Raw genomic sequence first — 55675 nt, 5'->3', positions numbered from 1 at the left:
ACTGAAAATGCTCGGTCTGGAAGAAATAGGAGACATACTTGGGATTGAGCGTATGTCGGAAAATGTAGGCGTCGGTGCTAACCGCCACGTCTTCATCTCCCAACCAGGCAACCGCCTTTGCCACCGCTTCATCGTCTTCGCTGGTTGTGGCGATAACAAGATCGCCCTTGTGCGCCTTGCGCAAGCGAGCGGCGAGTTCCGGCCGGATATACGACTTCGTGGTCTCGGCCGAGGTGCCATAGTGCGTATGGATCTGCCCATAGTGGATGCAGCCAGCACCGACGTCTACAAAGTCGGACTTCTGGATACCAGAGCCTCGAAGGAAATTGCCAACTTCACCCAAGGCCATTATCCTCGTTGCTTGCTTGCTTGCTTGCTTGCTTGCTTGCTTGGCTATCCGTGTGTCCCGGGAAGCTCAGCAGGGCATCGCGATAGTGGCGATATTGCCGACGCCGTGCCTCCAGCTCCGCCTCCAGCTCCGCCTCCAGCTCCGCCTCCAGCTTGGTGAAGCGGTCAAGGATTGCAACGATTTCGTGCTGAATTTCGAGCGGCGGGACGGGGATTTTATATTCACGGACCCGACTATCAGGAATTGACGGATAGTTTCCCGGCACCTGCTTTTCTTCAATGTATTTTCTAAAGGTCTCAGTTCCGAGAAGGTGGGCAAGGAAGTTGGTCAAAACCATTTCCTCAATGGGCCTCAAGACACAGTAGCCCGTGCTTGCAATTTGACCGTCAAATTCAGGTGGAATTACCGCCCAACGCATTTGTGTCGGTCTTGTTGTCGCAAATATCACGTCACCATTTCGCACAATCTGTTGTGCGCGACTTGGCGCATTACTTGAACAAATCGTTGCTGTTTCGCCGATTCTTCCTGTCAGGCGATCTACCGAAGATAGGTCAATATATTGATATTCGGCTCCGCCTACGTTCGCCCAACGAATATTTGAACTGCGGCCGGTAACATCAGCAATATGCTTAAATGCCACCCCATCCCGGCACAGGTCAGCGATGAGATCATCAATCCGACTCATGCCGCTTCCCCTTCAAGTTCGGCTACGATGGCATCGATCTGAGTTCGCAAATCCGACTGACGGGCAACGATCTGCGCAATCTCGGCATTCAGCGCGGTGATATCGACCGCCTGCCGGGTATCTTCCTGCGCGACCCAGGACGACACCGAGATGTTGTAGCCATTCTCGCCAATCGCGCCGTTCTCGACGAGCCTGGCGAAATGGTCGATGTCCTTGCGCGCAACGAATGCATCGAGGATGGTCTTGATGTTGTCGCTGGTCAGCTTGTTCTTGTTGCCGATACGTTTGCATTCCGCGCTGGCATCAATGAACAACGTTGCGTTGTCCGTCTTCGATTTCTTCAGCACGATGATGCAGGTGCCAATGGTCGTGCCGAAAAACAGGTCCGGTGGAAGCTGAATTACGGCATCGACATAGTTGTTGTCGATCAGATACTGCCTGATCTTCTGCTCAGCGCCGCTGCGATAGAGCACGCCCGGGAACTCAACGATGGCAGCGGTCCCATTCACCGCCAGCCAGTGCAAGATGTGCAGGGTGAAGGCGAGATCGGCCTTGCTCTTGGGGGCCAACACGCCGGCCGGCGTGAACCGCGGATCGTTGATGAGGAGCGGGTTGGCATCGCCCTCCCACTTGATCGAGTATGGCGGGTTTGACACGATCGCCTCGAAAGGCTCGTCGTCCCAGTGCGCAGGGTCGGTCAGCGTATCGCCCAGCGCGATGTCGAACTTCTCGTAGTTCACATCGTGCAAGAACATGTTGATCCGGCACAGGTTGTAGGTCGTCAGGTTAATTTCCTGACCGAAGAAACCCTGCCGCACTTTGTCATGGCCCAGCACCTTGCTGAAGCTGAGCAGGAGCGAGCCTGAACCGCAGGCAGGGTCATAGACCTTGTTCACCTCAGTCTTGCCGGCAACGGTGATACGCGCCAGCAGCTCTGACACTTCTTGCGGGGTGTAATACTCGCCGCCGGACTTGCCGGCGCTGGATGCATACATCTGCATCAGGTATTCGTAGGCGTCGCCGAACAGGTCGATGTTGTTGTCCGAAAAGTTGGCGTTGGCCAGAGGAAGATCGCCGATCGCCTCGAGCAGCTTCACCAGCTTTTCGTTTCTCTTGGCGACGCTGGAACCCAGCTTGCTGCTGTTGACGTCAAGATCGTCGAACAGGCCCTTGATATCGTTCTCGCTCTCCGTGCCGTTGGCCGAACCTTCAATGGCGGCAAAGACCTTTGAGAGCGTTTCGTTGAGGTCGGGGTCTTGGCGAGCAGCTTCCATGACGTTACCGAACAGCTGTGAGGGCAGGATGTAGAAGCCCTTTTCCCGGACGGTTTCCTCGCGGCCGAATTCCGCGTTCTCGTCGCTCAGCTTGGCGTAATCGAAATCAGGCGTGCCAGCGAGGCGTTCCTGCTCATTGAGGTAGCGAACAAGATTTTCCGAGATGAAGCGGTAGAACAGCATTCCAAGAACGTAGGTTTTGAAATCCCAACCATCGACGCTGCCGCGAAGATCATTGGCTACCCGCCAAATGGTCCGATGAAGTTCCGCGCGTTCGGTGGCTCCGGTATTGCTCATTGAAATCAATTCCCTGTCAGTCGTTGTTTGGATTGTAGGACGAATTCCGCCCACGGCCAAAGATCTAGTCTGAAGGGGGAATTTTCTTTTTGGCGAGGGTTTGCGCACCACCCTTGGCCGCTCCCTCCTCGATCGATTCGGGGATCTGGATCCAGTCAGCGCCTAGTGCCTTCATGCATTGAAGGAAGAAAACGATGGAAAAGCGGCCGCGCCCGACCTTGTTCCGCAGGTTAGGCTCGTTGTCGAACACGCCCTGCTGTTCGAGCATTTCGGGAAGCTTGGCGAAGGAAACACCCCGCTTCATCATCTCGGCGCGGACAAGGTTCTTGGCCAATTCCTCCCACGATTTCTCGCTCGGGAACTGATCGGGCTGGGTGTCAGGCTCGTTTTCCATGTCAGCCTTATAGGAAGGACCAGTCGGTGGGCAAAATGGAAAATTCATCGCCAACGACGCGCTGCGCATCAAATATGATGCAATTCTCTGGACATAGTGCGCGACACATCATATATGAGGTGTCGGACATCACTCGTGGCGCAACACTTCCTCCTCTCTCTTCCGGCGATCAGCCTAACGATAGGAGAAGTGTGGATGATGACCGAGGATCAAGCCCACGAAAAGCTGAAGGTCCTCAAATGGCCTGACGGCATTCCGACCTGTCCGATCTGCGGATCAAAGCAGTCGTGGCAGGTTGATGCGCGCAAGTGGAAATGCCGCGGCAAGCGCATCGACGCCACGACCGGCAAGGAGCGGTGGTGTTATTACCAATATACCATCACAACACAGACCCACCTTCACAGCAGGAAACGCTCTCTGAAGCATATTCTCGCTGCCTGCCTGAGCTTTGTGAACGGTGTCCTGGGCGCCGCTGCCTTGCGTCAACGCCGGGAGATAAAGAACTCCTACAAGACCCCGTTCGTGTTCCAGCACCGCATCAGGGCCGCCATCGATGCGGCAAACCAGAAGCAGTTGGCGGATGGCCCATTCATGGAAGGGGAGGTCGAGATCGACGGCATGTTCGTGACGGGTCGCAAAGTAAAACTTAAGGCGCCGATCACGGATGAGAAAGAACTAGAAAAGTTCTTTGAAACTTATCGAGAGACACACACGGCATTGGTGGTTGTTCGTGAAAGACGCGCCGGTGGCAGTGATGTTCCTGGAAGGGTCCGGACGATCCATGTAGCCAAAGAGGGGGATTCAATCCCGTTCATCAGGCGCGTGGTCAAAACTGGCACTACGATCCATGCAGATTACAGTTCGCAGTATAACCCGCTGCGCATGTTTTACCCCATGCAACGCGTGAACCACAGCAAGACCTACAAAGAAGGCGATGCCTGCACCAACCAGGCCGAGAGCTTCTTCTCGAGGGTGCGAGCGGCAAAGGAAGGTGTGTATCGATCGTGGCGCAAGAAATACGTCAGCTGGTATGGGGTGGAGATGGCTTGGCGGGAGGAAAACTCCAGAATCCCGAACGGGGACCAAGTCGACCTTGTTCTGAAAGCGCTGCTGCAGCTTGGTAGGTCGCCAATCACCGGCTACTGGCAAGAGCACAAGCGCAAGCCGCTGTTCTGATACTCAGACCGGCGGGCTCGGAATATCCATTTCGTTGTCGGGAATGATCTCCCAGCGTGACGGCCGGCCACCGGTATTTCTGATGAAGGCGCTGGCGTTCCGCAGGCTGTTGTCGAGATTCGATCTGACGCGATCCAGCAAATCAGGATCCTCCGGATCGCTACCGAGCCGAGCTATCGTCAGCCTTGCCAGTTCGAGCGTCGAGATAGGCGCGCTCAGCTCCCGAATGACATCGAAGGCGGTGTTGGTCGTTGCGCCATGTTCCCACGGCAGATGCTGCCGGTTCGTCTTTTGCGGCGCAATCTTCTTGGGATCCCAGCTGGGTTCGAGCTCGGACATCAGTGTTTCGGTGGCATCGGTCAGAACGTCTATGCGTTCGAGGCGCTGCTTCTTTTGCTCGAGAGTCTCGTAAGCCTCCTCGATCTGCTTGATGTCTTTGTCGAGCTGCATCCGCTCACCGAGCCAGCGCGCGTATTGGCGCTTTATGCCGATTCTGTAATTTGAGATCGCCATCCTACAAACGCGGATACAGGCTCATCCGCGATTCTGGAACAGGGAAGGTCTTGGTTTTTTTGCTCCATAAGATTGCAGTCACGGTCCTTCGCGCATTGCCGTTCCCGGGCCTATCGAAGGCTGGAATTTCGGCCGGTAACCACCGAGAATCGATCAAACGAGATAAGCTTGCAGACAACCCAAGGACATGGACCCGGAAAACGGGCGACCAGTGCGATGTTGAGCCTGTTGCTTGCCGGCTGCGTGAACCTGCCCGAGGCAAGGTCTGCCTCTTGCGCCTTGGTGGATGGCCCTCCCATCGCGACTACAAGCGACGGCGATTGGGCCACCACCGAAATCGATGTTCTGACTTACAATATAGAAGGGCTCGGATGGCCTGCGCGAAAGGGTCGCGGACACTATCTTGAGGAGATCGGCAACGAAATGGCGCTGATGCGCATCCGCGGCGATGCGCCTCACATCGTGTTGTTCCAGGAGGTGTTCTCCAATTCTGCGGTGCGAGCTATCGAGGCCGGTCTCTACCCCAGTTCAGTCAACGGACCGCGCCGAACGCAGAGGCGGCCCCAAAACGGTTACGGGAGCCTTGAAGGCAAGAAGCGCCCTGACAGGGGGGAGATCGGACTCCGGATCGTCTCCGGCGGCCTCATGACGGTGTCCGAGTTCCCCATTGTCTCCAGCCACGCGGAACCCTTTCCGCGCGGTAGTTGCGCTGGATTCGATTGCCTAGCGAACAAGGGCATGCTGCTGGCGGAAATCGCCGTCCCCGGCGTGCCTGGTACTGTGCTGGTATTCAACACCCACCTCAACGCCCAGCGCTCGTCCCGCGTCGCCCCGCGCAGGTACCATGCCGCCCATGCGCGGCAGACCGAAGCCCTGGTGCAGTTCATCGAAAAGACGCGCTCGCACCTGCCGGTAATCTTTGGCGGGGACCTGAACATGCGCCATTCGGAGGAGCGGTTCGAGGTGTTTGCCGAGGGGCAGACGCTCGACCTGGTCCATCAGCATTGCATCGACAACGACGACTCGTGCACGGTTGAAATGTCGTGGGATGGTGATGCTCCCTGGATCGATACGCAGGACTTACAACTCTTCGCATCGGGAGCATCCGTCGAGGTCCGCCCTGTTCGGGTTGCAGCGATGTTCGACGGCGCGAAGGAGCCCAAACTTTCGGACCACGACGGTCTGCGGGTCACCTACGAACTGAGGTGGCGCACCGACGGAGTAGGCCCAGAGCCCCACTGTCCGGCCTGACCCAATCTTCAGATCAGCGAAAGGCGCGCTGTCCTAGCCGTCTTCCTGCTCGGGAATGTGCACCGCGTGGTCTGGCCTGGGCTGATCCGGCAGACGGGGTGCCCGATAAGGGACGGCTTGTGGCCAATCGCTTATTTCATATTCCATGGTGGCTCTCCTCGCCCTTTAGAACGAGGAGTTAAGTCTTTGGTTTCCGCCGTTGCCGTCAGATATGCAGTGCCCGCCCGTATGCCGCCAGCACGCTTTCGTGCATCGATTCCGAGATGGTCGGGTGCGGGAATACGGTCTGCATCAGTTCGGCCTCGGTCGTCTCCAGCACCTTGCCGATGGTATAGCCCTGGATCATCTCGGTCACTTCGGCCCCCACCATGTGCGCGCCGAGCAGTTCGCCGGTCTTGGCGTCGAACACAGTCTTGGTGAAGCCTTCGGCCTCGCCCAGCGCGATGGCCTTGCCATTGCCAATGAAGGGGAACGTGCCGACCTTTACTTCGTAACCCGCTTCCTTTGCCTTGGCTTCGGTCAGGCCGACGCTGGCAATCTGCGGGTGGCAATAGGTGCAGCCGGGGATGGCGTTGCGATCAAGCGGGTGAGGATGCACGTCCTTGTTGCCCAGTTCCTGCGCGATCGCCTCGGCGCAGGTAACGCCCTCGTGGCTCGCCTTGTGCGCTAGCCACGGGCCAGGAGTGCAATCGCCGATGGCCCACAGGCCCTTGCTCTTCGTGCGGCCATAGGGATCGATCTGGATGAAGCCGCGGTCCATGTCGGCCAGCTTCTCCACGCCGATGCTCTCGGTATTGGGCACGATGCCGACCGCAACGATGACATGGCTGAACTCGCCGTTTTCGATCTTGCCGTCCTTCAGCTTGATCCTGGCCGATACACCCTTGTCGGAAACCTTCAGTTCCTCGACACCTGCTCCGGTCTTGATTGCAATACCCTGTTTGGTCAGGCTCTTTTCGAGGAAGGCGCTGACGTCCTTGTCCTCGACAGGCACGATACGGTCGAGCATCTCGACCACGGTCACTTCACTGCCCATGTCGTTGTAGAAGCTTGCAAATTCGATGCCGATGGCGCCAGAGCCGATGACCAACAGCTTGTTCGGCATTTCGGCAGGCGTCATCGCGTGGCGATAGGTCCACACGCGCTTGCCATCGGCCGGAGCGAACGGCAGGTCTCGCGCCCGCGCGCCGGTGGCGACGATAATGTGCTTGGCACTGAGCTTTTCATCGCCCTTGTCGCCCTTCACCGTCAGGCTGGTCGGTCCCGTCAAGGTGCCGGTGCCCATGTGAACGGTAATCTTGTTCTTCTTCATCAGGTGCGTGACGCCCTGGTTCAACTGCTTGGCCACACCCCGGCTGCGCTTCACGACAGCCACAAGATCGGCCTCTATCCCCTTGGCAACAAGGCCATAATCCTTGGCGTGCTGCATGTAGTGGAAGATCTCGGCCGAGCGCAGCAGTGCCTTGGTGGGGATGCACCCCCAGTTGAGGCAGATGCCACCGAGCAGCTCGCGCTCGACAATTGCAGTCTTCAATCCCAGCTGCGCACAGCGGATCGCCGCGACATAGCCGCCGGGGCCGGAACCGAGAACGATAACGTCGTAATTTTCAGCCATTTGCTGCTCCATAGGCTTCCCCGACCGCGCGAGGTTTGCCGTGTTCATCAATTGCCACGAAGGTAAACTTCGCTTGCGTGACCTTGCGCGCCACATCCTCGTGCCGGGGCCTGCGCCAGGCCTCGACCGCGATGGTCATCGAAGTGCGCCCCACCCGCTCGATATGGGCATAGACCGAAACCTCGTCCCCCACCTTGACCGGCTCGTGGAACTGCATCCCGTCCATCGCCACGGTAACCGCACGGCCATGCGAAAACCGGGCGGCGGTGAGGCCGGCGGCGCTGTCCATCCAGCTCAGCAACCAGCCGCCGAAGATGTCGCCATAGGCGTTGGTATCGGCCGGCATGGCGGTGACGCGGATGGCGGGATCGCGACCTTCTATGATTTCCGGCATCAGCTCGTCACCAGATGGAGCGAACGCGCCGCAACCCACCCCCATTGGCACGGCCCGGCATAGGCCTGCGGGCTGCTGACTGGCGTGCTCACGCGGCAATCGCCCAGTTCCTGGAACTCACCGCTGGCATAGACGATACCTTGCCACTCGCCCTCCACCTCGCACAGCCACACCAGAGTATCAGACGCCAGGTGGTCCTTCGCCCTCCCCTCGTCGGTCGGCATGGGAAAGACCGGCAGACGCCCGTCGCGCGGCAGGTTCCCCCGCGACACCCGGCCCACGCCAACACAGGCATCGGCTTCGGGGCCTTCCAGCCCGACCTTGGGCACCTGCGGCATCTCGGTCGCCTGAGCAGATATCCCCGCCAGAGCGACCGGCAACAGCAGGATGGCGGCAAGCTTCACCTCAGGCCACCAGCCCCAGCGGTGCCTCGCACAGTTCCTTGAACGCCTTCATCAGTTGCGCCCCGTCTGCCCCATCGATGGCGCGGTGGTCGAAGCTGCCGGTGGCGCTCATCACCGTGGCGACGGCGAGCGCATCGTCCACCACGTAGGGGCGCTTCTCGCCCGAACCGATGGCCATTATCATGGCTTGCGGCGGGTTGATGACCGCATCGAACTGCTTGATGCCGAACATGCCCATGTTGGACAGGCTGGCCGTGCCGCCCTGGTATTCCTCAGGCGCCAACTTGCCTTCGCGGGCGCGGGTGGCGAGGTCGGTCATCTCGGTCGAGATGGCGCTGACGGCCTTGGATCCGGCATCCTTGACGATCGGCGTGATCAGTCCGCCAGGGATCGAGACCGCCACCGAGATATCCGCACGCTTGAACCTGAGCAGCGTATCCCCTGCAAACTGCACGTTGCAGGCAGGCACGGCGACGAGCGACTTGGCCAGCGCCTTGATCAGCAGGTCGTTGACCGACAGCTTCACACCCTGCGGCTCCAGCGCCTTGTTCAATTCGCCGCGCAACTTGAGCAGCGCATCGAGGCGGATATCGACCGTGAGGTAGATGTGCGGGATCTGCTGCTTGGACTCGGTCAGGCGGCGGGCGATTGTCTTGCGCATGCCCGACAGCTTCTCGACCTCGTGCGGGATGCCGACACCCTGCGCGGTGGCGGGGGCGGAAGGTGCGGGAGCCGGAGCTGCTGCTGCTGCCGGAGCACTTGCGGTTGCAGCTGCTCCGGGCTTGGCGCCCTCAACATCGGCCTTCACGATCCGGCCATTGGGTCCGCTGCCCTGCACGGCGGCAAGGTCCACGCCCTTCTGTTCGGCAATCCGCTTGGCCAGCGGCGAGGCAATGATGCGGTCGCCCGTTGCGGCCTTGGCGGCAGCAGGAGCGGGTGCCGGAGCCGGAGTGGGAGCCTTGTCGGCCTTTGGCTCGGATTTCGCCGGTTCCGGAGCCGCTTCGGCTGCCGGCTTGGCTTCAGCCGAAGCCGCAGCATCCACATCCTCGCCCTCTTCGGCCAGCATGGCGATGACCGTGCCGACCTTCACCCCTTCAGTGCCTTCTTCGACCGAAATCGCGGCAATTGTGCCTTCGTCCACGGCTTCGAATTCCATCGTCGCCTTGTCGGTCTCGATCTCGGCCATGATGTCGCCAGCGGCGACCTTGTCGCCCACTTTGACGAGCCATTTGCTCAGCGTGCCTTCCTCCATGGTGGGTGACAGGGCGGGCATCTTGATGGCGATGGGCATGGGTAGGCGCGGTCCCTCGAAAATTGTCTTCGCGGCGCGGGCGGTGAATGCCCGCAATGGCCCCGTGTCCTTGGCCAATTTGGCGCGTGGTAGCAAGGTTCTTGCGCAAGTTCCGCATAACGCAGATAGTCGCTGTCCACGGGGAGAAGAAGCAATGCGGGTCTATCTGGTCATCGTTGACGAGACCGATGAGGCGCATGTCGCCTTGAGATTTGCCGCACGGCGCGCTGCGAAAACAGGCGGAACAGTGCACCTGCTGGCCCTGGTGCCCAAGCAGCAGTTCAGCGCTTTCGGCGCCATCCAGGAAACGATCGAGGAAGAAGCGCGCGACCGGGCGGAGATCCTCGCCAATGGTGCGGCGGGCGAATTGCTGAGCGAAAGCGGCAAGATGCCGCAGATCGCGGTCAAAGTGGGTGACGGCAAAACGGTGATCGCCGAATACTTGGTCGAACACCCCGAAGTGGCCGCACTGGTGCTGGGCGCTGCCCCCGAAGGTGCGCCAGGTCCGCTGGTGGCGCATTTTACTGCCAACGCCGGCAGCCTGCCCTGCCCGCTGTTCATCGTGCCGGGTGGACTGACCGAGGAAGAGATCGGGCGCCTAAGCTGAACTCGCGCTAACGCTTCTTGCCCCGCCCCTGGTGCCTCACATTGCCCGGACGACCGCGCTGGCCGACCTGGTGCTTGCCTGCCGCATCCTTCTGCGGGCCCTTGTTCGGGCTTTTGTTGCCGCTCCGCCGATCGCGTCGTTCAGGCCGCGCGCCGCGCGGTTCGACCGGCTTGCCTTCGCTGTCCACCACTTCGAATTTCAGCGCGCCGGTCAGCGGATTGGCTTCGGCCAGCTTGAGGTCGAGGAAATCGCCGGTGGCATAGCGCTGGCCGCTATCCTCGCCGATCAGGGCCTGGGCTGCCTCGTCATAGCGGAAATATTCGCGGCCCAGTGATGACACCGGCACCAGCCCGTCGCCGCCGAGGCTGACAATCGTGGCGAAAAAGCCGAATTTCTGCACCCCGGTGATGCGTGTGGCGAAGACCTCGCCCACGCGGGCCGAGAGCCAGGCGGCGACGTAGCGGTCGATGGTATCGCGTTCGGCCTCCATCGCGCGTCGTTCGGTCAGGCTGATGGCATCGGTGATGCGGGTCAGGTCCTCGCGATCTTGGTCCGACAGGCCGGTGGCGGGCGGCAGCAGGTCGTACTTCACCTTCCCCTGCTCCAGCCCGAACGAATCGACCAGCGCGCGGTGGACCAGCAGGTCGGCATAACGGCGGATCGGACTGGTGAAGTGGGCGTATGCCCCCAGCGCCAGCCCGAAGTGTCCGGCATTGGCCGGGCCGTAATAGGCCTGGGTCTGGCTGCGCAGGACCGCTTCCATCACCAGAGCCTTTTCGGCCGGTTCCGCGATATCCTTCAGCATCCGGTTGAACAGGCCGGGGGTGATGACCTGGCCCAGCGCCAGCTTCTTGCCCAGCGAATCGAAATATTCGCGCAAGGCCACCAGTTTTTCCCGCGTGGGCGGTTCGTGAATGCGATAGACCACCGGGCTGGCCTTGCTTTCCAGCGCTTTCGCCGCCGCGACATTGGCCGCGATCATGAAATCCTCGACCACGCGGTGGGCATCGAGCCGCTCACGGATCGCGATGCCGGTGATGCGGCCCTGTTCGTCCAGCGTGACGCGCCGTTCGGGGATTTCCAGCTCCAGCGGATCGCGCGCGGCGCGGGCTTCGGCCAGCAGTTTCCATGCCGCCCACAGGTTCTCCAGCGGCTCGCCTGCCGTGCCTTCGTCGATGCGCGCCTGCGCGTCTTCGTAGGCGACGTTCTCGGCAATGCGGACAATGGCGCGGGTGAAGCGCCAGCCTGCCAGTTGTCCCTCTGGCGAGATCGACAGGTGGCACACCATCGCCGCCCGCCCCTCGCCCTGCTTCAGCGAGCAGGCATCGGCGCTCAGCACTTCGGGCAGCATCGGCACCACGCGGTCGGGGAAATAGACCGAATTGCCGCGCTTCCTCGCCTCGCGATCGAGCGCGCCGCCCGGGCGGACGTAATAGGACACATCGGCAATGGCGACGAGCGCGGTGAAGCCGCCCTTGCCGTCAGGCTCGGCCCAGATCGCATCGTCGTGGTCGCGTGCATCCGCAGGGTCGATGGCGACGATGGGCAGGTGGGTCAGGTCTTCGCGCTTCGCCTCGTCCAGAGGCAGGGCGGAAGCGGCTTCGGCTTCGGCCAGCACCTTCTCGCTGAAATGGTGCGGGATGCCGTACTTGTGGATCGCAATGAGCGAATAGCTGCGCGGGGCGAGCGGGTCACCCAGCACCTCGATTACCTTCACGCCCGCGCGCAGGCCGCGCCCCGCAGGCTCTGCCAGCACCAGCTGGCCTTCCTCGGCCTTGCCCAGATCGGCCACCGGCGAGGAATTGCGCACCCGCTTGTCAACCGGCGCCAGCCACGGCTTGCCCGCGCCATCGAACTCGATCACGCCCAGCACCGCGCCTTCGTTGCTAGGCAGCTTTTTCATCGGGTGGGCGATGTAGCCCTTGCCCGCCTCCTCGGTGCGGGCAAGAATCCGGTCGCCCACGCGCAGCGCAGCCTGTTTCTTCTTCTCGATCACCCGCAGGCGCGGCGGCGGCACGGCGTCGTCCGGCTGCCAGGTTTCCGGAATAGCGACAGGCTCGCCCTCGTCGATCTCGACGATGCGCAGGACCGTGACCTTGGGCACCCCGCCCATGCGGTGAAAGGCCGTGCGCTTGCCGTCGATCAGGCCTTCCTCGGCCATGTCTTTCAGCATCGCTTTCAACAGGATCTTGTCCTGCGCGGTCAGCCGGAAATGCTTGGCGATCTCGCGCTTGCCGACCGGATCATCCGATGTGCGGATGAATTCGAGAATCTGCTCGCGCGAAGGCAAGCCGGGATTTGGGCGTTTGGAAGGCGACATGGATCGGACTTGGGCGCACGGCGCCGCAAACACAAGCGTGCAGCATTGCATACTGCCGGTTCTTCCCTATCCAGTTACGTTGAAAACTATCGGAGTCCGATTTGATGCGCGCCTTTGCCTATGCGGCCACCTTCGCTTGCTGCCTGCTGTCCTCCACCTCGCTGGCGCAAACTCTGAGTCCGGCGCAATTTGCGGGCGAGATTCGCGCAGATGCGCCCGATGCTGCAGCGCTCAACGCGCGGTGCGATGAATATGTCAGCGAAGTGGAGGCACGCTTTGCCGCGCTGGAGGCCATGTCTGGCCCCCACCGGGTGGAAACCGCGTTGAAAGCCTATGACGATCTGACTGCGCTGACCTATTACGGCGCGGCTGAATTTTACAGTTTCGGCCAATCGATGGACACGGCTGAAAAGCGCGATGCGGGCCGGGCCTGCTATTCCCGGATTGACGAGATCGAGAGCCGGATTGGCCTTTCCCGCCCGATTTATGAACGGCTGAACGCCATCGATGCATCCGGGGAGGACGAGGTCACGCGCTATTACCTTGGCCAGATACTCGCCGGGTTTGAACGCAGCGGCGTGAATTACGATGATGAACGGCGCGGGCAGATCAAGGCCCTGCAGGATGAAATGACTGCCATCAGCACGAGTTTCAGCACCAATTTCGCCAATGCCCGCAGCGTCATGCGCGTTCTGCCGGCTGCATTGGCCGGAATGCCTGCCGACTGGCTGGCCGCGCGCCCCGCCGGGGTGGATGGGCTGGTGGAAATTTCCACTGACCCCACCGATCTGCAAGCCATTTCTGCCTATGCCGAAGATGACGCTTTGCGCGAAACCCTGCTGCGGTTGGCTTATGCGCGAGCCTATCCTGAAAACAGCGCCTTGCTGGGCGAATTGTTCACCAAGCGCCAGCAACTGGCCGAATTGCTCGACCGGCCCGATTACGCCACGCTGAATTTCGAAAACCGCATGCTGACCACTCCGGCAACGGTGGAGGCGCATATGGCCGAACTGGCCGAGGCATCGGGATCGGCGGCGCAATCCGATTTTGCGATCCTCCAGCAGGCCCTGAATGAAGTTCGTCCCGGCCTCGCTCTCGGCCTGTTCAACCACTCCTTTGCCCGGCAGCGGGCCCTGCAAGGCAATTTTGACCTCGACCCGCAGGAAGTGCGCCAGTATTTCACCTACAACAATGTCCGGCAGGGCATTTTCGACCTGACGCAGGACCTGTTCGCGGTGCAAATCCGCCCATGGGATACGCCTCTCTGGCATCCGGATGTCGAGGCATATGAAATATTGGAAAACGGGCAATCGATTGGCCGTTTCTATCTCGACTCCCACCCGCGCGAAGGCAAGTACCAGCACGCAAACCACATCACCTTGCGCGGCGGGGTGGCGGGCGAATCGCTGCCGGTCTCGGTGCTGACCATGAACTTGCCACGGGGTGATTATGAGACCGGGCTGATGGAGCATCGCCAGGTCGAAACTTTCCTCCACGAGTTCGGACATCTGTTGCACAATATTCTGGGCGGCAACCAGCGCTGGTTCGGGGTGAGTGGCGTATCGACCGAACGCGATTTTGTCGAAGCACCGTCACAGATGCTGGAAGAATGGGTCTATGATTACGATACGTTGGCGCGCTTTGCCCGCAATGCGGCAGGCGAAGTGATCCCGCGTGATCTGGTGGACCGGATGCTGGCTGCGCGCAGGTTCGGCAATGGCATTCACGAGACCACACAGCTTGGCTATTCCAACGCATCGCTGCGCTTTCACCAGGGTGCGCCTGCTGATCCCAGCGCCGAAGGCATCAGCCAGGCCTATCGCGACTATGCCAATGCCTACACCCTGCTCCAGTTTCCTGAAACCACCCATATGGAAGCTACGTTCAGCCATCTGGATGGCTATTCGGCAGGCTATTACACCTATGGCTGGTCGCGCGTGATTGCGGCAGACCTGTTCAGCCGTTTTGAACAGGCCGGGCTGCGCGACCGCGATACCGCAATGGCCTATCGCCATCTGGTGCTGGGGCGCGGCGGGAGCAAGCCCGCTGCCGAACTGGTAGAGGATTTCCTGGGCCGCGCGGTCAACACCGATGCCTTCCGCGCCACGCTGGAACGGTGAGATGACCGATGGCCGGCTGAGGGCGGCGGCGAGTGCCGCTGCCCTCATCAATAGGCACGGGCGACGAGGATCCTCTCGGTCGCGGGAGCTCCGGTGAAGATGCAGGTGCCATCGGCAGGCTCGGCATCGCGCGGCACGTTGCGGATGGTGAGTTTTAGCGCTTTCAGCTGTTCGGTCGCCGCTTCCAGCGCCGCGCTGGTGGGCTTGGACCACTGCACTTCCACCCAGCCCGGACGTGCATGGTTGTCGGCGAAATGGGCGGCGACCTGGTCCATGCTAGTCACGCCGCGGGTGACGTTGGCATCGCGACGCTCGCGCGCCTCGTCGTACAGCGCCTGCTGGATCGCTTCGAGTAGTGCCGGTGCCTGCGCGGAAAAGTCCTCGCGGCTGACGAAGGAGAAGGCGGGCTTGCCGTTGTCCTGGTTCCACAGCCGGTCGCGCCGCAGTACGGCCACGTTGCCTTCGGCCATGTCGCGGGGGCCGACTTCTACGATCAGCGGCGCGCCCTTGCGCACCCAGTCCCACCGTTTCGCTGCCGCCTTGCCCGGCTTCTTGTCGAGCAGCACGCGCACCGGCTCGCCCAGCGCGGCCTGCGCGGCGACAAGCTTGCGCAGGTCCTCGCAATAATCGAGCAGCGCTTCGTCCTCCGGCGTTTCGCGCAGCATGGGGATAATGACGACCTGGTGCGGCGCGATGCGGGGCGGCACGCGCAGGCCATCGTCATCGCCGTGGGTCATGATGACGCCGCCGATCAGCCGGGTGGACACACCCCAACTGGTGGTATGGCAGAACTGCTGGCCGCCTTCCTTGTCCTGGTACTGGATGCCGGCGGCATGGGCGAAATTGGTGCCAAGGTAATGGCTGGTGCCCGCCTGCAGCGCCTTGCCATCCTGCATCATGGCTTCGATCGACCATGTCTCCACCGCGCCGGGGAACCGCTCGTTTTCGGGCTTTTCGCCGGCGATTACCGGCAGGGCGAGGTCATCCTCGGCACAGGCGCGGTACATTTCCAGCGCGCGGTGGGTCTCTTCCAGCGCATCTTCGCGAGTGGCGTGGGCGGTGTGCCCTTCCTGCCAGAGGAATTCGCTGGTGCGCAGGAACATCCGCGTGCGCATTTCCCAGCGCACCACATTGGCCCACTGGTTGGTGAGCAGCGGCAGGTCGCGCCATGACTGGATCCACCGCGCCATGGCATCGCCGATGATCGTTTCCGATGTGGGCCGCACGACCAACGGTTCTTCCAGCTTGGCTTCGGGATCAGGGATCAGACCGCCCTTGCCGTCAGCGATCAGGCGGTGATGGGTGACGACCGCCATTTCCTTGGCGAACCCGTCAACATGGCTCGCCTCGCGCTCGAAGTTCTTCAGCGGGATGAAGATCGGGAAATAGCAGTTCTGCACGCCCGCGGCCTTGATCCGGTCGTCCATCAGGCGCTGGATGCGTTCCCAGATGCCATAGCCCCACGGCTTGATGACCATGCAACCGCGCACGCCCGATTCCTCGGCCATGTCGGCAGCAGAGATCACTTCCTGATACCAGGCGGAAAAGTCGTCGGCGCGCTTGGTGGTCAAGGCGTGGCGGATGGCTGACATGAGTGCGGCAAATCCTGCTGGAGTTATTATGCCGACCCCATGCCGTTGCCACGCGGCCAAGTCGAGGGGCTAATTGTTACGCCTACGGCGGTATCAGCCGCCCATGCGGTCCAGCTTGTCCTGCATCGCCTTCATCTGTGCGCGCAGTTCGGACAGCTCGTCGGACGTATCATTGCCCGCAGCGGGCGTCGCAGGCTTGGCCGTGCTGCCGCCCTTGGGCTTGAGCATGAATGCCTCGGCCGCTGCCTGGAACATCGCCATGTTGGTTTCAGCCAGGCGCGCAAAGCCATCCGGACTCATGCTCGACTTGAACGCTTCCTGCAGCCGGCTCTGGTTGGCGCGGAAATTGTCCATCGTGGCGTCGAGGTAGTGCGGCATCAGTTCCTGCATGGAATTGCCGTACATGCCGATGAGGTTGCGCAGGAAGCTGACCGGCAGCATTTGCTCGCCGTTGGCCTCTTCCTCCATGATGATCTGGGTCAGGATCGCGTGGGTGATATCGCTGCCGGTCTTGGCATCGAGCACCTGGAAATCCACGCCTTCACGCGTCATGCGTGCAAGATCATCCAGCGTTATATAGCTGGATGACTGCGTATTGTAGAGCCGCCTGTTGGCGTACTTCTTGATGATGACTGGTGTGTCACCCGTAGTTTTACTGGAGGCCATTGCCGACGCACTCCTGATATAGCGACGGCAGAGCTTAGCACTTGCAGCATATGCTTGGCAATCTAACCTTCAGGATTGGCGTGAGAAGCGATGGCCGATGGTGGTCAGGAGTTCGTATTGCGAAAGCCCGCTACGCTGCGCTTCTGCGGGCAGGTCGAAGGGAATTTCCACGTAATCCCCAGCACTTAGGCTTGGTATGGCGGAGCAATCCACCACCGTCATATCCATCGAGACCCGCCCCAGCACCGGCAGGTCGATACCTTGATGCTGCATTGCGAAACCCGCACCACGGCATCGCAGGAACCCGTCGGCATATCCGATGGACACGGTGGCGACCTCCATTTCGCGTTTTGCGATGAAAATCGCGTTGTATCCGACGCTCTCGCCCGGTCCGATTCGCCGTCGCTGGAGCACGGTCGCCCGGGGGAACACGACCTGGCCGATCAGCCCTGCAAGCTCCCGCCGGGCAATGCCACCATAGAGCGCCACGCCCGGCCGCGTGAGGTCTGCCGCATAGTCCTGCCCCAAGGCGATTCCCGCGCTGTTGGCGAGGCTGAGGTGGCGGTGCGGGATGGTCGGGGCCAATTGATGCAGGCGGGCAAGCTGCAACCGGTTAAGCTCTGCGTCCTCGTCCGCCGAGGCGAGATGCGACATCAGCACGTGAACATCGAGCGCGGCGAGGCGCGGGTCGCCAGCCTCGTGCGGGGGAATGCCGAGGCGGTTGATGCCGGTATCCAGCATCAGGTCGCACGGGCCCCCGCCGCTCTCCAGCCACAAGGCAGCCTGCCGCAGCGAATTGATCACCGGCCGCGCTCCGGTGGCGCGGGCATAGGCAGTCTCTGCCTCGTTCAGCACACCGTGCAGCACGCTGACCTGTTCGCCCGGCACATGGGCCAGGAGAGGCGCCACCTCGCCCCAGTGCGCCACGAAGAAGTCCCGGGCGCCCGCCGCCAGCAGGGCCGGCACGGCATGGTCAACGCCAACGCCATAGGCATCGGCCTTGACTGCCGCCCCTGCCCGCGCCCCGCCCGACAGCCGGTCCAGCGCGCGCCAGTTGGCGGCCAGCGCGTCGCGGTCTATTCTCAGGCGCAGCGAAGCAGGCGGAGCTTCAGGCAATTTCATCGGCAAAGTCTCGCGGTGGTCCATTCGGCAGGCCCCACCAGGCCACAATAAGTGCCACCACCAGCAGCGCCCAAGTGTACCACAACCCGGCAAAGATATCGCCGGTGCGCGCCACGATATAGCCCGCGATCAGCGGCAGGAAGCCGCCGAAATAGCCGGTGCCGATATGATAGGGGATCGACATCGAGCTGTAACGGATGCGCGGCGGAAACATCTCGGACAGCAGCGCCGCGACCGATCCGAAGGTCGCCCCCGACAAGGCCCCCAGCCCGACAAGGATGACGAATATGCCCGCAAGGTTTATCCTCGGCGGCACCTGCTTTTCGAGGTTGTAGCCATGAGTGGCGAGCCATCCGGTTATCGCGACGCGCCGGTCTGCCCCGGCTTCACCTGCACTGTCGAGATCGAACGCCGAATTCCCAGTAGTCAGCGACAGCGTCGCCCCCGCTTCAACCTGGTAGGGGATGCCGATGGCGGTCATGTCGGCCAGCAACTGCCCGCAGGACGTATCCTGCACCGAGGCGAAGGGATCGTAGTCGCAGGCCGGGCCGGTGATGGTGACAGGCGCAGTGCGCGCGCTGGCGGCAAGGCCGGGATTGGCCAGGGCGGCAATGCCCCAGAATGCCGGGAACAGCACCACCAGGGTCACGGCATAGCCCCAGACGATCGGCTTCTTGCGCCCCACCCGGTCCGACAGCCAGCCGAAATAGACGAAGAACACGCAGGCCGTCAGAGAGGCGAAGCCGACCAGCAGTTCCGCCGTCGTATCGTCCACCCGCATGGGACCTTTCAGGAACGACAGCGAGGAGAACAGCGCGGTGTAGAAGATGATCGTCAAGCCGCAGGCCACGCCGAACATGGCGATGAAGATGCGGCGCTTGTTGCGCGGATAGGTGAAGCTTTCGATGAAGGGATTCTTCGACATCCCCCCTTCTTCCTTCATCGCTAGAAAAACCGGGCTTTCGGACAGCTTCAGCCGCATCCACAGCGATATGCCGAGCAGGGCGATCGACAGCAGGAAGGGCACCCGCCAACCCCATTCGCGGAAGGCTTCTTCCGGGATGATGAAGCGGCAGAACAGCACGACCAGCAGACTCAGCACGAAACCGCCGATGACGCTGGCCTGGATGAAGCTGGTGAAAAAACCGCGGCGATGCGGCGGCGAATGTTCGGCCACATAGATCGCCGCCCCGCCGTATTCACCGCCCAGTGCCAGGCCCTGGGCAATGCGCAGCAACAGCACGATGATGGGGGCGGTGATACCGATGGACTCGGCGCTCGGCACCAAGCCCACACCCGCCGTGGCCACACCCATCAGGGTGACGGTGACGAGGAAGGTGTACTTGCGGCCCAGCCTGTCGCCCAGATAGCCGAACAGGATCGCGCCAAGCGGTCGGAAGCCGAAGCCCACCGCAAAACCAGCCCAAGTGAGCAGTAGGGACAGCGTGGCATTGCCCGAGGGAAAGAACGCCTGGCTGATGAACACCGCCAGCGTGCCGTAGATGAAGAAATCGTACCATTCGAACACGGTGCCGGCCGACGAGGCGGCGATCACCATGCGAATCTCTTTCCTCGTCGGTTCACGCCCGGCCAGTTCGGTCCCGCTTCCCCCGCTGTCGGGCATTCCGCCGCCCGCCACCCCGCTTACAGTCGCCATGCAATCCCCCGCCTTTCAAGCAAGGGTTGGACTAGCTTGGCACAGGGCCGCTGGAAAGAGCCTCTATCGCAGCCTTCCACGGCAGCAGGATCGCACCGTGCCTGCCGGGAAACTCGCGCGCCGGGGCCAGCAGGACCATGTCCGGCCATTCCGCTATCGGCGCCTCGGCGTCGAGCCAGCCTTCGATCCGGTCATGGGCCGAGGTAATCGCCGCAAGATCACGGCCCTTCGCATGGCGGGCGAAGATCGCGGCAGAAGCCTGGCCGACAGCGCAGGCCCGTACGCGCAGGCCAAGGCAATCGATCGCCCCGCCCTCGTCCAGCGCCAGGTCGATGCCCAGGGTGGAGCCGCAGGTGGCCGAACGGGCAGAACCGTGCAGTGGAAGGTTTTCCATCGGCGGCCAGCCCGCCAGTTCCACGGTCAGCCCCAGCAGTTCGGGCGTATAGAGCCTGGCGACGTTCATTCGTCATCACCCGCGCTGCTGCCCAGCAAGGCGGCGCGACGTTCGGCGATCAGTTGCACCATCTCTTCCGAGCTTGCATTGACGAAGGGATAGGTGCGCGCCGTGCTTATCCAGTCGGGCCGTCCGCCCACGCCCCATGTCGAATCGTATCCCAGGGCCACGATGGAGAAGGCGAAGACCACTATGATCGTGCCTTTCACCGCGCCGAAGCCGAAGCCCAGCACCCGGTCAATCGGGCCAAGGGCTGACTTGCGCGCGCTGTTCCCGGCCTTGCGGGCGATCAGCCGCATGGCGGCATAGGGGATCAGCAGCAACAGGGCGAAAGCCAGCAGCGCCGCCCCCGTGGGCGTGCCGATAAAGGCAAAGATGATCTGGGTCAGGTCCGTGTGGAGATAGCGGATGGCGAAGATCGCTAACACCCATGCGGCAAGCGACAGCACCTCGTGCACGAAACCGCGCAGGAAGCCGCCGATGGCAGCGGTACCCACCACCACGAGCACGAAGATATCAAACACTGTCATTGCGCCGCTGAATCTATGCGCTTACCATCACCCGGTCAACGAGGCCCGGCAGTCCGCCGATACCGCCATAGCGCATTTTTCCGGCAGGCGGACTGTCCAGCAGTGGACCGCAGGCCTGGTCGAAGCCCAGCTTGGCGGCTTCCTTCACCCGCAGGTTGGCATGGCTGACCGGTCGGATCTCGCCCGACAGCGACACTTCGCCAAACCAGATAGCGCGCAAGGGCAACGGCTTGTCGGCCAGTGCCGAGACCAGGGCAGCAGCCACGGCAAGGTCTGCCGCAGGGTCCGACAGGCGATATCCGCCTGCCACATTCAAATAAACTTCGGCCGAGGAGAAATTGAGCCCGCAGCGCGATTCCAGCACGGCCAGCAGCATGGCAAGCCGTCCGCTGTCCCATCCCACCACCGCGCGGCGCGGTGTGGCACCCGATTGCAGCCGCACGATCAGCGCCTGGATTTCCACCAGCACCGGGCGCGTGCCTTCCAGCGCGGGGAACACGGCGGAACCGGCCAGCGGCTCTTCCCGTCCGGAAAGGAACAGCATCGAGGGGTTCGATACCTCGGCCAGCCCATGCCCTTCCATGGCAAAGACGCCAATCTCGTCCACCGCCCCGAAGCGGTTTTTCAGCGCGCGCAGGATGCGGTACTGGTGGCTGCGCTCCCCCTCGAAGCTCATCACCACGTCGACCATGTGTTCCAGCACGCGCGGCCCGGCGATCGAGCCATCCTTGGTGACGTGCCCCACCAGCACCAGCGCCACGCCGTTTTCCTTGGCATAGCGGATCAGTTCGAATGCGCTGGCGCGGACCTGGCTGACCGTGCCCGGCGCGCCTTCGATCATGTCGGAATGCATGGTCTGGATCGAATCGACCACCAGCAGCGCGGGCGGCGTGCCGTCGCCCAGCGTGGTCAGGATATCGCGCACCGAAGTGGCAGAGGCGAGCCTGATCGGCGCATCGGCCAGCCCCAGCCTGCTGGCACGCAGCCGTACCTGGCCGGTCGCCTCTTCACCGCTGACATAGACCGCGTCCTTGCCGCTGCGGGCAATGGCGGCGGCGGCCTGGAGCAGCAGGGTCGATTTGCCGATGCCCGGTTCGCCCCCCATAAGGATCGCACTACCCGGCACGATCCCGCCGCCCAGCGCCCGGTCGAACTCCGCAAGCCCCGTGGTGCTGCGCGCCAGCGGCGTAGTTGGCGTGTCGAGCGCTTCGAACTGGATCCGCCGCCCGCCGGTGGCGAGGTGATGCTTGGCCGAAAAGGCGGTCTCGGCCACCTCTTCCTCCAGCGTGTTCCATTCCGAACAATCGGGGCACTGCCCCTGCCAGCGGTGCGAGATGCCGCCACATTCGGTACAGATAAAGCGGCGCTTTGGTTTAGCCATAGGGGCTGCCTAATCGGAACATAGGTGGAACGCAATCGGCTTTGTGGTGATTGCATTCACAGGCGCGCCGCGCCACAAGACGCAGCCATGCGCCAGAAGGAACTCCGCATTGCCCTCATCTGCTACGGCGGGATCAGCCTGGCGGTCTATATGCACGGGGTCACCAAGGAGATCTGGAAGCTCGCCCGCGCCAGCCGCGATTTTCATGGCCTGGCACCGTCAGGGACGGGTTCGGAAGCGATCTACCGCGAGGTGTTCGACACCCTGGCGAGCGAACACGACCTGCGGCTTCGAGTGCTGCCCGATATCCTGACAGGAGCCAGCGCGGGCGGAATCAACGCCGTTTTCCTCGCCCAGGCGATCCATTCGGGCCAGTCATTGGATCCGCTGACGGACCTGTGGCTGGAAACCGCCGATGTCGATCGCCTGCTCGATCCCGAAGCGCAATTGTGGACCCGCGCCGCCAAGTTCTGGGCACCGCCAGTGGTCGAGATGCTGCTCTCACGCCCCGGCAACGTGGTATCCGAAAGTGTCGCCCCGGAAATGCGCGCCGATGTACGCAAGAAGCTCGCCCGCTTCGTGCGCAGTCGCTGGTTCGAACCGCCGTTCTCCGGCATCGGTTTTTCCAACCTGCTCGCCAATGCCCTGCAAGCCATGGCCGATGCGCCATGCGGCACACCGCTGCTGCCAGCCAACCATCCGCTCGACTTGTTCGTGACCGCGACCGATTTCCACGGCCACTTGCAACCGCTCTACCTCAACAGCCCGCCGCTGGTGGACGAGAGCGAGCACCGCCTGCCTATCGGTTTCCGGGCGAAGGTTCCGGCCGAAGCAGGCAAGCCCCTGGCCAACCTGCTCGAACTGACGCTGGCGGCGCGCTCCACCGCCAGCTTTCCTGGGGCCTTCCCGCCCCTCAAGCTGGCCGAGATCGACCGCCTGGCTCGCCAGCGCGGGCTGGAATGGCCCGGCCGAACGCAGTTCGTCGAGCGGGTCATGCCGGTCCACGCGCGCAACGGGGATGTGGACGATGTATCGCTGGTTGATGGCTCGGTGTTGGTCAATGCGCCTTTCTATGAGGCGATGGGGGCGCTGAAGGACCGGCCGGCCCAGCGCGAGGTGGACCGGCGCTTCGTCTATATCGATCCCACGCCCGACCGCCGCCGGGTCATCGGCAACCGGCACGAGGAAGTGGGCTTCTTCCGCGCGATCTTCGGCTCGATCTCAGCCATCCCGCGCGAGCAGCCGATCCGCGACAACCTCGAACAGATCCAGGCCATGTCGCGCGAGGCGATGGACATGGGGCGGATCATCCAGCGCCTGCGCCCCGAAGTGGAACGCGCGGTGGACAGCCTGTTCGGCCGCACCCTGTTCCTCGACAGTCCCACGCCCAAACGCCTCGCCAACTGGCGGGTCAAGGCACAACAGGCCGCCGCCGAGCAGGCCGGGTTCGCCTTCCATTCCTACGCCGAAACCAAGTTTTCCGGCGTCATCGCCCGCTTGGCCAAGCTGGTGGTGGCCCATGCGCCGGGCTTGCAATCGAGCGATGCGCGCAAGGTCGGCCTGCTGCTGCGCGAAAGTTGCGAGGCGTCGGGCATGGTCTCGCTGGCCGAGCCTAAGGGCGGCGCGAACGAACCGGCCATCGAGTTCTTCCGCGCCCACGACATCGGGTTCCGCATCCGCCGCCTGCGCCTGCTCGCCCGCCGTCTGTCGCGCGAGTGGGAGGACGATCCCGAAATCACCGAAGCCGACCGCGATGCCGGGCGCGAAGTCATCTACCGTGCGCTGGCGCTCTACTTCGAGCGTGAAGGAGACCTGGGGCCGGGCGACGAATTTGCCTTGCTGGCCGATGACGTGACCAGCAATGCAGCCGCAGTCCTCGCCGAAATCGCCGCGCGGCGGGACCTACCGGGGCTCGACCGGGAGGTGGAGGTGTTGCTGAGCGCGGGCCTCGAAGTCATGCCCCGGCCGCTTCGACGCCGTATGCTGCTCGCCTATCTCGGGTTCCCGTTCTACGATGTCGCCACCCTGCCCCTGCTGCGCAACGAAGGGCTGACCGAGTTCGATCCTATCAAGGTTGACCGCATCTCGCCCGACGATGCTCCTTCGATCCGCCAGGGCGGCACTGCGGCGACCTTGCGGGGGATCGAGTTCTACAACTTCGGTGCCTTCTTCAGCCGCGCCTACCGCGAGAACGATTACCTGTGGGGGCGATTGCACGGAGCTGAACGAATGATCGACCTGGTCTGCTCAACCGTTCCATCGGCCATTCCGATGGACCAGTGCCATCAGATCAAGCGCCGCCTCTTCCTTGCCATCCTTGACGAGGAAGAGGTGCGTCTGAAGGCCGACCCGGGCCTGATCACCGGTTTGCGTGCCGAGGTGGAGACGATGGGCAGCTAGCCCGAAAACGCATCCTTCAACCGCTCGAAGAAGCCGCGGCTTTCCGGGCATTCGTCGCCGGTTTCGGTCTCGCGGAATTCGCGCAGGATTTCCTTCTGGCGGGCCGATAGCTTGGTCGGCGTTTCCACCTGCACTTCGACCACCAGGTCACCCCGCCCGCGCCCCTGCAGCACCGGCATGCCCGCGCCGCGCTTGCGCAGCTGCTTGCCTGTCTGGATGCCCGCAGGAATGTCGAGAGTGTGGGTGTCACCATCGATCCCGGGGATTTCCACGCAGCCGCCCAGCGCTGCCGTGGTGAAGGTGATCGGCATGCGGGTGAACAGCGCTGTACCCTCGCGCTGGAACACGCTGTGCGGGCGCACGTGGATGAAGATGTAGAGGTCGCCCGATGGCGCGCCCTGTGGACCGGCCTCGCCCTTGCCTGAAAGGCGGATGCGGGTGCCGTTGTCCACGCCTGGCGGCACTTCGACGTCGAGCCGCTGGACCTTGTCCACCCGGCCTTCGCCCCGGCAATCACCGCAAGCCTGTTCGAGCACTTCACCGCGGCCATGGCAGACCGGGCACGGCCGTTCGATTACGAACAGACCCTGCTGCGCGCGGACCTTGCCGTGGCCGTGGCAGGTGTTGCAGCGGCGCTTGCCGGTACCGGGTGCGGCCCCGCTGCCATCGCAGTTGTCGCACTGGGTGGCAACTTCGACTTCGATCGTGGAGTTGCGGCCCAAGAAGGCCTCTTCCAGCCCGATCTCCATGTCATAGCGCAGGTCAGCCCCGCGGCGCGGACGGGCACGACCACCGCCGCCACCAAAGGCGCTGCCGAAGATCGTTTCGAAGATATCGCCGATGTCGCCGAAATCGGCATGCTGGCCGCCGCCGCCATGGCCCTGGGTGAATGCTTCGTGGCCATAGCGATCGTAGGCCGCGCGCTTCTGCGGATCCTTGAGGCAGTCATAGGCCACGCTGATGGACTTGAAGCGCGCTTCGCACTCGGCATCGCCCGGGTTGCGGTCCGGGTGATACTGCATCGCCAGCTTGCGATAGGCGCGCTTGATCGTGTCGCCATCCGCATCGCGGCTGACTTCGAGCAACTGGTAGAAATCGATGGTGGACGAAGACATCAAGGCCCCCTCAAAGCCTGTTCGCCGCCGGTATTGCTACACCGGCGGCGAGGCAGGTCATCTGTCAGGCAATCAGCCCTTTTTCTCGTCGTCGGTGACTTCGGAGAACTCGGCGTCCACCACGTCCTCGTCAGCGGCAGACTGCGAGGTGTCGGCATCGGCAGCACCGGCCTGTGCGGCGGCTGCGTCCTTCTCGTAGATCTGCTGGCCCATCTTCATGGCCGCTTCGGTGAGCGCGGCAGCCTTGGCGTTGATCGCGTCTGCATCGTCACCTTCGAGCGCCGTCCTGACCTCGGCGATAGCACTTTCGACCGCGGCCTTCGTTTCGGCATCGATCTTGTCGCCATTCTCGGCCAGCTGCTTCTCGGTGGCATGAACCATAGAATCCGCCTGGTTACGGGCCTCGGCTGAAGCCCGGCGCTTCTTGTCTTCCTCGGCGAACTTCTCGGCATCCTTGACCATCTGGTCGATGTCGGAATCCGACAAGCCACCCGAAGCCTGGATGCGTATCTGCTGTTCCTTGCCGGTACCCTTATCCTTGGCGCTCACGTTCACGATGCCGTTGGCGTCGATATCGAAGGTCACCTCGATCTGCGGCACACCACGCGGCGCGGACGGAATGCCGAGCAGGTCGAACTGGCCGAGCATCTTGTTGTCCGCCGCCATCTCGCGCTCGCCCTGGAACACGCGGATGGTCACCGCCTGCTGGTTGTCGTCGGCGGTCGAGTAGGTCTGGCTCTTCTTGGTCGGGATCGTGGTGTTGCGGTCGATCATGCGGGTGAACACCCCGCCCAGCGTCTCGATGCCGAGGCTCAGCGGAGTCACGTCGAGCAGCAGCACGTCCTTGACGTCGCCCTGCAGCACGCCGGCCTGGATGGCTGCGCCCATGGCCACGACTTCATCCGGATTCACGCCAGTGTGCGGTTCCTTGCCGAAGAAGTCCTTCACGGCTTCGCGCACCTTGGGCATGCGGGTCATGCCGCCGACCAGCACCACTTCATCGATGTCCTTGGCGGTGAGGCCGGCATCGGCCAGCGCCTTTTTCATCGGCTCCTTGGTGCGTTCGATCAGCTTGGTGACCATCTTTTCAAGGTCCGAGCGGGTGATCGTTTCAACCAAGTGAAGCGGAGTGGTGCTGCCACCTTCCATGCGCGCAGTGATAAACGGCAGGTTGACTTCGGTGGTCTGGGCGCTCGACAACTCGATCTTGGCCTTTTCCGCGGCTTCCTTCAGCCGCTGGAGCGCCAGCTTGTCGGTCTTAAGGTCCATGTTTTCCTTCTTCTTGAAGGATTCGGCCAAGTATTCGACCACGGCGCTGTCGAAGTCTTCACCGCCGAGGAACGTGTCGCCGTTGGTGGACTTCACCTCGAACACGCCATCGCCGATTTCCAGGATCGACACGTCGAAGGTGCCGCCGCCAAGGTCATAGACGGCGATGGTCTTGCCATCGTCCTTGTCGAGACCATAGGCGAGTGCAGCCGCAGTCGGCTCGTTGATGATGCGCAGAACTTCGAGGCCGGCGATCTGGCCGGCGTCCTTGGTCGCCTGGCGCTGGGCATCGTTGAAGTATGCTGGCACGGTGATGACCGCCTGGGTCACTGTTTCGCCAAGGAAGCTCTCGGCAGTTTCCTTCATCTTCTGCAGGATGAAAGCCGAGATCTGGCTGGGCGAGTATTCATCGGAACCTGCCGATACCCACGCATCGCCGTTCTTGCCCTTGACGATGGTATAGGGGACCAGTTCGGTGTCCTTCTTGGTCACCGGGTCATCGAAGCGGCGGCCGATCAGGCGCTTTACCGCGAAAATGGTGTTGTCGCCGTTGGTCACGGCCTGGCGCTTGGCGGGCTGGCCGATCAGTCGCTCACCATCCTTGGTGAAGGCAACGATCGACGGCGTGGTGCGCGCGCCTTCGGAATTTTCGATGACCTTGGGCTTGCCGCCGTCCATGACAGCCACGCACGAATTGGTTGTGCCGAGGTCGATACCGATCACTTTGCTCATGTGTTCCCCACTCTTCCTTACATCTGGACGCTGCACCTCGGTTCCCCGTCCCACGGCAGAACCAGTTGGCAGCTCGGAATACAAACTCACTACTTGAGCCGCGATATAGGAGGGGTTTTGCAGGCGACAAGCCCGCCGGGCAAAGCACATGCTTCACATTGGTCGCAGGGCACTTGGCAGGGCGGGTGCCACGGCATACAAGCGGCGCGACAACAATCGCAGGGGAGGAACGGACATGAAGAGAGTATTCATCGCATCTGTCGCAGGACTGGTCATGGTGGCCGGACTGGCTGCCTGCGGTTCGGAACCGGAAGCCCCGGTAGAGACCGCGCCCGAAGCGCCCGATGGCATTTCGGTAACCGACGGGCGGATGAACCTTCCCGCCGCCACAGGCAATCCGGCCTCCGTCTATTTCAACGTCGTCAACGATGGCACGGAAATGCAGACCATGCGCAGCGTCCACGTTGCCGGCGCGGAAAGCGCCATGTTCCACGAGACTGCCGAGTGGGAGGGCCGTGTGGACATGCAGCAGCTTGAACAGATCCCCGTCATGGCGGGGGAAACGGCGGTATTCGAGCCGGGTGGCAAGCACGTGATGGCGTTCAACCTGGCCGAAGGCATGGAGCCCGGCGGCGAAGTGGAAGTGACCATCACTTTCGTGCGCGGCGACAAGGTGAGCTTCCCGGCACGCCTGCTCGCACCGGGCGATGACGGGTCGGCAAACTGACGGCCGACACTCACCTGCAACCCTGCCCGGCGGGCGGCACACGGGTGCTGACGCCGGGCGAGGTTGCCCTGGCACGGGGCGTCTTCGGCGAGGCGATCGACTATGCCAAAGTTACCATCCGTCGCCGCAAGTTTTTCCCGCTGCAACCGCGCAAGGTCACGATGGCCCCGCGCGGACACCTCCATTTCCATCCGCTGAGCGGATCCTATTGCGATGATTTCGCCCAAGCCCGGCTCAATTCTCGGGCCCATTTCATTCACGAGATGGTGCACATCTGGCAGGTTCAGCAGCGCGGAGACTGGTATCTCCTGCTTCATCGCCATCCGTGGTGCCGGTATGACTATAGCCTCAAGCCGGGCTGGAAGCTGGAACAGTATGGCATCGAACAGCAGGCCGAAATCGTGCGCCATGCCTATATGCTGCGCGAAGGCGCGGTGATCGCGGGGGCGGCGGGGCTCGATACCTATCGCCCGATCCTGCCGCCGGACTTTGCCCTCAGCCGGAGTTGACCCAACCATGCCCCACGCCATCGATCACGCCGCACTGATTGCCCGCATTGCCGAGCGGCGCGGAGGCGTAGCCAGCATATTCGGCTCGCCCGATCCTTCGCGCACTGCCCATCTGGTGGTCGATATGCAGAATGGCTTCATGGAGGAAGGCGCGCCGGTCGAAGTGCCTATGGCGCGGGATATCGTGGACCAGATTAACGCGATCAGCGCCGCCGTGCGCGCCAGCGGCGGGGTCAACATGTTCCTGCGTTACACCACGGCGGATGGCGATACTGCCTGGCCGGTGTTCATGGAACGGATGGGAGATGGCGCGGCCCCACACCGCGCTGCCTTCACGCCCGGCAACCACTACTGGAACCTGTGGCCCACCCTTAATGTGACCAAGCAGGATGTTCTCATCGAGAAACGCCGCTTCAGCGGATTTACGCCTGGCACCTGCCCGCTCCACCAAGCCTTGCAGGAACGGGGGATCGACACCCTGATTGTCACGGGCACCCTCACCAACTGCTGCTGTGAAAGCACGGTGCGCGATGCGATGCAGCACAATTACAAGGTGCTGATGGCGACAGACGCCAACGCCGCCCTGTCCGATGAAGAACACGAGGCGGCGTTGTATTCCCTGGGCTGGATCTTCGCCGATCTCTATACTTCGGACGAGATCGTGGGGCTGCTGTCCTAGTAGCGCCTAGCGCGGACAACGCACTTCATATTCGCGCCCGCGGCGGTCCCGTTCGTAACAGCGGCCGTCCTTCCGGATCAGCGCGCCGCCAATAGCGCCCGCCGCCGCACCGACTGCGGCACTTTCTGCTACATCTCGGCCAGTGACCGCGCCAACGCCGGCACCGAGTGCGGCACCGCCCAACGCGCCTTCACCGGCGTAATTGGTCGAACAAGCGCCCAGCGCCAGCGTCGATGCCAGCAGGGGTGCGATCAGGGTGAGCTTCTTCATGGAGTTTCTCCGGTGTTTTTGCCTTCACAACAGATACGGCCCGCGCGGACCCCCGGTTCCTCGACCGGCCTTGCAGCACGGGCAGTCCGACGCTTCTGTATCCGAATAATTGGTTGCGATGCTTTCAAACCGCGGGCTAAACCTGCTGGCCGGGAACCGGGACCGGACGACCAGGGTTGCGGGCGACTGCGGGGGCACTTATGGATTCTATCGGGAAGAGTGGAACGCTTGTGCTGGCGGCCATCGCTTGCGCAGGCGGTGTTTCGTCAGCAGCCATGGGTCAAGACGCAGCCGCCGTGCCGACCTATGCGAAAGTCGAACTGGACGCCGGATTTACGCCCGATCCGCAATTCTTCAGCGTCACTTCTGGCGGCACCATATCGGCCAATGGTGCCGTATCATCGGCCTGCCGCGGCTTTATCGCCGATGCACCGGACGTGCGCCTGTCCTACTCCGCCGGTTCGCTACCGCTCATCATCTCCACCCGGTCCGATGGCGACACCACGCTTGTCGTCCATGCACCCGACGGTCGCTGGTACTGTGATGACGACAGCGGAGAGGCAGGCCTAAACGCCATGGTGCGGTTCAATTCGCCGATGTCGGGTCGCTACGCAATCTGGGTCGGCTCCTACAGCAGCGGAGCCTATCTCAATTCCGAAGTGGCGATTTCGGAATTGAGCAGCCAGTAAGCCTAACCCCTAATCCGGCTTCTTCGCCACGGCCACCAGTGCCGGGCGAAGGAGGCGGTCCTTGATCATGTAGCCGCTCTGCATTTCCTGCACCACGGTGCCGGGTTCGGCATCGGCGTGGGGCACCTCGATCATGGCCTGGTGCTGGTTGGGGTCAAGCGGCAAGCCGACAGCGGCGATGCGGGCGATGCCGTGAGCGGAAAAGACCTTCTCCACCTCGCGCATGGTCGCCTCGATCCCGGCGACGAGGCCTTTCATCTTCTCGTCCTCGCGCAGGTCTGCCGGCATGGCTTCCAGCGCGCGCGACAGGTTGTCCGATACCGACAGGATGTCGCGGGCAAAGCCGGTCGCGGCATAGGCTTGGGCGTCCTGCTTTTCCTTTTCCAGGCGGCGGCGCACATTTTGCGTCTCGGCGCGGGCATAGAGCACCTGCTGTTTGGCCTCGTCCAGGTCGGCCTGGAGCGCGCCGATCTGCCTGGCCGCCTCGTCCTCGGACTCGTCATCACCCTGGTCGAGGAACTGTTCGGGAATGCCGTCCATTTCCTTGGCCATTTCGCGGGCGATAGCCTCCTCGTCGTTGGTCTTGCCGCTGCCGTTATCTGTGTCGTTCATGTCTCAACCAATTCTCTTGCCCAGCGACTGGGCGGTAAAATCAACCATCGGCACCACGCGGGCATAATTGAGCCGCGTGGGGCCGATAACTCCGAGCACGCCGACCACCCGGCCTTCGCGATCGCGATAGGGAGCGGCAATGACAGAGGAACCCGACAGTGCAAACAGGCGATTTTCCGCTCCGATGAAAATTCGCGTCGCGCCGGCTTCCCGCGTGCTGTCGAGTAGGTCGGCAATCGACTGCTTGTTTTCAAGATCGTCGATCAGCGAACGGATGCGTTCGATATCGCCCAGCGCGGTTTCATCCAGCAGGTTGGCCTGCCCGCGCACGATCAGCACGCGGCGGCGGCTGGCATCCTCGGTCCAGGTGACGAGGCCGCGTTCCACCAGGTCCCGGCTGGCATCGTCCAGCGCCGTCGAATTGCTGCGGATTTCGCCCTGCATTACCTGCACGGCTTCGGCCAGCGTGCGTCCGGCAAGCCGAGCGGTCACATAATTACTGGCCCGTTGCAGTGTCGCGCTTCCGGTGCCGGGCGGCAAGTCGAGCAGGCGGTTTTCGATCTGCCCGTCCTCTCCCACCAGCACCACCAGCGCGCGGGCAGCATCGAGCGAGACGATATTGAGCTGGGCAATGCGCGGTTCGCGGCGCGGAACCATCACCATGCCTGCCGCGCCCGACAGGTCCGACAGGATCGTGCTCGTCGCCTCCAGCGCCTGTTCGATCGGCCCGGCGCGCGCCATCTGCGCCTCGATCGCGGCGCGTTCCATCGCGGTGGGTTCGGCCACTTGCATCATGCCATCGACAAAAAGCCTCAGGCCGCTTTCGGTCGGCATCCGCCCTGCGCTGGTATGCGGCGCAGCCAGCAGGCCCAGTTGTTCAAGATCGGCCAGCACCGACCGGATAGAGGCAGGCGAAAGGTTGATGTCGCCGCGCGCCGCCAGCGCCTTGGACCCAACCGGTTGTCCGCTGTCGAGATAATCCTCCACCACCAGTCGGAAAATCTCCCGCGCACGGGCTGTCAGTTCGGTGATCGGATGCGAGGCCATGACAAGGCCTAATCTAGAGGCTAGGGCGACGCACGCAATATCGCGATCCCCAATGCACTTATCGACCAGGAGATGAATTCATGCGACCTTCCGGCCGCGCCGCAGACGAAATGCGCGCCATTACCATCGAGACCGGCTTCACCAGGCACGCAGAGGGCTCCTGCCTGATCAGCTTCGGCGATACCCGCGTACTGTGCACCGCCAGCGTGGAAGAGAAGGTTCCGCCGTTCCTGCGCAACAAGGGAACCGGCTGGGTGACGGGCGAATATTCGATGCTTCCGCGTGCCACGCACACCCGGGGCAGCCGCGAAGCCGCCAAGGGCAAGCAAAGCGGGCGGACGCAGGAGATCCAGCGCCTGATCGGCCGCAGCCTTCGTGCCGTCACCGACATGCACAAGCTGGGCGAACGGCAGATCGTGCTCGATTGCGACGTGCTGCAGGCCGATGGCGGCACGCGCACCGCCGCCATTTCCGGGGCCTGGGTTGCGCTGCGCCTGGCTGTAAACGGCCTGATGGCCCAGGGCCTGGTCAAGGAAGACCCGCTGACCGCCAAGATCGCCGCCGTATCCTGCGGCATCTGCAACGGCGTGCCGGTGCTCGACCTCGACTATATCGAGGATTCGGCAGCCGATGCCGATGCCAACTTCGTGCTGATCGAAGGCGGCCAGATCGCCGAAGTCCAGGCCACGGCGGAAGGCGCAACCTATGACGAGGAAGGCCTCCTGCGCCTCCTGCGCCTCGCCCGCATCGGCACGGACCGGATCTATGCCGCACAGGACGCTGCGACAAAATGACCCGCAGGTTGGGGGGCGGCAGCCTGGTCATTGCCACGCACAATGCGGGCAAGCTGAAGGAAATCGGCGCGCTGCTCGCCCCCTACGGGCTGGATTGCATCTCGGCCGGCGCACTGGGCCTGCCCGAACCGGCGGAGACCGGCACGACCTTTGTCGAGAACGCGCTGATAAAGGCGCGGGCGGCGGCGGAGGCTTCGGGCATGGCGGCGCTGGCCGATGACAGCGGACTGTCGGTGGCGGCGCTGGATGACCGCCCCGGCGTCTATACCGCCGACTGGGCCGAGCGGCAGTGGTTCGAAGGTCCGGCGGGCCGCGACTGGTACATGGCCATGGGCAAGGTCGAGGGCATGTTGCAGGCGCTTGGCCCGGAGACGCCGCGCGATGCGTGGTTCTCCTGCGTGCTGGCGATCGCCTGGCCCGAAGGGGATAACGTCGTCTATGAAGGCCGGGTGGACGGTACGCTCACCTGGCCCCCGCGCGGCACGGTCGGCTTCGGTTATGATCCGGTGTTCGTGGCAAAGGGCATGGACCGGACCTTCGCCGAGATCGATCCTGCCCAGAAGCACGCCATCAGCCACCGGGCCGATGCCTTTGCCAAGCTGGTGCAGGACCAGTTCCGGGTCTAGACTGCGGCGATGGCCCGCGCGCTTTATATCCATTGGCCCTTCTGCCTGCAGAAATGCCCCTATTGCGACTTCAACTCGCATGTGCGGAGCGGCGTCGACCATGCCCGCTGGCAGGCGGCGCTGATCGCAGACATGCGGGCAGAGGCGGAACTGGCTGGCGGTGAAGCGCTGGATTCGATCTTCTTCGGCGGTGGCACCCCATCCCTTATGCCGCCCGCGCTGGTTGCGGCGCTCTTGGCCGAGGCCGAGAAATTGTGGGGTTTCGCGCCGGGGATCGAGATCACCCTGGAAGGCAATCCCTCGTCGGTCGAGGCTGCAAACTATGCCGCGCTCGCATCTGCCGGGGTCAACCGCGCCTCGCTTGGCCTGCAATCGCTGCATGACGAGACCCTGCGCTTCCTTGGCCGGTTGCATAACGCCGAGGAGGGCCTGAAAGCTCTTGAAGTGGCGCAAGGCGTGTTCAAACGGGTCACGTTCGACCTGATCTATGCCCTGCCCGGCCAGACACCCGCCCAGTGGCAAGCCGACCTGACGCGGGCGCTGTCATTCGACACCTCTCACCTGTCGCTTTACCAGCTCACCATCGAACCCGGCACGCGGTTCGAGACACTGGTGCGGCAAGGCCAATTCCATCCGCTGGATGACGACGCCGCGGCCGACCTGTTCGACCTGACACAGGACCTGACTCGCGCCGCCGGGCTGCCAGCCTACGAAATCAGCAATCATGCCAGGCCGGGTGAGGAGAGCCGCCACAACCTCACCTACTGGCGCTATTTCGACTATGTAGGGATCGGCCCGGGTGCGCACGGCAGGCGCGGCGGCATTGCGACCCAGCGCCATCGCAAGCCCGAGAACTGGCTGACGGCGGTCGTGGATCGCGGCTCGGGCAACCAGGTCGAACAGGCCATCTCGCAAGCCACCCAGGCCTCCGAAGCCCTGCTGATGGGCCTGCGCCTGGCCGAGGGCATCGACCTAGCCGCCCTTTCCGCCCGCGTCGGTATCCCGGCGGATCACCTGTTCGATGCGGCAGAAGCGGATAAGCTGGGATTGCTCGGCCTGCTGCGGCGGGAAGGGCTGCATCTCACTGTCACCCCGCAAGGAATGCCGCTGCTCGACGCGATCCTGCCGCGCCTCATTCCCGATGCCCTGGTAAGCGGATGAGCAAGGCCGACATGCTTGAGCAGTGGCGGGACCATCTGGCCCAGGCCCGCCGCCGCTCGCCCCATACGGTGCGCGCCTACCTTGCCGCCGCCAACCGCCTGCTGGATCGCGAGGTGGCGGAACATTGGTGCGAAGTGGCGCGGATCGAGGCTGGTGCCTTGCGGCAGCACATGGCGGCACGGCGCAGCGACGGGATCGGCAATGTTTCCGCCGCGCGCGAATTATCGGCCCTGAAAACCTTCCTCGCCTTCGCCCGCGAACAGGCAGGCCAGCCCGATGCAACACCGCCCCGCATGCGCGGGCCGCGCATCAAGAAGGGCCTGCCCCGCCCCGTTACGCCCGACGATGCGAGCAACATGGCCGATCTGGTGGAATCGAGCGCCGCCACCGGCTGGATCGGCGCGCGCGACCGGGCGGTGCTGCTGCTGATGTACGGCGCGGGACTGCGCATTGCCGAGGCGCTGTCGCTGACCGGCGCGGACCTGCCGCTGGGCGAAGTGCTGCAAGTCACTGGCAAGGGAGGCAAGCAGCGCGTGGTGCCGCTGATCCCCGTCGTGCGCGATGCCGTGGCGGATTATGCGCGACAGAACCCATGGCCGACCGGCCCGGAAGACCCGCTGTTCCGCGGCGCCAAGGGCGGCGCGCTGGGCCAGGGCATGGTGCAAAAAGCCATGGCCCGCGCGCGGATCGCGCTAGGGCTGCCTGCCAGCGCTACCCCGCACGCCTTGCGCCATTCGTTCGCCACGCACCTGCTGGGTGCAGGGGCGGACCTCAGGAGCCTGCAGGAACTGCTCGGCCATGCCAGCCTCGGATCGACCCAGATCTATACCAAGGTCGATGCCGCCACCCTGCTCGACACCTATCGCAACGCCCATCCGCGCGAGCAGGACTAGTCGGCGTTGTCTGGCCGCTCGCTGCTGGGTGGGCGTGGCTGCCAGGTCATCACGCGCCAGACATAGCCGATAGCGGCCAGCCCCACGAAGCCGAGGATGATCCAGGCCAGCACATCCTGCGATTCCTGCAGGTAGCGCCCCAGCCATTCGCCGCCCTTAATCAGCAATGCATTCCAGATGAGCGATCCGGCAAAGGTAAAGGCGAGGAACTTGCCCAGCGGCATATGGGCCAGACCTGCAGGCAGGGAAATGATCGTGCGCAGGAAGGGCGAGAAGCGCAGGAAGAATACCACCCAGTGACCGTGCTTCACGAAGAACAGCTGTGCCTGGACGATGTGGTGCCAATCCACAGTCAGCCACCGCCCCCAGCGGTCCACGAAGGGCTCGAGTCGGGCAAAGCCCCAAGAGTTGCCCAACCAATACCAGAAGTAATTTCCCGCAGTGGTCCCCAGCGTGCCGATCAGCAGCAGGGGCCAAAAATCCATCGCCCCGCGCGCCACCAGCAGGCCGCCCACGCCCATGATGACTTCGGAAGGTACTGGCGGAACAACGTTTTCCAGCACCATCAGCAGGAAAATTCCGATATAGCCGCCCTGCTCGATGGCATCGATAATCAACTGGTCCATGGAAGCTCAACGCTGGAGTGGGACGACGGTTCTCGAGGGGGTTCTTGAGGGTTTTCCCCTATACCTCAAGTTATCTTGAGTTGGCTATCATCTCCGCGTGCCGCCGTTCCAGCGCCTGCCAGATAAGGGCCGGGGTGTCGGTCCCATTGAACTTGTCGATGGCGACGATGCCGGTCGGGCTGGTGACATTGATTTCGGTGAGCCATTTGCCGCCGATCACGTCGATGCCCACGAATACCAGCCCGCGCCGCTTCAATTCCGGACCCATCGCTGCGCAGATTTCCGCCTCGGCATCGGTCAGGTCGGCGGCCTCGGCATAGCCGCCCTGCGCCAGGTTGCTGCGGAACTCGCCCTCGCCGGGACGGCGGTTGATAGCGCCTGCAAATTCACCATCGACCAGCACGATACGCTTGTCACCCAGCGCCACTTCGGGAATGAACGGCTGAACCATGTGCGGCTCGGGCCAGGTCTGGTTGAATACTTCGAACAGGGCGGAAAGGTTGGTGCCTTCGGCATCGATCTTGAAGATCGCCTTGCCGCCGTTGCCGTGGAGCGGCTTGACCACCACCGCGCCATGGCGGGCGTGGAATTCGCGCACATCTTCCAGGTTTCGCGCCACCATCGTGGGAGGCATGAAGCGCGCATAGTCCAGCACGAACATCTTTTCCGGCGCGTTGATCACCTCACGTGGATCATTGGACACCAGCGTGGTGCCCTTGAGCCGGTCGAGCAGCAGCGCCGCACTGATATAGCCGAGGTGGAAAGGCGGATCCTGCCGCATCAGGATCACGTCGATATCGGCGGCAAGGTCGATCCTGCGCCGCTCCCCTGCGGTGAAATGGTCGCCCACTACGCGCTGCACCGTCACCGGCGCGGCCCATGCCGTAAGCCGACCGCTGTCATAGGCGATGCTGGAGACATCGTAATGCCACACCGCATGACCCCGCTCCTGCGCCGAGAGCATCAGCGCGAAGCTGGAGTCGCCCGCGATATTGATGCTCTCCAGCGGATCCATCTGGACGGCGACGCGCAAGTTCATGGTATTTCCTAAGGCTGCCAGGCGTTGGTGATGTGGCGAGGGAAGGCGCGCGGCGCAAGCAGGATCACGTCCACCGTCAGGTCTTCGCCGTTGAGGGCATACTTGTGCGCCACTGCTTCTGCGGCCGCCGCCACGCGGCGCAGGCGGTATTCGTCGATCGCCAGGTCAAGGTCGGCCGCCTTCTTGCGCCATTTGACCTCGACGAAAGCTACCAGCGAACCTCGTTTTGCCACGATGTCAATCTCGCCCACCGGGGTCTTCACGCGGGTGTCGAGAATCGACCAGCCTTTCAGCCTCAGCCATGCTGCCGCCCGCGCCTCACCTTCGCGACCGCGCTTTTCGGCCTGCTGGCGGATCATGCGCCTTTAAGCTCCATCGCCCTGGCATAGAGCGTGCGGCGATCGAGCCCCGTCGCCTTGGCCACCTGCCCTGCCGCCTGGCTCGGCTTGTCGTGCTCCATCGCGGCGAGCAGCAGGGCATCGGCATCGATGGCACCCGCTTCCGGTGCCACGGGCGGCCCGATCAGCAGCACAATTTCTCCACGCGGCGGGTGGGCGGTGTAATGGGCAATCAGTTCCTCTGCCGAACCGCTGCGGCATTCCTCGTGCATTTTGGTGAGTTCACGCGCCACGGCCACTTCGCGCCCCGGCATCTGCGCGGCGATGGCGGCGAGCGATTTGGCAAGGCGCGGTGCAGTCTCGAAGAAGATCAGCGTTGACCGAAGCCCAGCCAGTTCATCGAGCATGGCCGCGCGCGCCTGATCCTTGGCGGGAAGGAAACCGGCAAACAGGAAGCGGTCGCTTGGCAGGCCCGAGAGCGCCAATGCCAGCAGCGGAGCGCTGGCGCCGGGAAGGCCGGTGACGGTGACGCCAGCCTCGCGCGCCGCCCTGACCAGGCGATAGCCCGGGTCCGATACCAGCGGCATCCCCGCATCGCTCACCAATGCGATGGCCTGGTGCTGCATCGCGGCCACCAGGTTCGCCCGGTCGGCTTCGGAGGCGTGATCATCGTAACGCCAAAGGCGGTTCGAAATGCCCAGCAGCTTCAACAGCTTGCCGGTTACGCGCGTATCCTCACAGGCAATCGCATCACAGCGCGCCAGAATGTCCTTTGCCCGCAAAGTGATATCGCCGAGATTGCCAATCGGGGTGGCGGCGATATAGAGGCCGGGAGATAGTTTTTCGGGTTCGGCTGCACTGGTCACGTGCGCCTCATGAACCAGATCGATCGGAGGCAGCAAGCATGTTCGGTATTTGGCGGCGCGGTTTGGCCGTGGTCTTCGTCACCCTGGCCCTCGCAGGCTGCCAGGTCATCCCCGACGGCGGGGGCACGGGTGCGGTCACCACTGTGCCGGTCGATGGTCCGGGAGACCTGCCTTCGGACACTGCCCTGCCGCAGGACGAAGGCCGCCATCGCGTAGCCCTGCTGGTGCCTCTGAGCGGGGAAAACGGCGCCGTGGGCCAGTCGATTGCCAATGCCACCACCATGGCCCTGCTCGATACCAATGCCGAAAACCTGCGCATCACTACTTACGATACCTCTGCCGGGGTCGCCCGGGCAGCAAGCCGGGCGATTGCCGATGGCAACCGGCTGATCCTCGGGCCGCTGGTGCGTGACGATGTTTCCACCGTGCTGGCCCAGGCGCGTCCGGCGGGCATTCCGCTGATCACTTTCTCCAACGATGCGGGTGTGGCCGCTGCCGATGTCTTCGTGATGGGCCATGTGCCCGAGCAATCGGTGGAGCGCACAGTGCGCTTTGCTGTCCAGCAGGGCGCGCGCCGTTTTGCGGCATTGGTGCCCGCCGGTGAATACGGCACGCGCGCCACCACTGCCCTGCGCCGCACGGCGGAAAGCGCCGGGGCCAGCGTGGTCGTGGTCGAAACCTACGATCGCGGCAATACCTCAATCATCAGCGCCGCCTCGCGGCTCAACGCCCGTGGCGGCTTCGACACTGTGCTCATCGCAGATGGCGCCAGGCTGGCAGCCATGGCGGCGAGCGAATTGAAGGCGGCGGGCTCGGACCTGCCCTCGATCATCGGCCCAGAACTGTGGAGCGGCGAAACCACCTTGACCCGCGCCGCGGCGATGGAGGGTGCGTGGTTCTCCTCGGTTTCGGACAATCGTTACCGCCAGTTCTCCACGTCCTATGAAACACGTTTCGGCGGCCAGCCTTACCGCATCGCGACCCTGGGCTATGACGCTGTGCTGCTGACCTTGCGGGTGGCGCGGGACTGGACGCCCGGGCGGCCATTCCCCACCGGGCAGATGATCGATCCCGGCGGCTTTCTCGGCCTCGACGGCCCCTTCCGCTTCCGCAGCGACGGCGTGGGCGAGCGGGTGTTCGAGGTGCGCGAAGTGGGCGATGGCACCTTCCGCGTGGTCGATGCCGCCCCGACGCAATTTTGATCGCCCGTCCCGACGGTAGATAAGTCGGCAAGTCGCGCTTGAAGCGGCGGATTCCGCCAGCCTATAGCAGGTGTCATGAGCCAGGACCTGTTCGACGCGCTTCCCGCCGGTGGCGGTGATTACGATTCCTCATCCATCGAGGTGCTGGAGGGGCTTGAACCCGTGCGCCGCCGCCCCGGCATGTATATCGGCGGGACGGATGAACGCGCCTACCACCACCTCGCCGCCGAAGTGCTCGACAACTCGATGGACGAGGCCGTAGCCGGTCATGCCAACCGCATCGAGATGGTGCTGGATGAAGGCAACAGGCTGACCGTGATCGACAACGGTCGCGGCATGCCGGTGGACGAACATCCCAAGTTCCCCGGCAAGTCCACACTGGAAGTCATCATGACCACGCTGCACTCGGGCGGCAAATTTTCCGGCAAGGCCTATGCCACCAGTGGCGGCCTGCACGGCGTTGGGGTTTCGGTGGTCAATGCCCTGTCGAGCGACACGCGGGTGGAAGTGGCGCGCAACAAGGAGGTTTTCGCCCAGCACTTCGTACGCGGGGTGCCGCAGGGCGGTCTGCAACGGCTCGGCCCCACGCCCAACCGGCGCGGCACCAGCGTGTCTTTCGTGCCGGATACGGAAATCTTCGGCGACCGCAGCTTCAATCCCAAGCGCCTGTTCAAGCTCGCCCGGTCGAAGGCCTACCTCTTTGCCGGGGTGGAAATCCGCTGGAAATGCGCGCCCTCGCTCGCCAGCGAGGAGGTTCCGTCCGAAGCGGTGTTCCAGTTCCCCGGTGGCCTGAGCGACCACCTGCGCGAACAGATCGCCGACCGCGAATGCGTGACGGCCGATTTCTTCGCCGGGCAGCAGGATTTCTCGCCCCAGCACGGCGAGGCGCAGGGCCGGGTCGAGTGGGCCGTGGCCTGGCCGCTGTGGTCCGATGGCTCGACATCGTGGTACTGCAACACCGTGCCCACCCCCGATGGCGGCACCCACGAACAGGGCCTGCGCACCGCGCTCACCCGTAGTTTGCGTGCTTTCGGCGAACTGGTCGGCCAAAAAAAGGCCAAGGATATCACCGCGGATGACGTGATGACCGGCGCGGAAATCATGCTCAGCGTCTTCATCCGCGATCCGCAATTCCAGAGCCAGACCAAGGACCGCCTCACCAGCCCAGAGGCCGCGCGCCTGGTGGAAAACGCCGTGCGCGACCATTTCGACCATTTCCTGGCCGACAACATGGAGCGCGGTCGCGCCCTGCTCGGCTCTGTTATGGAGCGGATGGACGAGCGGCTGCGCCGCAAGGCCGAGCGCGAGGTCAAGCGCAAGACCGCCACTAGTGCCAAAAAGCTGCGCCTGCCCGGCAAGCTGACCGATTGCAGCGGCGAAACCGATGCCGAGACCGAACTGTTCATCGTTGAAGGCGACAGCGCCGGCGGCAGTGCCAAGCAGGCGCGGGACCGCAAGACCCAGGCAATCCTGCCCATCCGCGGCAAGATCCTCAACGTCGCCAGCGCGAGTGCCGACAAGATCCGCGCCAACAGCGAAATCGCCGACCTCGCCCTTGCGCTAGGGTGCGGCACCCGCAAGGACTGCGATCCGGCGCAACTTCGCTATGACCGTATCGTCATCATGACTGACGCCGACGTTGACGGTGCCCATATCGCCACCCTGCTCATGACCTTCTTCTTCCAGGAAATGGCCGAAGTCGTCCGCCAGGGGCACCTCTACCTTGCCCAGCCCCCGCTCTATCGGCTGACAGCGGGCAAGGAGAGCGCCTATGCCAAGGACGATGCCCATCGGGCCGAGCTGGAGGCGACGAAGTTCAAGGGCAAGAAAGTGGACGTGGGCCGGTTTAAGGGCCTGGGCGAAATGAACCCGGGACAGCTGCGCGAGACCACGATGAACCCCGCCACCCGCAGCCTGATCCGCATTACCCTGCCAACCGAACACGAGCAGCGCTATGCAGTGAAGGAACTGGTCGAGCAGCTGATGGGCCGCAACCCCGAACACCGCTTCAATTTCATCCAGAACCGCGCCGGAGAGATCGACCGCGAGATGATTGACGCCTAGGCTGCGGTGATGGCTACCGGAGGAGCAACCCCAGATGATCCGCTTGTTTCTCGCCCTTTTTGCCTTGCTGACTCTCACCTCGCCTGCCGTGGCACAGGATTTGGCCGTGCTTGAGCAGCGCGCCGAGGATGTAGCCTCGGTGTTCCACGGCGAGGCCGCCTATACCGATGTCTTTACGCCCGAATTCGTGGCGGCCGTATCGCAGCAGCAGTTCGAAGCCCTGAAGGAACAGCTTGCCGTCCAGATGGGTCCCTTCGTCGGGCTGGAGGGCGTCGAGCCGGGAAGCGCGCCGGGCTCGGGCCAGATATCGCTGCGGTTCGAACGCGCCCTGGTCGGCGGCCCCATGCAATTGGAAGACACTGCGCCCTATCGCGTGGCGGGCCTGCTCCTGAACGATATTGCGCCGGTTAACGACGAAGGGCTCTCGCTGGAGGAACGGCTCCAGGCCCTGCCCGGTGAAACTTCGATACTGTTCGCCCGGCTCGAAGGCAGCGAGGTGCTGGCCTCGCACAATGCCGCGCGGCAATTCGCCATCGGTTCCACCTTCAAGCTCTATGTCTTGTCCGCCCTGTCGCAGTCGATCGCCCGGGGAGAGCGGCAATGGTCCGATGTGGTCGCACTAACAGAGCGCAGCTTTCCCAGCGGGCAATTGCAGGACTGGCCCCAGGGTTCCCCCTTGACGCTGCACACGCTAGCGGCCGCGATGATCTCGATCAGCGACAACACCTCGACCGACCAGCTGATCGCCCTGCTGGGCCGCGATGCGGTGGAGGCGGAACTGCGCGCCTCGGGCCACAGCGATCCCGCCGCCACGCTGCCGTTCCTCACCACGCGCGAGCTGTTCCTGCTCAAGCTGGGCGCGGATGAGGGCCTCGAAGCCTATCGCGCCGCCTCGGCGGAACAGCGCCGCGCCATGCTGGCCGCGCTGCAGGACAGTGATCTCGACATGGCCGATGTCCAGCGCGTGTTCGCGGGCGGCCCGCGCTTCATTGATATCGAATGGTTCGCCAGCGCCGAAGACATCGCCCGCGTCTATGCACGGTTGGCCGAGGACCAGGTTGCGCGCGAGATACTGGCGATCAACCTCGGCATGGATCGTGCGCGGTTCGATGCATGGGACTATGCCGGTTACAAGGGCGGCTCCGAACCCGGCGTGCTCAACTTCAGCTGGTTTCTGCGCGACGGGACCGGTGATTACTGGGTCCTGGCGATGAGCTGGAACGATGCCGCCGCCGCCGTTTCCGAAATGCAGTTCCTCGGCCTTGCCCAGGCTGCGCTGACAGAGACCAGGGCGCGCTAGGCCTTTTCATTTCCGCGGTTTGCTGCGTCATCGGCTCCCGGAAATTGGGGGATTGCCATGGTGCGGTGGTTCCTGGTTATCGGCGCGCTGGTGCTTTCTTCTCCGCTGACCGCCCAGACCGTCATTCCGCTGGATCGTGGCGACAGCTTCAGCCACTTGCGTACCGGCATCACCCTGCCAGCCAGGATCGGCGACCTGCGGCTCGACCGGATGACCGATTTTGGCGACAGCCAGTTCGACATCTCCGGCAACTATGTCAGCCGCGATCAGGAGGTAATGGCCACGGTCTATATCTACCGTGCGGGTCGGTCCATAGCCACAGAAAGGCGCCCACCTAAAACTCCCGCGGGACCTCGGCGAAGACGCGCTTCACATTGGGCCGCTCGTTGATCTGTTCGATCCAGCGCACGAGGTGCGGGGTGTCGTATTCGTTGACCTGGTCGGCAAAGCCCAGCTGCATGCCGTTGGCGATCGAGAAGTTGCAGATGTCGGCCAGCGAATAGACGCCGCCGGCAAGCCACTCGTTATCACGCAAGTGGTCATCCAGCTTGCGCACCGACACCCCGATCTTGCGCATTTCCTCGTCCAGCATGTCCTGCGGGAAGCCCTCGCGCGCGCGGCGCCATTTCACCTGCTGTTCGGGGATCGGCACGCGGGCGACCATTTCGTCGAACTCGGCATCGCTGAGGTGCTGGACCATCTTTGCCACGTGGCGATGCCACCCGATAGTGGAGACGCACCAGCAGAAATGCTCGTCCACCCACTTGGTCCAGACCCGCATCTGCGCCACGTCGTAATGGTCCGCGGGGCGCAGCTTCACCGCCGTGGGGTGCGCGTCCTCGAGATACTCGCAGATAACCGTGCTTTCGGTAACGATCCGGCCGTTATCGTCCAGCGCGGGGACCTGGCCGCGCGGATTGACCTTCTTGTACCATTCCGCATGATGCTCGAACACGCGGGGGTTTAGCAGCTTGTGATCGAACTCCAGCTCCTTCTCGTACAGCGCCAGCATGGGCTTCAGCGAATTGGCCCCGGGGCCGAAACTGTAGAATTTGAGCATGTCTTTTCTTCTCCGCCTCAGGTCTAGCCGTAGCCGCAACAAGGTGGAAGGTCTCAATCGTCCTGCACCGTCGCGGCGAGGTAGAGCCAGTCGCCCTGCCCGATCCACTTGCCCAACAGTGCCACCGGGGCAAAGGCCAGGGCATAGGGAACAAGTTTGGGGCTAGCCTTCCAGCTTGAGGGTGTGCCGAACGAATAGTCGAGACCGATCATCGTCCGGTCGGCCCGCGTGATGCGGTATCCAGCCTGTTCGGTCATGGCCGAAAGGGTTGCGCGCGAGAACTGGTAGAGGTGCCACGGCGGCTCGGGATGCGGCCAGTAATCGACCAGCTTCGCCACCTTGTAGGACAGTCGCGGAAACAGCCCGTCGATATCGGGCGTCGATTGCAGCAGCACGCCGCCCGGCTTGAGCAGCCGCCTCATCGCGGCGAGTTCGGCGGCAGGATCGGCCAGGTGTTCGATCACATCGAACAGGGTGATGACGTCGAACGAGGCATCGGCATGGCCCGCATCGCGCCAGTCGCCGGTGTGGACCGGCAAGCCGAAGTGATCCCGTGCGAAGGCCGAGGTTTCGGGCGAAAGTTCGGCCCCATAGGCATCGAACCCCGCCGTGCGCGCCTCGTCCAGGAAGAGGCCCGTGGCGCAACCGATGTCTAGCAGTTTCAGCCCTTGCCGCGCCCCGGTGCTGCGGCGGAGCATGGCCACGTGCTGGCGCGCAATCCCCCGCATGCGGTCGAATGCCGGAGTGGCCGGATCGAGCAGTTCGTCGTGATAGGCAGCCTTGGCCGTGTAAAGCGCGGCGATGGCTGCGGCATCGGGCGGGTTGGCGATGAAGGCGAGGTCACAACCACGGCACCGCACGAGGCGATAGCCCTGCTTGGTGAACAGGTATGCGTGATCCTGTCCACCGCACATGTTGCAGTGAACGGAGTTGCCCGCAATGGAAGGGGCCGCAACGATTGCACCAGCCTGGTCCATGCCTCCTGGATAGAGTATATCTGCAAATAGACGGTTAACTGCTCAGTAAAGCAGCAGGTCAGCCACCTCAGTGCGCCAACGCTGTTCGTCACTTGCCGCCATCAGGTCGAGATCGGTCGGCGACGCTTCTGGATCGTCAACCCATTCTCGCAGGGCTGGTCCCCCGTTGATTACGTCGATTGCCAAACGGTCGAATTCGTACTCATAGGGAAAATCGCGCCACAGCGGATATTGCGGGTGGAGGTTGCGGATCGCCTTGAAGGCGAGCGCCTGCAAGCGCCAGGGGCGGAATTGCTCATGGGCGTAGAAGCTGCCCTCGGCATGGACCATCAGCCCGTTGCACAACTCGCCCGCGTGCTTGTGGAAGGTGGGCGTGAACCAGCATTCGCGGATCGCGCAACCGGCCAGCCATTCGGGAGCAAGGCGGCGCATTTCGGCCAGCACGACCCTGGCATCAAGATCGGGCGCGCCGAACAGCACTTCCAGCGGTCGCGTGGTGCCGCGCCCTTCGCTCAGCGTGGTGCCTTCCAGCATGACCGTGCCGGCATAAGCGCGGGCCATGTTCAGGCTGGCAGCATTGGGACTGGGATTGATCCAGATGCGGCTCTCTGGCCAACCGAAGCCTGGCCCCGCTTCGGGCAACCAGTCGTGCATGGCGATAACGCGGTATTCCACGTCGAGCTGGAAATGCCGGATGAACCACTGGCCCATCTCACCCATGGTGAGGCCGTGGCGCATTGGCAGCGGCCCCGCGCCGACAAAGCTCTCCTGCCCAGCCAGCAAGGTCGTCCCTTCGACCGGGCGGCCCGCCGGATTGGGCCGATCGAGCACCCACACTTCCTTGCCGTGCTTTGCCGCCTCTTCCAGCAGGTAGAGCAGCGTGGTGACGAAGGTGTAGATCCGGCAGCCGAGGTCCTGCAGGTCGAACAGGAAGACGTCGGCCGTGTCCATCATGGCAGGCGTGGGCCGACGCACTTCGCCATAGAGGCTGAACACCGGAATACCGTGGACGGGATCGAGCTCGTCCAGCGTTTCCACCATGTTGTCCTGCTTGTCACCCTTCAGTCCGTGCTGCGGACCGAAGGCGCTGGTCACAGTGATTCCCGCAGCGATCAGCGCGTCGAGCGAATGGGTGAGGTCCGCCGTGACCGAGGCTGGATGGGCCACCAGAGACACGCGGCGGCCCGCCAGTTCCGCTTGCAATTGTGGTTCCGCCAGCAGGCGATCAATGCCGAATTTCATCGCCATCGGGTGCCGCAAGAGTGGCGGTGAAGCAAGCCGGATCATGGAAATCGGGCTGGTCCTCGTCCCCATGGGTCATCGCCCAGAACGACTTCACCCCACCCTCTTCCTCGATCACCGCCGTCAGTGACAGGGCGGCGGGCAGCGCGGGCAGGTCTGCCAAGGGCAGTGCCACATCGAAAATCAGCGTCTGGCGTCCGCGACGCGGGGTGATGACCGGATCGTGGCTCATCTCCCGGTTTGCCATGCCCTCGCGCCGATCGCTGAAATCATAGGCCGCCCAGGCCTCCGACGGGCTGAAGTTGAATTCGGCATAGGCATCCCCGCCCTGCGGCCGGACGAACATCTCGAAACAGGTCGTTTGCCACAGGCCATCCTGGCGCACCCGCCCGGCAAAGCGCGGCAGGACCAGCTTTCCGGCCCCCTCCACCCGCCAGCGCAAGTGCAGCCACGGCCCCACAATTTCCCACTTTGCTTCCACCATGGTGACTTCCAGCGGGGCAAAAGCGCCGTGGTATGCCAGTTCGTGCGTTTGCATGCCGCGCTCCTCGTGCTAACCGCCCCGCCTTCCATCAAGGCCGGTCAACGGCTGCCGACTGAACGAGAGTGCCATGAGCGAATACACCTCCGACCTCCTCACCCTGCTTGAACAGCGCGGCTATATCCACCAGGTGACCGATGCCGGTGCGCTGGATGCGCTGGCGGCCAAACAGGTGGTGCCTGGCTATATCGGTTTCGATGCCACCGCGCCAAGCCTTCATGTCGGCCATATGGTGCAGATATTCATGCTGCGCCGCCTGCAGCAGGCCGGGCACAAGCCGGTCGTGGTAATGGGCGGCGGCACCACGCGCATCGGCGATCCCACCGGGCGCGACGAAAGCCGCAAGATGCTGACCGATGAAGCCATCGAGGACAACATCGCCGGTATCCGCACCGTGTTCGAGCGGTTGCTCGTGTTCGGCGACGGGCCGACCGATGCGGTGATGGTCAACAACAATGACTGGTTGGGCAAGCTGGGCTATATCGAGCTGCTCCAGGAAGTCGGCACCCATTTCACCATCAACCGCATGCTTACATTCGATTCGGTGAAGCTGAGGCTAGATCGCGAGCAGCCGATGACCTTCCTCGAATTCAATTACATGATCCTGCAAGGCTATGACTTTCGCCACCTGGCGCGCGAGATGGGCGTGCGGTTGCAGATGGGCGGATCGGACCAGTGGGGCAATATCATCAACGGGATGGAATTGACCCGGCGGATGGACAGCACCGAGGTGTTCGGCCTCACCACCCCGCTGCTGACAACGGCCGACGGCGCGAAAATGGGCAAGACCGCCGCAGGCGCCGTCTGGCTGAACGAAGACCAGCTCCCCGCGTGGGATTTCTGGCAGTACTGGCGCAATGTCGATGATCGCGACGTGGGCAAGTTCCTCAAGCTGTTCACCGACCTGCCGCTGGATGAGATTGCCCGGCTGGAGGCGCTGGAAGGCAGCGAGATCAACGCGGCCAAGGTCGTGCTGGCCAACGAGGTGACCAGGCTGGTGCGCGGCCGCGATGCCGCTGCCAAGGCCGAGGCGACCGCCACCGAAACTTTCGGCGCAGGTGGACTTGGCGGTGACCTGCCGGTGCTGGAGGTGACATCGGAAGGCGTACGCATCGGATCGGCGCTCACCGCTCTCGGCTTCACCGCATCCAATGGCGAGGCCAAGCGCAAGGTTGCCGAAGGCGCGGTGAAGCTGGATGACGAGCCGGTGCACGATGCCGGGCAGCTGGTGGAGCTTGCCCCCGGTGCCGAAAGCAAGCTGACGCTGGGACGCAAGAAGTACGCGATCCTGCGCGGTACCTGAAAATTAGATCGGCAGCCCTTTACCCTTTGTGCAGCATTTTGCGGCATTGCGTCTCTTCGGACCGCGAAACACAAATGGAAAGGACACCGATCATGGGTAACGGAGCATCGCTTTCCGTAACCGACATGCGGCGCTCGACGCGCCACCCGGTGGATTATCCGGTCATTGCGGAGCACCGGGTCACGGGCGACATGAAGCTGCATGTCTGCAACATTTCTGCCCATGGCTTCATGATCGACCAGGCACCGTCGCTCGCCCGGGGTGACCGGCTTATCGTGCGCCTGCCGGTGGTGGGCCGGATCGAAGCCTATTGCATCTGGTTGACTGAGGATCGCGCGGGCTTCCAGTTCGAACGCATCATACGGCTCGACACCTTCATGGCGATGATCCGGGAACTGCAGCCGAACCCCGCCCTGCGCCGCCGGAGCTGATTGGCGCCGCGTGCATGTGGGGCTTTAACCGCCTCAACACCTAATTTGTTGGCAAGACTGCATCACGCTGCCATTCGGGCGGCGTGAGCGAAGCCCTGACCATCCCCAAATCCCCGTTCCGAATCGCCAACTTCCGCGCCTATTGGGTCGCGCGACTGTGCATGACGCTGGCGCAGTATGCGATGCTGCTGATAATCGGCTGGCAGACTTACAACCTGGCGCGCGAAGGCGGGATGAGCGTGGGTGGCGCTTCTGGCCAATTGGCACTGATCGGCCTCTTGCAATTCGCCCCGCTGTTCATCCTGACGCCGTTCTCGGGCCTGGCCGCCGACCGGCTCGACCGGCGCAACGTGGCTCGACTGACGATCCTGCTGCAACTGGCCTGCGCTGGCGTGCTCGCCTGGCTGACCTACACCGATGCTGTGTCGATTGGCGCGATGTTCGGGGTGGCCGTGGCGCTGGGCGTGGCGCGGGCCTTTTCCGGGCCGTCGCTCGGCGCCCTTGCCCCCAACCTTGTGCCGCCCGCCCTGCTGCCCCAGGCCATCGCCCTGTCGAGCATCTCGTGGCAGGTCGGCATGATCGTGGGTCCGGCGGTTGGCGGCTATTTCTACGAGGTCGCGCCGTTCCTGCCCTATGCCGTGGCAGGCGGACTGTTCGTGGTGTCCATCATCGCCCTCAGCCTGATCGGCGAAGTGCCGCGCTCGCAGATAAACCGCACCCTGAAACCCATCGGCCAGATCCGCGAGGGACTGGCCTATGTGGTGCAGAACAAGATGGTGCTGGGCTCGATCACGCTCGACCTGTTCGCCGTGTTCCTGGCCGGGGCGACCGCACTGTTCCCCGTCTATGCCCGCGATATCCTGCAAGTCGGCGCGCCGGGCCTGTCGCAGCTCGCTATGGCTCCTGCCATCGGCGCGGCGGTAACGGCGCTGTGGTTCAGCTTCCGCCCGCTCAAGCACAACGTCGGCCCGCGCATGCTGTGGGCAGTCGCCATTTTTGGCGTGGCGACGATTGTGTTCGGTCTCAGCACCTGGATGCCGCTGAGCCTGGTGATGCTGTTCATCATCGGCTGCGCGGACATGTTCTCGGTCTATATTCGCCAGTCGCTGATCCAGTTGCACACGCCCGATGACAAGCGCGGGCGGGTGTCGGCGGTGTCGCAGATGACCATTTCCGCCTCCAACGAGTTCGGCGACTTCTTCAGCGGCGGCCTCGCCTTCCTGATCGGCCCTGTCGCCGCCGTGGTGCTGGGTGGCGTCGGCGCGGTGATAACGGTCGCCACCTGGTCGCAGATCTTTCCGGTCCTGCGCACCACGAAAACCTTCGACCGCCCCGATCATCTGGTAGAAGAAGACAATACCAGCGATTCCCCAAGTCGCGAAACCAAGGGAGCCTGAGCGATGAAGTTCGACAACGTCCTCCAGTCCATCGGCAACACGCCGCACATCCGCCTTGCACGCCTGTTCTCCGATCACGAGGTCTGGGTGAAGAGCGAGCGGGCCAACCCCGGCGGATCAATCAAGGACCGCATCGCGCTGGCCATGGTGGAAGATGCCGAGGCTTCGGGCGCGCTCAAGCCCGGCGGCGTGATTGTCGAGCCGACCAGCGGCAACACCGGCATCGGCCTCGCCATGGTTGCAGCGGTCAAGGGCTACAAGCTGGTCCTCGTCATGCCCGAAAGCATGAGCGTGGAGCGCCGCCGCCTGATGCTCGCCTATGGCGCCAGCTTCGACCTGACGCCCAAGGAAAAGGGCATGAAGGGTGCGTTGGAGAGGGCCGCAGAGATCGTGGCAGAAACCCCCAATTCCTGGATGCCGCAACAGTTCGAGAACGCTGCCAACGTCGCAATCCACGCCCGCACCACGGCGCAGGAGATCATCGCCGATTTCGCCGATGCCCCGCCCGCCCTGCTCATCACCGGCGTCGGCACCGGCGGCCACCTGACCGGTTGCGCCGAAGTGCTGAAAGCGCGCTGGCCCGATCTCAAGGCCTATGCGGTGGAGCCGGCGCTGTCGCCGGTCATTTCCGGCGGCCAGCCCGGCCCGCATCCGATCCAGGGCATCGGCGCGGGCTTTATTCCCGGCAACCTGCACACCCGCTCAATCGACGGCGCGATCCCGGTCGATGCCGACGAGGCCCGCGAAATGGCCCGTCGCTGCGCACGCGAGGAGGGCCTGCTGGTGGGCATCAGTTCGGGTGCGACGCTGGCAGCCATCGCCACCAAGCTGGCCGACATGCCTGCCGGAACCCGCGTGCTCGGCTTCAACTACGACACCGGCGAACGCTACCTGTCGGTGCCTGATTTCCTGCCGACCGAGTGATGGCAGGGATGGAGAAACTCGCCTATTCCGACGGCGACACCGCGCTGACCGGCCTAGTGGCGCGTCCCGCAGGTGCGCCGCGTGCGGCGGTCGTCGTTTTCCCCACGATCATGAACGCCACGCCATCGGTCATTGCGAAGGCGCAGGATCTGGCGGCGAACGGCTACCTTGCGCTGGTTGCGGACTTCTATGGCAAGACGCCCGCCAGCATGGATCAGTCGGGCGAATTCGCGATGGAGATTCGCGGCACTCCGCAGTCCTATCGCCAACGCCTGCGCGCGGCATTGAAGACCCTGGCATCGCTGCCCGAAGCAGCAGGCCTACCCATCGGCGCGATCGGCTTCTGCATGGGCGGCCAGGCCGCACTGGAACTCGCCCGCGATGGCGCGCCGCTGTCTGTCGCCGCCAGCTTCCATGGCCTGCTCAATACGGACCAGCCCGCCGAACCGGGCGCAATCAGCGCCCGCATCCTCGTCTGCCATGGCGATGCCGACCCGATGGTCCCGCGCGAACAGGTCATGCGCTTCTGGGAAGAGATGGACGCGGCCCGGGCCGACTGGCATTTCCATTCCTATGCCGGGGTCAAGCACGGTTTCACCAACTCCGGCCCGACGACCAACCCCGCCACCGCCTATGACGCCAGCGCCGACCGTCAGAGCTGGGCGGCGATGTATGCGCTGTTTGACGAGGTGCTGGGCTAGCCCCGCAAGAACTGCTCCGCCGACAGCCCCATCATCGCGCCTGCCCCTGCTTTCACCCGGTGGCGCAGTGCGGTGCACAGCGGCAACTGCTGCTCGGCATAGAACCGGGCGGTAATCAGCTTGGCTTCGAGAAACGCCTTGTCGCCCTCGCCCGCCGCCAGTTGCCCGTGCGCCACCGTGGCGAGTTTCAGCCATGACCAGCCAATCGCCAGCGTCCCAATCAGTTGCATATAGGCATAGGCCGCGCCCGCCATATCGTCCGGATTGGCGCCAGCCTGCTCCAGCAGCGATTTAACCGCCGCCTCGCCATGATGGACCGCCTTGCCCAGCGGATCGGCGATGAACGCCAGGTCCGTAGGCGCGGCATCGCATTCGCCTGCGATCATGTGCAGGAAGCCCAGCGCCACCTTGCCGCCGTCCTTCGCCGTCTTGCGGCCCGCCAGGTCCAGCGCCTGCACGCCGTTGGTGCCTTCGTAGATCATGGCGATCCGCGCATCGCGCACGATCTGCTCCACGCCCCACTCGCTGACATAGCCATGCCCGCCCAGCACCTGCTGCATGTTCACCGCACATTCGAAGCCCCGGTCGGACCCGAAGGCCTTGATAACCGGCGTGAGGAACGAGACCAGCGCTTCGGCCCGTTGGCGCTCGGCAGGATCAGCCGCGCCATGGGCCACATCCAGTTGCACCGCAGTCCACAGCACCAGCGCGCGGAAACCTTCGGCAAAGGCGCGGGCATCCATCAGCATGCGGCGCACGTCGGGATGGACGATCAGCGGATCGGCGGCGGCGGCAGGATTGCTCCGCTGGCCCATGGCGCGGCCCTGTTTGCGCTCCAGCGCATAGGCGGCGGCACGCTGGTAGGCATGTTCGGCATGGGCAAGCCCCTGCACGCCCACGGCAAGCCGCGCGGCGTTCATCATGATGAACATGGCAGCCAAGCCGGCATTCTCATCGCCCAGCAGCCAGCCCGTCGCGCCATCGAAATTGAGCACGCAGGTGGCGCTACCGTGCAGCCCCATCTTGTGCTCGATCGATCCGACCGACACGCCGTTGCGGCTGCCATCGGGCAGGACTTTCGGCACCAGGAACAGCGATATCCCGCGCGTTCCCACCGGCGCCTCGGGCACCCGGGCCAGTACGAGGTGGACGATATTGTCGGTCAGGTCATGGTCGCCGCCCGAAATGAAGATCTTCTCGCCGCTCAGCGCATAGCTGCCGTCACCGTTGCGGGCGGCGGCGGTCTTCATCAGGCCAAGGTCGGTCCCGGCGTGGCCCTCGGTCAGGGCCATCGTCGCCAGCCATTGGCCGCTGACCATTTTCGGCAGATAGGCCGCTTTCAGCTCGTCCGTTCCAGCAGCATCCACTGTCGCCACGGCCCCGGACAGGATGCCGGGATACATCATGAACCCCGCGCAGGAGGAATTGAGGTACTCCTCGATCACCGTGAACAGCGCATGGGGCATACCCTGCCCGCCCCACTGCTCGGGTTGAGAGAGCGTGCCCCAACCCGATTCGGTCCAGGCGCGATAGGCCGCGGGAAACCCCTCGGGCGTAGTCACGCTGCCATCGGGGTGGCGGGTGCAGCCGCGGTCCGATGCCGGGTTAAGCGGCGCGACAATGTCGCGGCAAAACCGCCCCGCTTCGTGGATCACGGCATCAATGATGTCCTCGTCAATCACGGCATAGTTCGCCGGATCGGTGCGCTCGCCCATGCGCAGGACATGCTTGAGGATGAATTCGACATCCTGTGTCGGCGGAGAATAGGTCGTCATGCAGCTATACTCGTCAATCGATGGGGGAAAGGCCGTCAGGGCCCAGCTGGCGGTAAAAACAGCTGCGCTGGCCGGTGTGGCAGGCAGGCCCGGCAGGGCGGACCTTCAGCACCAGCGCGTCCTGGTCGCAGTCGACCAGCACCTGTTCGACATGGAGGACATTGCCGCTGCTCTCGCCCTTCTGCCACAGCCTGCCACGGCTGCGCGACCAGAAGTGCGCCAGGCCCGTAGCCCGCGTTTCCGCCAGGGCCTCGGCATTCATGAAGGCGAACATCAGTACTTCGCCAGTCGCGTGGTCCTGCACGATGGCCGAGATCAGCCCGTCTGCATCGAATTTCGGCAGGAAGGCCGTTCCTGCCTCGCGCTCGTTGTTCGGATCAATTCCCGCCACTCTGGCCCCTCTTTGTCTGCTGGCAGCCCCATAGCGCCTTGTTGCAGGATTGGCACAGCAAATCCGCAAAATCCTGGTCATGGAACATGGACTGTTTGAGTCTTGCTCCATCGGTGGAATGTAACGCCCTGCGGCTGGACGGGCCGCCTGCTGGATGAGGACCGCACCAGCGTGCAGGGCCAAGGACGGGAGGAGCTGGCACTGCCCAAGGCAGGCCGTTCATGAGGGTTTGGAGCGCGCCTCGTTCGGGGGGGGCAGAGCGCAGCTCCAGCGATATCGTCACGCGAACGCCCGGGGTAGCCCCCCGGGCGTTTTGCTTTTCAAGGCCTAAAGAGCCTCATCCAGCACTCGCGCAAAGCAGGCGATACGCACCCGTACCGCCCCCGCCCTGCGCAATTCCCTGAGGCAGGCATCGGTGGTGGCCCCGCTGGTCATCACGTCGTCCACCAGCAGCACCTGCCCGCCGCTTATCCGTGCAAGCCGCGACGGATTGGCCTTGATCGCGCCCTTCAACACCCTGGCCCGCGCCCTGCGCCCCAGCCCGCCCAGCGGTGGCGTGGAAGTGGTGCGGACCAGGCCATCGACCACCAGTTCATGCCCGCGCGCCCTGGCGATCTCGCCCGCCAGCAGGGCCGACTGGTTGAACCCCCGGCTCCACAGGCGCCGACGGTGGAGCGGCACCGGGATGACCAGCCATTCGCCTTCGAGCACCGGCAGCCGCGCCAGCATGAGGCGGCCCAGCAGATTAGACAAGGCTATCCTCCGCCCGTGCTTGAATGCCAGCACCAGCTTGCGCGAGCCTTCGGTATATAGCGTGGCGGCGGTAATCCCGTCATGCTCTGGCGGATGGGCCAGGCATGGCGCGCAGAGCGATCCTTCCCCCACCGCCGCGCTGCCGAACGGGCGCTGGCAGGCGGAACAGCATGGCTCGCCCGGAATGACCAGTCCGCTCCAGCAGGCGTGGCACAGCGCGCCGTGCTCGCCGATCGCATCGCCGCAAATGGGGCACCGCGGCGGGTAGAGCAGGTTGACCAGCGGGGCGAACGATTGTTTCAGCATCGGGGGGAAGCTGGCACGCGGCAGGCCATGGTGGCAAGCGCTGTTGCACGCGCGGCGACGACGCGGCATGGCGGGGCCGATGTCTGTCCCCCGGATCTTCAGCCCGTCACGCCGCGCCGCCCGCACCTCGCGTCACCAGCGGCTTGCCCTGGCCGATCCGTCAGCGCAGTTCCTCGCCAGTCACCTGGCCGACGACGTGCTCGACCGGCTGGAGTTCATGCGCAAAGCTCCGGGCAAGGCGCTGGTGCAGGGCGATCCAGCGGGCCTGCTTCGTGCGCCTCTTGCCGGGCGCGGCCATGCCGTCAGCACCTACCGGTTCGACGAGGAACAGCCATGGCCCGCCACCGGTTTCGACCTCGCCATTACCCTGTGCCAGCTCGATACTGTCAACGACCTGCCCGGCGCGTTGATCCATGCACGCAATGCCCTGGCACCCGACGGCCTGTTCATCGCCGCCCTGACCGGGGCCGGCAGCCTTCCCGCTCTGCGCCAGATCCTGCTCGCCGCCGATGGGGAGCGGCCCGCCGCGCGGATCCATCCGCAGATCGACAACCTTGCTGCAAGCGGCCTGATGGCCCGCGCCGGGTTCTCCCGGCAGGTAGTCGATTCGTATAGCCTCGCGGTGACCTGGCGCAGCTTCGCGGCCATGGTGGCCGACCTGCGCGCCCAGGGGCTGACCAATGTGCTGGCCGATCCGCCCCCGCGCCTGACCCGTGCCGCCCTTGCCCGCGCCAATGCCGCCTTTGCCGCAATGGCCGACGATCAGGGACGGGTGAGCGAGACTTTCGAACTGCTCACCCTGACCGGCTGGAAATAGATCAGCC

Annotated in this window: 56 protein-coding genes (1 of these 56 cut by a window edge); 23 read left to right on the top strand and 33 right to left on the bottom strand. The window is 63.6% G+C overall.

Going from position 1 to position 55675, the window contains the following annotated elements; genetic code table 11:
* From M3P36_RS08450 to M3P36_RS08435, 4 genes are all read right to left on the bottom strand, one after another.
* Positions 1-343 carry the 5' portion of a restriction endonuclease subunit S gene (locus M3P36_RS08450; RefSeq protein ID WP_249702819.1) on the bottom strand. Its footprint begins 239 nt before the window's first position, so the window shows 343 of its 582 coding nt (coding positions 1-343); the start codon lies at positions 341-343; its stop codon lies off the left edge, out of view.
* Positions 336-1034, bottom strand: coding sequence for a restriction endonuclease subunit S (locus M3P36_RS08445; RefSeq protein ID WP_249702818.1), 699 nt, complete (start codon positions 1032-1034; stop codon positions 336-338). The genes M3P36_RS08450 and M3P36_RS08445 overlap by 8 nt, the downstream gene beginning before the upstream one ends.
* Complete coding sequence (locus tag M3P36_RS08440; protein ID WP_249702817.1) at positions 1031-2605, bottom strand: type I restriction-modification system subunit M; 1575 nt, start codon at positions 2603-2605, stop codon at positions 1031-1033. Before M3P36_RS08440 ends, M3P36_RS08445 begins: the two co-directional genes overlap by 4 nt.
* 64 nt (positions 2606-2669) lie before the next feature.
* Positions 2670-2999 (bottom strand): DUF6471 domain-containing protein, encoded by a 330-nt coding sequence (locus M3P36_RS08435; RefSeq protein ID WP_249702816.1) that lies wholly within the window; start codon positions 2997-2999, stop codon positions 2670-2672.
* Positions 3000-3194: 195 nt separating this feature from the next.
* Here M3P36_RS08435 and M3P36_RS08430 point away from each other — a divergent pair, with 195 nt between their 5' ends.
* Positions 3195-4175 (top strand): IS1595 family transposase, encoded by a 981-nt coding sequence (locus tag M3P36_RS08430; RefSeq protein WP_249702815.1) that lies wholly within the window; start codon positions 3195-3197, stop codon positions 4173-4175.
* 3 nt (positions 4176-4178) lie between these two features.
* Here M3P36_RS08430 and M3P36_RS08425 read toward each other — a convergent pair whose 3' ends face one another.
* Positions 4179-4688 (bottom strand): hypothetical protein, encoded by a 510-nt coding sequence (locus M3P36_RS08425; RefSeq protein WP_249702814.1) that lies wholly within the window; start codon positions 4686-4688, stop codon positions 4179-4181.
* A 216-nt stretch (positions 4689-4904) separates the two neighbouring features.
* Between M3P36_RS08425 and M3P36_RS08420 the strand changes: the two genes are divergently transcribed.
* Entirely contained in the window at positions 4905-5939 is a 1035-nt protein-coding gene (locus M3P36_RS08420) for an endonuclease/exonuclease/phosphatase family protein (RefSeq protein WP_249702813.1), read from the top strand.
* 205 nt (positions 5940-6144) lie between these two features.
* On the opposite strand, the gene lpdA is transcribed toward M3P36_RS08420, so the two are convergent.
* From lpdA to M3P36_RS08400, 4 genes are read right to left on the bottom strand one after another with little or no spacing between them, the layout of a single operon-like run.
* The gene (gene lpdA / locus M3P36_RS08415) at positions 6145-7554 is read right to left on the bottom strand and encodes a dihydrolipoyl dehydrogenase (RefSeq protein WP_249702812.1); all 1410 of its coding nucleotides are present in this window, start codon (positions 7552-7554) and stop codon (positions 6145-6147) included.
* Positions 7547-7948, bottom strand: coding sequence for an acyl-CoA thioesterase (locus M3P36_RS08410; RefSeq protein WP_249702811.1), 402 nt, complete (start codon positions 7946-7948; stop codon positions 7547-7549). The genes lpdA and M3P36_RS08410 overlap by 8 nt, the downstream gene beginning before the upstream one ends.
* Positions 7948-8352, bottom strand: coding sequence for a hypothetical protein (locus tag M3P36_RS08405; RefSeq protein WP_249702810.1), 405 nt, complete (start codon positions 8350-8352; stop codon positions 7948-7950). The genes M3P36_RS08410 and M3P36_RS08405 overlap by 1 nt, the downstream gene beginning before the upstream one ends.
* Position 8353: 1 nt before the next feature.
* Positions 8354-9643, bottom strand: a complete 1290-nt coding sequence (locus tag M3P36_RS08400; RefSeq protein WP_249702809.1) for a pyruvate dehydrogenase complex dihydrolipoamide acetyltransferase — start codon at positions 9641-9643, stop codon at positions 8354-8356.
* 154 nt (positions 9644-9797) lie between these two features.
* Here M3P36_RS08400 and M3P36_RS08395 point away from each other — a divergent pair, with 154 nt between their 5' ends.
* Positions 9798-10250: a universal stress protein gene (locus tag M3P36_RS08395; RefSeq protein ID WP_249702808.1), complete on the top strand. Its 453-nt coding sequence runs from the start codon at positions 9798-9800 to the stop codon at positions 10248-10250.
* 7 nt (positions 10251-10257) lie between these two features.
* On the opposite strand, the gene M3P36_RS08390 is transcribed toward M3P36_RS08395, so the two are convergent.
* Positions 10258-12570 carry a ribonuclease R family protein gene (locus M3P36_RS08390; protein WP_249702807.1) on the bottom strand — a complete coding sequence of 771 codons (2313 nt, stop codon included), beginning with the start codon at positions 12568-12570 and terminating at the stop codon, positions 10258-10260.
* A gap of 104 nt (positions 12571-12674) precedes the next feature.
* Between M3P36_RS08390 and M3P36_RS08385 the strand changes: the two genes are divergently transcribed.
* Entirely contained in the window at positions 12675-14690 is a 2016-nt protein-coding gene (locus tag M3P36_RS08385; protein WP_249702806.1) for a M3 family metallopeptidase, read from the top strand.
* Positions 14691-14737: 47 nt separating this feature from the next.
* On the opposite strand, the gene proS is transcribed toward M3P36_RS08385, so the two are convergent.
* The 7 genes from proS to radA form a co-directional block, all read right to left on the bottom strand.
* Complete coding sequence (gene proS / locus M3P36_RS08380) at positions 14738-16282, bottom strand: proline--tRNA ligase (protein ID WP_249702805.1); 1545 nt, start codon at positions 16280-16282, stop codon at positions 14738-14740.
* Between the two features lie 93 nt (positions 16283-16375).
* Positions 16376-16948, bottom strand: a complete 573-nt coding sequence (gene phaR, locus M3P36_RS08375; protein ID WP_249702804.1) for a polyhydroxyalkanoate synthesis repressor PhaR — start codon at positions 16946-16948, stop codon at positions 16376-16378.
* 69 nt (positions 16949-17017) lie between these two features.
* Complete coding sequence (locus M3P36_RS08370) at positions 17018-18070, bottom strand: alanine racemase (RefSeq protein ID WP_249702803.1); 1053 nt, start codon at positions 18068-18070, stop codon at positions 17018-17020.
* Entirely contained in the window at positions 18057-19694 is a 1638-nt protein-coding gene (locus tag M3P36_RS08365; protein ID WP_249702960.1) for an MFS transporter, read from the bottom strand. The genes M3P36_RS08370 and M3P36_RS08365 overlap by 14 nt, the downstream gene beginning before the upstream one ends.
* Positions 19695-19758: 64 nt before the next feature.
* Positions 19759-20190, bottom strand: coding sequence for an iron-sulfur cluster assembly scaffold protein (locus tag M3P36_RS08360; protein WP_249702802.1), 432 nt, complete (start codon positions 20188-20190; stop codon positions 19759-19761).
* Entirely contained in the window at positions 20187-20711 is a 525-nt protein-coding gene (locus tag M3P36_RS08355; protein ID WP_249702801.1) for a CvpA family protein, read from the bottom strand. Before M3P36_RS08355 ends, M3P36_RS08360 begins: the two co-directional genes overlap by 4 nt.
* 13 nt (positions 20712-20724) lie before the next feature.
* Positions 20725-22092, bottom strand: a complete 1368-nt coding sequence (radA, locus tag M3P36_RS08350) for a DNA repair protein RadA (protein WP_249702800.1) — start codon at positions 22090-22092, stop codon at positions 20725-20727.
* A gap of 87 nt (positions 22093-22179) precedes the next feature.
* Between radA and M3P36_RS08345 the strand changes: the two genes are divergently transcribed.
* Entirely contained in the window at positions 22180-24492 is a 2313-nt protein-coding gene (locus M3P36_RS08345) for a patatin-like protein (protein WP_249702799.1), read from the top strand.
* Here M3P36_RS08345 and dnaJ read toward each other — a convergent pair.
* Together dnaJ and dnaK are read right to left on the bottom strand one after the other, a co-directional pair.
* Positions 24489-25607, bottom strand: a complete 1119-nt coding sequence (gene dnaJ / locus M3P36_RS08340; RefSeq protein ID WP_249702798.1) for a molecular chaperone DnaJ — start codon at positions 25605-25607, stop codon at positions 24489-24491. The genes M3P36_RS08345 and dnaJ overlap by 4 nt on opposite strands.
* Before the next feature lie 72 nt (positions 25608-25679).
* Positions 25680-27758, bottom strand: a complete 2079-nt coding sequence (gene dnaK, locus M3P36_RS08335; protein ID WP_283773401.1) for a molecular chaperone DnaK — start codon at positions 27756-27758, stop codon at positions 25680-25682.
* Positions 27759-27843: 85 nt separating this feature from the next.
* Between dnaK and M3P36_RS08330 the strand changes: the two genes are divergently transcribed.
* From M3P36_RS08330 to M3P36_RS08320, 3 genes are read left to right on the top strand one after another with little or no spacing between them, the layout of a single operon-like run.
* Positions 27844-28335, top strand: a complete 492-nt coding sequence (locus M3P36_RS08330; RefSeq protein ID WP_249702796.1) for a copper chaperone PCu(A)C — start codon at positions 27844-27846, stop codon at positions 28333-28335.
* 44 nt (positions 28336-28379) lie between these two features.
* Positions 28380-28844, top strand: a complete 465-nt coding sequence (locus tag M3P36_RS08325) for a vgr related protein (RefSeq protein WP_249702795.1) — start codon at positions 28380-28382, stop codon at positions 28842-28844.
* A 7-nt stretch (positions 28845-28851) separates the two neighbouring features.
* Positions 28852-29523 carry a cysteine hydrolase family protein gene (locus M3P36_RS08320; protein ID WP_249702794.1) on the top strand — a complete coding sequence of 224 codons (672 nt, stop codon included), beginning with the start codon at positions 28852-28854 and terminating at the stop codon, positions 29521-29523.
* A gap of 6 nt (positions 29524-29529) precedes the next feature.
* Here M3P36_RS08320 and M3P36_RS08315 read toward each other — a convergent pair whose 3' ends face one another.
* Entirely contained in the window at positions 29530-29793 is a 264-nt protein-coding gene (locus M3P36_RS08315; RefSeq protein ID WP_249702793.1) for a YMGG-like glycine zipper-containing protein, read from the bottom strand.
* 275 nt (positions 29794-30068) lie between these two features.
* Here M3P36_RS08315 and M3P36_RS08310 point away from each other — a divergent pair, with 275 nt between their 5' ends.
* Positions 30069-30482: a hypothetical protein gene (locus tag M3P36_RS08310; protein ID WP_249702792.1), complete on the top strand. Its 414-nt coding sequence runs from the start codon at positions 30069-30071 to the stop codon at positions 30480-30482.
* A 9-nt stretch (positions 30483-30491) separates the two neighbouring features.
* On the opposite strand, the gene grpE is transcribed toward M3P36_RS08310, so the two are convergent.
* Entirely contained in the window at positions 30492-31094 is a 603-nt protein-coding gene (grpE, locus tag M3P36_RS08305) for a nucleotide exchange factor GrpE (protein ID WP_249702791.1), read from the bottom strand.
* Between the two features lie 3 nt (positions 31095-31097).
* On the bottom strand, positions 31098-32141 hold the full coding sequence (gene hrcA, locus M3P36_RS08300) for a heat-inducible transcriptional repressor HrcA (RefSeq protein ID WP_249702790.1): 1044 nt from the start codon (positions 32139-32141) through the stop codon (positions 31098-31100).
* A gap of 80 nt (positions 32142-32221) precedes the next feature.
* Here hrcA and rph point away from each other — a divergent pair, with 80 nt between their 5' ends.
* Genes rph through M3P36_RS08280 form a run of 4 tightly spaced genes read left to right on the top strand, consistent with a single transcriptional unit; the run spans position 32222 to position 35615 of the window.
* Complete coding sequence (rph, locus tag M3P36_RS08295; protein WP_249702789.1) at positions 32222-32935, top strand: ribonuclease PH; 714 nt, start codon at positions 32222-32224, stop codon at positions 32933-32935.
* Complete coding sequence (gene rdgB, locus M3P36_RS08290) at positions 32932-33561, top strand: RdgB/HAM1 family non-canonical purine NTP pyrophosphatase (protein ID WP_249702788.1); 630 nt, start codon at positions 32932-32934, stop codon at positions 33559-33561. The genes rph and rdgB overlap by 4 nt, the downstream gene beginning before the upstream one ends.
* Before the next feature lie 9 nt (positions 33562-33570).
* On the top strand, positions 33571-34722 hold the full coding sequence (hemW, locus tag M3P36_RS08285) for a radical SAM family heme chaperone HemW (protein ID WP_249702787.1): 1152 nt from the start codon (positions 33571-33573) through the stop codon (positions 34720-34722).
* Positions 34719-35615, top strand: a complete 897-nt coding sequence (locus tag M3P36_RS08280; protein WP_249702786.1) for a tyrosine recombinase XerC — start codon at positions 34719-34721, stop codon at positions 35613-35615. The genes hemW and M3P36_RS08280 overlap by 4 nt, the downstream gene beginning before the upstream one ends.
* Here the strand turns inward: M3P36_RS08280 and M3P36_RS08275 are convergent.
* The 4 genes from M3P36_RS08275 to rsmI all read right to left on the bottom strand — a co-directional run bounded on the left by M3P36_RS08275 (position 35612) and on the right by rsmI (position 38484).
* Positions 35612-36241, bottom strand: coding sequence for a DedA family protein (locus M3P36_RS08275; RefSeq protein WP_249702785.1), 630 nt, complete (start codon positions 36239-36241; stop codon positions 35612-35614). The two genes, M3P36_RS08280 and M3P36_RS08275, sit on opposite strands and share 4 nt — an antisense overlap.
* A 70-nt stretch (positions 36242-36311) precedes the next feature.
* A complete protein-coding gene (gshB, locus tag M3P36_RS08270; RefSeq protein ID WP_249702784.1) occupies positions 36312-37280 on the bottom strand; it encodes a glutathione synthase in 969 nt (322 codons plus the stop codon).
* Between the two features lie 8 nt (positions 37281-37288).
* The gene (locus tag M3P36_RS08265) at positions 37289-37639 is read right to left on the bottom strand and encodes a YraN family protein (RefSeq protein WP_249702783.1); all 351 of its coding nucleotides are present in this window, start codon (positions 37637-37639) and stop codon (positions 37289-37291) included.
* A complete protein-coding gene (rsmI, locus tag M3P36_RS08260) occupies positions 37636-38484 on the bottom strand; it encodes a 16S rRNA (cytidine(1402)-2'-O)-methyltransferase (protein ID WP_249702782.1) in 849 nt (282 codons plus the stop codon). Before rsmI ends, M3P36_RS08265 begins: the two co-directional genes overlap by 4 nt.
* 38 nt (positions 38485-38522) lie before the next feature.
* Here rsmI and M3P36_RS08255 point away from each other — a divergent pair, with 38 nt between their 5' ends.
* From M3P36_RS08255 to M3P36_RS08240, 4 genes are all read left to right on the top strand, one after another.
* Positions 38523-39686, top strand: coding sequence for a penicillin-binding protein activator (locus M3P36_RS08255; protein ID WP_249702781.1), 1164 nt, complete (start codon positions 38523-38525; stop codon positions 39684-39686).
* A 75-nt stretch (positions 39687-39761) separates the two neighbouring features.
* The gene (parE, locus tag M3P36_RS08250; RefSeq protein WP_249702780.1) at positions 39762-41750 is read left to right on the top strand and encodes a DNA topoisomerase IV subunit B; all 1989 of its coding nucleotides are present in this window, start codon (positions 39762-39764) and stop codon (positions 41748-41750) included.
* Positions 41751-41784: 34 nt separating this feature from the next.
* Positions 41785-43050, top strand: a complete 1266-nt coding sequence (locus tag M3P36_RS08245) for a serine hydrolase (RefSeq protein WP_249702779.1) — start codon at positions 41785-41787, stop codon at positions 43048-43050.
* Between the two features lie 57 nt (positions 43051-43107).
* Positions 43108-43440: a hypothetical protein gene (locus tag M3P36_RS08240; protein WP_249702778.1), complete on the top strand. Its 333-nt coding sequence runs from the start codon at positions 43108-43110 to the stop codon at positions 43438-43440.
* On the opposite strand, the gene M3P36_RS08235 is transcribed toward M3P36_RS08240, so the two are convergent.
* From M3P36_RS08235 to M3P36_RS08220, 4 genes are read right to left on the bottom strand one after another with little or no spacing between them, the layout of a single operon-like run.
* A complete protein-coding gene (locus M3P36_RS08235; RefSeq protein ID WP_249702777.1) occupies positions 43385-44110 on the bottom strand; it encodes a glutathione S-transferase family protein in 726 nt (241 codons plus the stop codon). The two genes, M3P36_RS08240 and M3P36_RS08235, sit on opposite strands and share 56 nt — an antisense overlap.
* 53 nt (positions 44111-44163) lie before the next feature.
* Positions 44164-45087 (bottom strand): class I SAM-dependent methyltransferase, encoded by a 924-nt coding sequence (locus tag M3P36_RS08230; protein ID WP_249702776.1) that lies wholly within the window; start codon positions 45085-45087, stop codon positions 44164-44166.
* Between the two features lie 42 nt (positions 45088-45129).
* Positions 45130-46329 carry an exo-beta-N-acetylmuramidase NamZ family protein gene (locus tag M3P36_RS08225; protein ID WP_249702775.1) on the bottom strand — a complete coding sequence of 400 codons (1200 nt, stop codon included), beginning with the start codon at positions 46327-46329 and terminating at the stop codon, positions 45130-45132.
* Complete coding sequence (locus tag M3P36_RS08220) at positions 46313-46867, bottom strand: DOMON-like domain-containing protein (RefSeq protein ID WP_249702774.1); 555 nt, start codon at positions 46865-46867, stop codon at positions 46313-46315. The genes M3P36_RS08225 and M3P36_RS08220 overlap by 17 nt, the downstream gene beginning before the upstream one ends.
* A gap of 73 nt (positions 46868-46940) precedes the next feature.
* Here M3P36_RS08220 and tyrS point away from each other — a divergent pair, with 73 nt between their 5' ends.
* From tyrS to M3P36_RS08195, 5 genes are all read left to right on the top strand, one after another.
* The gene (gene tyrS / locus M3P36_RS08215; RefSeq protein ID WP_249702773.1) at positions 46941-48173 is read left to right on the top strand and encodes a tyrosine--tRNA ligase; all 1233 of its coding nucleotides are present in this window, start codon (positions 46941-46943) and stop codon (positions 48171-48173) included.
* Between the two features lie 92 nt (positions 48174-48265).
* Entirely contained in the window at positions 48266-48604 is a 339-nt protein-coding gene (locus M3P36_RS08210) for a PilZ domain-containing protein (RefSeq protein ID WP_249702959.1), read from the top strand.
* A gap of 83 nt (positions 48605-48687) precedes the next feature.
* Positions 48688-50001, top strand: coding sequence for an MFS transporter (locus M3P36_RS08205; protein WP_349630559.1), 1314 nt, complete (start codon positions 48688-48690; stop codon positions 49999-50001).
* Between the two features lie 3 nt (positions 50002-50004).
* Positions 50005-50925, top strand: a complete 921-nt coding sequence (cysK, locus tag M3P36_RS08200; protein WP_249702772.1) for a cysteine synthase A — start codon at positions 50005-50007, stop codon at positions 50923-50925.
* 8 nt (positions 50926-50933) lie between these two features.
* A complete protein-coding gene (locus M3P36_RS08195) occupies positions 50934-51626 on the top strand; it encodes a dienelactone hydrolase family protein (protein ID WP_349630558.1) in 693 nt (230 codons plus the stop codon).
* Here the strand turns inward: M3P36_RS08195 and M3P36_RS08190 are convergent.
* The 3 genes from M3P36_RS08190 to M3P36_RS08180 all read right to left on the bottom strand — a co-directional run bounded on the left by M3P36_RS08190 (position 51623) and on the right by M3P36_RS08180 (position 54851).
* Complete coding sequence (locus M3P36_RS08190) at positions 51623-53401, bottom strand: acyl-CoA dehydrogenase C-terminal domain-containing protein (protein ID WP_249702770.1); 1779 nt, start codon at positions 53399-53401, stop codon at positions 51623-51625. The two genes, M3P36_RS08195 and M3P36_RS08190, sit on opposite strands and share 4 nt — an antisense overlap.
* 13 nt (positions 53402-53414) lie before the next feature.
* On the bottom strand, positions 53415-53792 hold the full coding sequence (gene hisI, locus M3P36_RS08185; RefSeq protein WP_249702769.1) for a phosphoribosyl-AMP cyclohydrolase: 378 nt from the start codon (positions 53790-53792) through the stop codon (positions 53415-53417).
* Positions 53793-54119: 327 nt separating this feature from the next.
* Complete coding sequence (locus M3P36_RS08180; RefSeq protein ID WP_249702768.1) at positions 54120-54851, bottom strand: ComF family protein; 732 nt, start codon at positions 54849-54851, stop codon at positions 54120-54122.
* 79 nt (positions 54852-54930) lie between these two features.
* Between M3P36_RS08180 and M3P36_RS08175 the strand changes: the two genes are divergently transcribed.
* Complete coding sequence (locus M3P36_RS08175) at positions 54931-55668, top strand: class I SAM-dependent methyltransferase (protein ID WP_249702767.1); 738 nt, start codon at positions 54931-54933, stop codon at positions 55666-55668.
* Positions 55669-55675 lie beyond the last annotated feature (7 nt).

The organism is Altererythrobacter sp. KTW20L (genome assembly GCF_023501975.1).
Lineage (GTDB): Bacteria > Pseudomonadota > Alphaproteobacteria > Sphingomonadales > Sphingomonadaceae > Alteraurantiacibacter.
Note: the sequence above shows the minus strand (reverse complement) of the source record. Positions and strands in the feature narration are given on the sequence as shown.

Coding starts and splice junctions, on each gene's coding strand:
- phaR (WP_249702804.1), bottom strand. CDS start 16,948: ATGGCCTCCAGTAAAACTACGGGTGACACACCAGTCATCATCAAGAAG.
- M3P36_RS08280 (WP_249702786.1), top strand. CDS start 34,719: ATGAGCAAGGCCGACATGCTTGAGCAGTGGCGGGACCATCTGGCCCAG.
- lpdA (WP_249702812.1), bottom strand. CDS start 7,554: ATGGCTGAAAATTACGACGTTATCGTTCTCGGTTCCGGCCCCGGCGGC.
- M3P36_RS08220 (WP_249702774.1), bottom strand. CDS start 46,867: ATGCAAACGCACGAACTGGCATACCACGGCGCTTTTGCCCCGCTGGAA.
- M3P36_RS08320 (WP_249702794.1), top strand. CDS start 28,852: ATGCCCCACGCCATCGATCACGCCGCACTGATTGCCCGCATTGCCGAG.
- dnaK (WP_283773401.1), bottom strand. CDS start 27,758: ATGTGCTTTGCCCGGCGGGCTTGTCGCCTGCAAAACCCCTCCTATATC.
- M3P36_RS08440 (WP_249702817.1), bottom strand. CDS start 2,605: ATGAGCAATACCGGAGCCACCGAACGCGCGGAACTTCATCGGACCATT.
- M3P36_RS08255 (WP_249702781.1), top strand. CDS start 38,523: ATGTTCGGTATTTGGCGGCGCGGTTTGGCCGTGGTCTTCGTCACCCTG.
- M3P36_RS08175 (WP_249702767.1), top strand. CDS start 54,931: ATGTCTGTCCCCCGGATCTTCAGCCCGTCACGCCGCGCCGCCCGCACC.
- M3P36_RS08445 (WP_249702818.1), bottom strand. CDS start 1,034: ATGAGTCGGATTGATGATCTCATCGCTGACCTGTGCCGGGATGGGGTG.
- dnaJ (WP_249702798.1), bottom strand. CDS start 25,607: ATGTCTTCGTCCACCATCGATTTCTACCAGTTGCTCGAAGTCAGCCGC.
- M3P36_RS08265 (WP_249702783.1), bottom strand. CDS start 37,639: ATGATCCGCCAGCAGGCCGAAAAGCGCGGTCGCGAAGGTGAGGCGCGG.
- rdgB (WP_249702788.1), top strand. CDS start 32,932: ATGACCCGCAGGTTGGGGGGCGGCAGCCTGGTCATTGCCACGCACAAT.
- M3P36_RS08240 (WP_249702778.1), top strand. CDS start 43,108: ATGGTGCGGTGGTTCCTGGTTATCGGCGCGCTGGTGCTTTCTTCTCCG.
- M3P36_RS08385 (WP_249702806.1), top strand. CDS start 12,675: ATGCGCGCCTTTGCCTATGCGGCCACCTTCGCTTGCTGCCTGCTGTCC.
- tyrS (WP_249702773.1), top strand. CDS start 46,941: ATGAGCGAATACACCTCCGACCTCCTCACCCTGCTTGAACAGCGCGGC.
- M3P36_RS08430 (WP_249702815.1), top strand. CDS start 3,195: ATGATGACCGAGGATCAAGCCCACGAAAAGCTGAAGGTCCTCAAATGG.
- M3P36_RS08230 (WP_249702776.1), bottom strand. CDS start 45,087: ATGGACCAGGCTGGTGCAATCGTTGCGGCCCCTTCCATTGCGGGCAAC.
- gshB (WP_249702784.1), bottom strand. CDS start 37,280: ATGAACTTGCGCGTCGCCGTCCAGATGGATCCGCTGGAGAGCATCAAT.
- M3P36_RS08395 (WP_249702808.1), top strand. CDS start 9,798: ATGCGGGTCTATCTGGTCATCGTTGACGAGACCGATGAGGCGCATGTC.
- M3P36_RS08365 (WP_249702960.1), bottom strand. CDS start 19,694: ATGCCCGACAGCGGGGGAAGCGGGACCGAACTGGCCGGGCGTGAACCG.
- M3P36_RS08400 (WP_249702809.1), bottom strand. CDS start 9,643: ATGCCCATCGCCATCAAGATGCCCGCCCTGTCACCCACCATGGAGGAA.
- M3P36_RS08310 (WP_249702792.1), top strand. CDS start 30,069: ATGGGTCAAGACGCAGCCGCCGTGCCGACCTATGCGAAAGTCGAACTG.
- hrcA (WP_249702790.1), bottom strand. CDS start 32,141: ATGGCCTCGCATCCGATCACCGAACTGACAGCCCGTGCGCGGGAGATT.
- M3P36_RS08315 (WP_249702793.1), bottom strand. CDS start 29,793: ATGAAGAAGCTCACCCTGATCGCACCCCTGCTGGCATCGACGCTGGCG.
- M3P36_RS08390 (WP_249702807.1), bottom strand. CDS start 12,570: ATGTCGCCTTCCAAACGCCCAAATCCCGGCTTGCCTTCGCGCGAGCAG.
- M3P36_RS08330 (WP_249702796.1), top strand. CDS start 27,844: ATGAAGAGAGTATTCATCGCATCTGTCGCAGGACTGGTCATGGTGGCC.
- hemW (WP_249702787.1), top strand. CDS start 33,571: ATGGCCCGCGCGCTTTATATCCATTGGCCCTTCTGCCTGCAGAAATGC.
- M3P36_RS08180 (WP_249702768.1), bottom strand. CDS start 54,851: ATGCTGAAACAATCGTTCGCCCCGCTGGTCAACCTGCTCTACCCGCCG.
- proS (WP_249702805.1), bottom strand. CDS start 16,282: ATGTCAGCCATCCGCCACGCCTTGACCACCAAGCGCGCCGACGACTTT.
- cysK (WP_249702772.1), top strand. CDS start 50,005: ATGAAGTTCGACAACGTCCTCCAGTCCATCGGCAACACGCCGCACATC.
- M3P36_RS08235 (WP_249702777.1), bottom strand. CDS start 44,110: ATGCTCAAATTCTACAGTTTCGGCCCCGGGGCCAATTCGCTGAAGCCC.
- M3P36_RS08210 (WP_249702959.1), top strand. CDS start 48,266: ATGGGTAACGGAGCATCGCTTTCCGTAACCGACATGCGGCGCTCGACG.
- radA (WP_249702800.1), bottom strand. CDS start 22,092: ATGGCTAAACCAAAGCGCCGCTTTATCTGTACCGAATGTGGCGGCATC.
- M3P36_RS08425 (WP_249702814.1), bottom strand. CDS start 4,688: ATGGCGATCTCAAATTACAGAATCGGCATAAAGCGCCAATACGCGCGC.
- M3P36_RS08355 (WP_249702801.1), bottom strand. CDS start 20,711: ATGACAGTGTTTGATATCTTCGTGCTCGTGGTGGTGGGTACCGCTGCC.
- M3P36_RS08370 (WP_249702803.1), bottom strand. CDS start 18,070: ATGAAATTGCCTGAAGCTCCGCCTGCTTCGCTGCGCCTGAGAATAGAC.
- M3P36_RS08245 (WP_249702779.1), top strand. CDS start 41,785: ATGATCCGCTTGTTTCTCGCCCTTTTTGCCTTGCTGACTCTCACCTCG.
- M3P36_RS08225 (WP_249702775.1), bottom strand. CDS start 46,329: ATGAAATTCGGCATTGATCGCCTGCTGGCGGAACCACAATTGCAAGCG.
- M3P36_RS08420 (WP_249702813.1), top strand. CDS start 4,905: ATGTTGAGCCTGTTGCTTGCCGGCTGCGTGAACCTGCCCGAGGCAAGG.
- M3P36_RS08195 (WP_349630558.1), top strand. CDS start 50,934: ATGGAGAAACTCGCCTATTCCGACGGCGACACCGCGCTGACCGGCCTA.
- rph (WP_249702789.1), top strand. CDS start 32,222: ATGCGACCTTCCGGCCGCGCCGCAGACGAAATGCGCGCCATTACCATC.
- grpE (WP_249702791.1), bottom strand. CDS start 31,094: ATGAACGACACAGATAACGGCAGCGGCAAGACCAACGACGAGGAGGCT.
- M3P36_RS08190 (WP_249702770.1), bottom strand. CDS start 53,401: ATGACGACCTATTCTCCGCCGACACAGGATGTCGAATTCATCCTCAAG.
- M3P36_RS08275 (WP_249702785.1), bottom strand. CDS start 36,241: ATGGACCAGTTGATTATCGATGCCATCGAGCAGGGCGGCTATATCGGA.
- M3P36_RS08410 (WP_249702811.1), bottom strand. CDS start 7,948: ATGCCGGAAATCATAGAAGGTCGCGATCCCGCCATCCGCGTCACCGCC.
- parE (WP_249702780.1), top strand. CDS start 39,762: ATGAGCCAGGACCTGTTCGACGCGCTTCCCGCCGGTGGCGGTGATTAC.
- M3P36_RS08435 (WP_249702816.1), bottom strand. CDS start 2,999: ATGGAAAACGAGCCTGACACCCAGCCCGATCAGTTCCCGAGCGAGAAA.
- M3P36_RS08345 (WP_249702799.1), top strand. CDS start 22,180: ATGCGCCAGAAGGAACTCCGCATTGCCCTCATCTGCTACGGCGGGATC.
- M3P36_RS08360 (WP_249702802.1), bottom strand. CDS start 20,190: ATGAACGTCGCCAGGCTCTATACGCCCGAACTGCTGGGGCTGACCGTG.